The sequence below is a fragment of the Haloarcula sp. K1 genome, assembly GCF_001647155.1.
Lineage (GTDB): Archaea > Halobacteriota > Halobacteria > Halobacteriales > Haloarculaceae > Haloarcula > Haloarcula hispanica.
In genome coordinates this window covers 115344-173014 of record NZ_LRHL01000003.1, presented here as the reverse complement: position 1 = coordinate 173014, position 57671 = coordinate 115344, and the positions used below count along the sequence as shown (strand labels likewise).

The window sequence follows — 57671 nt, the reverse complement described above, 5'->3', positions numbered from 1 at the left end:
GACGATGGTTCTTACTAGATGCGGGCTTCTCGTTGACAGAGCGGAGACGCTCGCTCGACTGTACGCCCACCATCGGGACTGGACGGTTGTCGAAGAGAAGTGGATCGAAGAGCGATTCGACGAGCGCAGCACGCGTGGGAGTTCGAAGGGCATCTACCGCGCACTCAGTTCGCGGTTCAAGACCGCTGGCAGCGAACTTCCCTCTATTGTCCAGCTCCCCTCTGTACTCGACCGGTGTGAGACGGTGGGTGACAAAGCGCAGGTGTTGTATTTCTATTTGCTGGAAGACGATCCCCTCGTGAGGTACACGGTACATCGATACGTCGACCGCCTGCAGGAGTCCGGTGTCGGCGGGCTGGGATTCGAGCAGGAGACGATAGAGCGCCTCCTGAGCGAGTTCCATTACGAGGACGGGAGCGAGTTTGACTATGCTGAATCGACGACGCGACGGTGGGGAGAGGGGCTCCGGTCGGTGCTGCGCGATATCGGTGTTCTCGACACACAACAGACCTTGCAGGGACAGATACCAAACCTCGGGTCGACGCCGTTACTCGTCGCATCAGGCTACTCGTGGGAGATCCACGGCGACGACTGGCTCTCCCAGCCGACCGGCTGGCTCTACCTCTTCCAGCCGGACCAGTACTGGGACGCCCTGGCCGAACGCGTGAGCGACGATCCGAACTGGGAAGCGAGCGGGATTCACGGTGAGTTGCGACTCCAGCCGGTCGATGACACGTACGGCTGGGCTGAACCGTGGGAGGGCGAAGTGTGACGGACGAGGGCTGGTTCGCTGCCGACGTCGGGAGCGATTTCGAGGAGTCCGTGCGCATCGACCGCGAAGACGACGGGCAGGATCATCGGCTGGAATCGATCGACACCTACCACGTAACGGAGGAGTCCGCGGAGTTCATATCCGACTTCTTCTCACGGCTACTCGGTCGGTCCGAGGATATGCGGTCAGGCGCGAACTACTGGCTCTACGGGTACTACGGGAGCGGAAAGAGCCACCTCCTCAGCGTGCTCCGCGGACTTCTTGACAGCGAATGGCTGCGACAGCGGGACGATGTCTGGGAACGGCTACCCGACGGTCGGTCGCTAGAGACGCTCGAGTCAACGTGGTCATCGATTCACGAGGAATACGAGGTCATTCCGGTCTCGGTGAACCTCCTGAAGCATCAGGGCCAGAAGAAACTGAGCTTCAGCGAGATCGTCCTCCGAAGCGCCCACACGTCGGAACGGCTCACTGGTGCAGAGGGAGGGCTCTCCTCGCAACTCGACGTTGCCTTCTTCGAGGACTGGTACCGGACGACCGACGCGTGGGCCGACCGGACCGCCAACACCCACACGGCACTCCGGGGTACGGTTGACAGCCCCGAGAAGTACAACTGGGAGGACGTGCAGCAGTACAACGCTCTAGCCGACGCCGTTCTCCCGACACTCTTCGAGCAGGAGACCGGCACGGCGGATGGTCTAGATGACCTGATGCCGTCGGATCTCGACCCGCAGGCGATGGTCGAGCGCCTCGAACAGTTGCGGAGCGATCGCGAAGCGGAACTCGGCCGCCCGGTCAAACTCGTGCTGTTGCTCGACGAGGTCAGTCTCTTCATCGGGACGGATTTCGACCGCCTCACCGAGTTGCAGACGCTCGCGGAGAGCGTCGACGAGACCGGCGACGGTGACATCCAACTGGTGGCGACGGCACAGGCCAAAATCGAGGACGTCCAGCCGCAGTTCGCGGCTCGCGGGGCCGACTTCAGCATCGTCAAGGACCGGTTCCCGCATCGGTTTGGCCTGCCGAGCCGACACGTCGGCGAAATATCGACGCAACGGCTACTCAAAAAGTCGGAAGCCGGGAGGGAGGACACGGAGCGCGTCCTCGACCGTACCAGCAACGAGCCCGAGACACTGCTCGTGTACTCCGGTATCGAACAGAACACCGAACCACCGCTCGACAACATCGATCGCGAGCGTCTCATCGAGTTCTATCCGTTCCTCCCGTATCAGCCACCGCTGTTTCTCGAAATTCTCTCGAACCTCCGGCAGGAGGCCCACGATCCGGCAAAGTCGATTTTCTCGGGAACCGCACGGGCGATTCTGGCCCTCGTTCACGGCCTCCTGCAAGAGTGGCTAGAGGCCGGCGACGAGACTCACGTCATTTCGCTTGTCGACTTCTACGACCTCATCGAGCCGGAACTCGATGACATTACGCCACAGGACGTGGGAGTCATCGAGGAGATCGAGGAACAACACGAGGCAGGCGAACTGGAGGAGATCGACGTGGCTGTCGCGAAGGCCGTGTTGCTCCTCCAGCACATCCCGGACACGATTCCGATGTCCGAGCGGAATCTCGCAGTCGCCGTGTTGAGCGACCTCGACGGCCCGACCCAGTTCCAGATGGAGAACCGCGTCGAGGACTCGCTCCAGCGGCTTCGGAAATTCATCCGTCCGACGCACGACGAAACCGGGCCGAAGTACGCGTTCACGCATCCGGAAGAGCGCGAGATCATCGAAGCCGCAGAGCGGAACCTCGACAACCCGGACTGGCAGTCCATCATCGAAGCCGTGGACGGGTATCTCTGGGACGACATCGTGCGTGACCTCTCGCTCCCGACGTCGGCCGAGTACGGAGAGACTGGCGAGCAGTACCCCGTTCGCTACGGGTTCAGTATCGACGGGATAGAACTCGACACGACCGTCGACGCTGCGGACGCACTCGATGTCGAGGTCGCCGTCAGAGGTATTTCACCTGCGGCGACAGACGTCGACCACGACGGCGACCCGCTCGAATGGACGATCGGTCAAGACGGGCTCGACGACCTCCGAGATAGCCTCATCGAGTGGTGGTCACTCAGAGATGCCGTCGGAGACCACACGCTCCCACAGTCTGTCGAACGAGATCTCTCCGATCGCGCGGCTCGCGTTCAGAGCAAGCTCGTCGGGGCTCTCGATAGCGGGGCATTCGACGTCAAGGATCGCGGCGACCAGATCGGGGGCATGGGCTCGGGAGTCGAGGAGTATCTCGACGTCACCTATCCCGACGACTTCCATCCCGTAATGTTGCAGGTCGGGGATGAACACTTACAGGAGCTCCAGGGACTCTCCGCCCAGGACCCGCTCCCTGCGTGGGCCCGGCAGATCGATGTCGCGACAGAAGACCCCGAAACGCACGGCGGGTCGATCCAGAACAACGTACGCGCCTTCACCGGCCGACAGTTGAAGCAACGCGGCGGGAACCTCGCGATGGCGACGATCCTCGACGGCATCGTGAAGAAGAAGCCGATCTACGAGGACGCTCGCCCGGCGCTGTGTGCGATTATCTGGGGGCTCTGCCGGAAGGGGGACTTCCTGCCCGTCGACGAAACGGGCGACTCCCTCGAACTCGACGCCGTCATCGACCTCAACAAACTGACGACGACGCGTCTCAAGATCGCGGGGAGTGGCGGTGTCCGAGGGATTCTCCGCGAGGGCGGCTTCATCGACTCGACGGAGACCATACCGGACGGAATCGTCAGGCTCCAGTCCGCGAACGACACGCTCGCGGGTCGACTCGGGAGTCTCGTAGAAGACGTCAAACTGGTCGCCGAGAGTGACATCCAAACGCGAGCCGTTCGCACCCTCCTCGAGTCGTTCGCGGGGGCGCTCGAAGCCGAGCAGCAGAGCGCTATCGACCGAAGAGAGGCCGTCAAGTCACGCAATACCGACTGGGCGGCAGTCGTCGAAGCAACCAACGACGCACAGGGATGGTACGACGACGCCGAGGAGGTGTGGAATTTGCGCCTGCCCGCGCTCACACGAATCGACGCGCAGCTAACGCTTGCCCAGCAGTCGTACGACTGGCTGACCGAGGAGTGTGACACGGCCAGCCAGACGCTCCGTGGGAGTATCGACGGTTACGAGGGCGAGTGGTGGACACACGATGGGTGGGATCGGTTCAACGACGCCCAAACCACTACACCGGCGCTCGACGACACGATCGAGACCGCGTGGGACTCGTTCCGAGAAGAAACCGGGGTCGATGCGTTCGTCGACGAGTTACAGGCGCATCCGTGGATCCAGCCCCTGAGCGAGTTTGAATCGAACGTTCGGCCGGCTTTCGAGAGTGAATACATCACACCGCTCCGCCGCGCCGCATCGTGGTACGCTGACGTCTCGAACGCAGTGTCGACGGTGACTGGCGGAACGACCAACGCCGAAGCTGACGACTTCATTCGGGCAACGAACGCACTCCTCGACAGCGACCCTCTCGCCGTGGTGGCCGGTAGCGACATCGGCGATTTACGAGCGACGTTCGAAGAGCTACAGACACTCGTTGGGGAGCAGTCTCCCGCGGACGTCACGGCGATCGGGGTGCTCCCGTCGGATCGCGAATCGCTTGACTCAGAACTGGAACGGCTCGTCGAACACCACGACCTCAGTGTCGAACGGACTGAAACGGGGGTTATTATCCGATGACGACAAAACGTCCCTTCCGGGACTTCACGGATCGGATCGCACAGTTCGCCGACGGGCGACGCGGCATCCGAAACCCGTTCGTCATCGTTCCCGTCCAGCCGAAGTACGAGCGACGCGTCGCCGAACGGCTCACCGAGTGGGCGACGAACCCGCACCGAACCGAGGAGTTCCCGGACGACGGAACCGTCCAGATCCTCCGGTTAGACGAGGTGTTCGTCGAAACAGAAGTCTTCGAACTCGCAGTTGACCTCGGGAAGCACAGCCAACCAGCGACGATCACCGAAACGATGCAAGACCGGCTAGCGGAAGAACTGGTCGGAATTATGCTCGATAGGATCGTGGCACCGGGCGAGCAGCGACACGTCGTCCTCCTCACACATCTCGGCAGCCTCTACCCGTTCACGCGTGCGTCGGAGCTCCTCGACGAACTCGACCGTCGCAACGTCCAGTCGACTATCGGCATTCCGTTCCCCGGAGATATCGTCGGTGGGAAGCTGAGTTTCTTCGGCGAGGAATCGCGTAACTACTACCCGGCCCACCAGATCGAAGGCCGGGTTGAGGGGGTGCATCTCCAATGAGCGACACACACATTCACGACATCTTCCAGCAATCACCGACCCGCGAACTCGAAGAGGTCCAGAAGGTAAACGCCAGAGCGCAGGCCGAAAACGACGTTCGCGAGTTCTACGAGACCGACAGCGCTCGCGACGTGCTCACCACGCTGGGGGACCTCGTCGACAAGTATCCACACGAGCAACCGCGTTTCCTCTACATCTCCGCGACGTTCGGGTCGGGGAAGACACACCTCCTGAAACTCATCGGCTTCGCCGCCGATACCGAATCGGAGTTCACCGATCTCGGCGAAGAGTTGGCGAACAGGTGGCCGGGGTTCCAGTCGTTCCGACAGAGCGTCGCTGACTCGCACGTCGACCGGCTGAAACCCGTGTTCCTGAACCTCCTCAACCGGGACGCAGCACAGGAGCCGCCGCTCCCGTATCTCATCTACGAGGCGATCGGCCGCGAACTCGGCTATCCGACTGATCCGAACTGGCTGCTCGAGTGGGCGTGGCAGCTCGACATGAACCACGGTGACTGCTGGGAGCGGCTACAGCAAGTCGAGCACGACGGCCAGACGTTCGAGGATGTGTACGACGAGCGGGCGTCGCTACGGAGCTGGCTCTACGACGCCGTTCCGACGCTCGATGACTCGCCGTTCGCGTCTCGGGCGGAGGTCAAGCAGTCGATCGACGACGCCATCGAGGAGGTCGATCCCGGTGAGTTCGACTCCGCCGATCTCGTCGAGCGCATCGAAGCGGCGCAAGCGTCGCTGAGCACGCCGGAGACCGAGACGGAGTTGCTGATCGGGCTCGACGAGGTGGCTCTGTTCATCGGCGATGGCCGCCATCGCTACAGGGAGTTCCAGGAGACGATGGAAGCGCTGACCGAGCTCGGCGTCGGGCCTAACCCGCCGGTCATCGGGACTGGACAGTATCCGATCGAGCGTATTCACGGTGAGTTCGACGATACGGAAGTCACGGAGCAACCGTGGTACGGTGCCCAGGAACCGTTGGAGGGTGCCGACACCGAGATCATCGTCCGGAAACGGTGGCTGCAGAAGGATGTCGAGGGCGGACAGGCCGTCGAGACCGCACTCCGGGAGATGCCCGACCTGACACTCGACGCATACACAGATATCGCCGGGGCCGATCCGGACGCAGTCGAGTCGTACCCGTTCCGGGAGTACGACCTCGGGTTGCTCCGGACGGTGATTCAGCAACTGATGCCGCGGGGACGCGTGACCGAAGAGGAGTACGTGCAGGGTCGGGCGTTGCTCATCCTCGTCCGCTCGCTGTTCACGCGGTTCGAGTGGGGCGACAAGCGGGTCGGTGCTCTCGTCACATGGGACGAACTGTACGACCTGCTGGTCGAGGAGACGACGTACGTCCCGCTCTGGGTACAGGAGATGGTCGAGAACAAGCTCGTCCCCTCGGCGGGCGGCGACGAGAACGCGTTCTCAGTTCGGGTGGCAAAGGCGCTGTACCTGCTGAATCAGGTTCGATCCGCGGTGCCGTCGACGCCGGCGAACCTCGCCCGACTGATGGTCACGTCGACCGACGAGTCGTTCGAGTCCGTCCGAAGCGATGTCGAATCGGCGCTGTCTGCCCTCCTCAAGGATCGGAAGGTGCTGACGGAGACGAACGACCGCGGCGACGAGGAGTACCTGCTTGTCTCCGAGGAACAGGAGGACATCCTGACGCGGGCGAAGACTCGCGCACAGCAGATTCCGTCGCATCGGCTGTCGGCCAAGTTGGAGAACTCCATCCGGGAGGGCAGCGATCGATTGCTCTCTGCTGGCAGTCGACACGAGGTGGATTTCGAGGGAGAGCGCAAAGTCCCGCTCCGGTTCGGCTACTCCGTCCTAGACCCGATCGAGCAAGCACCGACGCCGGAGTTCGACGCCGTTCGTGTGCGCTTGGTCGCGAACCGCGACGCCGAGATCAGCGACCAGGTTACTGCGTGGCAGGCAACAAACGAGGGCCGTGACGGTGGTGAGCATATCCTCGTCGCCGTCAGTCTACAGCAATCGACAATCGACCGCCTGCGGGACGTGATGGGGATGCAGGAAGTGCTCTCCGAAGAGACGGATACCTATCCGGACCTTGAGTCCGATCACCGCGACGAACAGCGGGCACTCGAATCGACGATTCGCGAGCAGCTCAAAGAAGCGGACGTCTACGTCCGGACGGGTGGGACGAGAGGGCGGTACGAGGACGCGTTCGAGCAGGTCGTTCAAACGGAAGTCCAGTCCGTGTTCAGCGGAACGCGGTTCGTCCTGACGAACGGTATCACGGAAGTCGACGACGCCAGGCGGATGGCACAGTTCTTCCGCGGTGTCGCCGACTGGCCGCTCACGAGCGAGGACGCTGTCACGCTCGGGGTGGATACAGACCGCGCCGAACTCGCCGACGGCCGGTGTCAGGAATTCCTCGACGAGTACGCGGACACCCAGTCGCTTCGTGCCGAAGACGTGCTCACCCAGACTGTCCAGCGCGGCGGCGCGTATCGCGGGACGCCCCAGGAGTCGATCTCGGCACTGCTGATCACGCTCGCTACGGCCAACGAGATCGCACTCCGGCGGGACGACGAGTACATTACCGAACCGGAGGAGATCGGACGGGCGGTCAGAAACAAGACGAACCTGACCGAGATACAGATCCGCTTCGAGTCGATAGGCAAGATCGATCCAGAGCAGATCCGGGACACCGTCGAGACGCTGATCGGCGATGAGCCGGACGGGACCGACCCCGACGCGTGGCTCTCCGCGTTAGCCGAGTGGGTTGACGAGAACAGCGTGCTGGTGAAACGCGTCCTGCGAGGTGTCAGCAGGGAGTTCGGCGACGGCGCTTCGCTGGACGAACTCGAAACGGCGCTCCAGCCCGCACTCGGGGGCGAATCACTCGAAACGGATGCGTTCGCGTCCGAGACGGTCGAACGGCAGTCCGAGCGGTTCGCTCGGGCCAGCGGGCTCTTCCAGCCGAGCGAAGACGGCCAGTCCCTCTGGGAGCAGTTCAGCCAGCGGACAGTGGAGATGAAGCGGCGCTACCCCGGTCCGGACATTACGGGGGAGATGCAAGCAGTCATCGGCGGGGACGAAGTGCCAGATGCCGACCGGCTTCGAGCACTACTCGAAGAAGCTGACACACACAGGCGTACCGTCGTCCGTGCGCAGTACGAACGCATCACGGGCGGACCGCCGACGGACGAGGAGCCCGAGAGCGTGGTGTCCAGTCTCGCGACGTGGCTCTACGCACACGACGGGAGCAGCAAGGAAACCGCGGACCGCGTCGCCGTCGAATTCGACGGCGTAACCATCGACGACCTCTACGATCTCTTCGAGACGGCGTGGCGGGGTGACTCGTTCTCCGAGGAAGCCCTCGTCGACCCGGCGGTCGTCCAGCAGGCCAAGCGGTACGAGCGGGCACGGCGACTCCTCGAAGCATCCGGTGGCGAGGCCTCGCTCTGGTCGCAACTCCGGGACGCGTCGAAACGACTCGCGGAAGACCATCCGAATCACCCAGTCACGGCCGACGTGAGCGAGATGCTCAGCCGGTCGCAGCCGCCGAGTGTCGACGATGTAGAGCAACTCCTCGATGCGGCAGAGAACCCGTTCACGGTCGACGAGCGGCTTGCGGAACTCGCCGCGGAACTGCAGTCCGAGCACCCCGATCACGACATCACCGACGAGATTGTCGATGCAGCAGCGGGTACCCGCTCGCCGAGTGAGGAACGAGTGGGTGAATTGATCGAAGAAGCTGAACAGGTGCTTGCGGGCGTAGACGAGCAGTTGCGGCGGATTCAGGAGACGATGGATGACCTACCGGATGGCGCTGTCGTGTTGATCGAGCCGCTCGACTGACACACCGGCGTTGCAAAACGCCGAACTCATTTATGTTCGATTCGTAATTACGCAACATAACGACGTTATCGCGGTTGAAACGACGTGCTTGTCCGAAATCGCACTCATCGTTTACTGGTGGCTCCAAAGGATTATCATGCGTCTGTGATACTATCTCGACATCATGCTTAGAATCCGCTATTCTCGGCCATTTCCAGAGCTTTCATCAGCACAATAAGGATGAGCGCGATGATCGAGAAGAACCCTGCAAGCTCAAAGAGCGCCATCGGGTTCTCTACGAACCATCAGAAGATTGGTTCGAGAAACTCGATCCCGTAGAAGTCCGCAAGTATCTTCGAGATCACGGCACCGAAGACGGCTATCAACAGTAGATACAGGAAGTACCGAAGCTTCCGAGGGCCGGCGAAGGCATCTACTATACCTCAGCTTCCACATTTTGGCATAAATGCTTCGTGGAGGGTTACCCCCGTCGGCCTATCTCCGAGTGCTAATCCAACCGCCGTCCGAGAGATCGAGGGACAATCTTCAAGACATCGCAATGGCTCTGCTTGAAACATCACGGATTCTCGTATGGACGGACAATCTACCCACCCCCGCAAGGCCCAGCTCGACAAGGAAGAACGCGAGCATCTCGAAGCCGTCGTCACCGAGATGCGCGACCGCGTCGAGGCGAACGTTCGCTACCAGCTCGAAGACGAGTACGGCCTCGACGAGAAGCCGGACACCGTCGGAGCAAGCTCCGGCGAGCCCGCCCCCGCTGACGCTCGCGAGGACGGCGACGCGTCCCTGAGCGAGACGCAGGAAAACCTGGTCGAGGCTATCGAACTCGAAGCCGCCGACGGCCACGATTGGGAGGCCGCTCACGAGCAGTATATCACGGGCGTCGGCTACACTATCGTGAACCGTCTGGCGGCCCTCCGATGTATGGAGGTTCGGGACTTCATCGACGACGAAGTCACGTCGTTCCGCGACGACGGCCTCACGCCGGCCGCGGACCGGTTGGTTACCGAGGAGTTCATGCTGGAGGAGGAGGCCGTCCTCGAAGCCTATCGGAACGAATGCGACGCCCTCGCTGATGAAATAGAGATCCTCTTCGACCGCTCGACCGCCTACAGCCAGATCGACCCCGACGACGACACCTACGAAGACCTCTGCGGAATGCTGGACGAGGTCCCCGACGAGGTCTGGCGGGCCGACGACGTGCTGGGGTGGGTGTACGAGTACTACAACGTCAAACTCCTCGATGACCTGCGTCGGAAGGGCGACCGCGAAGGATTGGAGCCCGAAGACGTGCCGGCGGCGAACCAGTTCTACACGCCCCATTGGGTCGTCCGGATGCTCACCGACAACTCGCTCGGCAAACTCTATCTCGAAGACAACGGAACGCTGCAGGAGACCGTCGAAGCACAGGACGCGCTGACGCCGGACGAGCGCAAGAACCGGCCACTCTCCCCCGACGAATCCCCGGACTTGGCGGATTTCTGTACCTATCTCGTTCCCTCGGAGGAGGAAGGCGAGCCACCGGCGTTCGACGGCCCAGAAGACATTCGCGTCATCGACCCGGCCTGTGGAAGCGGCCACTTCCTCCTGTACGCGTTCGACGTCCTGGAGCGCATCTGGCGAGCAGAGACCGACCTTGACCACGCGGAGATTCCGCGGGAGATTCTGCGGCACAACCTCCATGGTGTCGACCTCGATATGCGGGCCTGCCAACTGGCCGCGTTCAATCTCTATCTGAAAGGGCGGACGCGTGCCGAGGCCGAAGGGGCAACTGGCTTCGATATGCCAGAAGTCGGCATCGTCTGTGCTGACGCGAAGGTGGCCGACATCGAGGGCGTCGAGGAAGTGTTCGACGAGGTCGCTGATGGGAAGGATGATGTTGAAAACGCACTGCGGCGGATTCTCGATGCATTCGAGGAAGTCCACGGCCTCGGAAGCCTGCTGGATGTTCGTGGGACGCTTGGCGAACTGTTTGAAGACGGAATTGATCAAGAGAGCGTCCAGATTACTCTGGAAGATGACCCGACTGAGCATCACACGCTCGGGCAGATTCTCCACAGCCTTCGAGAGGCTGTTGACGAGCACCGGGAGGAAGACTCGTTCTTAGCGCAGGACTTGCGGAGCTTCGTACGCCTGTTGGATGTGTTGGCACAGGACTACGATGTTGCGTTGATGAATCCACCTTATGGTTCAGTTAACCGAATGCCAGATTCAGTCACGAAGTATGTCAATGACAGATACGACTATTTTGCCGAGTTCTATATAAATTTCTTCGAAGTTTGTGATAAAATATCGAAAGAAAATGGCCGAATTGGTATGCTTGTTCCGAGAACATTCATGTTTAAAAACAGGTTCGAGACGTTCAGACACGATTTTGTTGGGAGTCGTGGGAGCTTTGATTTTTTAGCTGAATACGGGATTGGAGTCCTTGACAATGCCACCGTAAGAACGGCAGGCACAGTAGTTCGGTCAGGTGCTGAACAAGAGCAGTCCGGCACGTTCATACGACTCCATGACGTGAGCTCAGAAGCAAAAGAAACGGTCTTCACGAACTCTCTTTCGAACGTTGAAACGGATATTCGACGGTTATATCAGGTTGATCTGAATGAGTTTGATAACATTCCGGGAAAATCCCTTTCGTATTATATTCCAAAAGAAGTGCGGGAGCTACACGAAACAGATTTCAAAATAGATGCCGAGCAAGCAGAGATTGGCAACCAATCAATAGGAAAAGCACGACAGGGACTGACCACAGCAAATGACCAGAGATTCGTCCGAAAACACTGGGAAGTGGCTAATTTTGACAGTTTTAAACCTTTAGCAATGGGTGGAGAAACAACTTGGATTGTCCCACAAGTTTCAGACGTAGTTGAGTGGGGCAACAATGGCGTTCCTGTTAAACGCTCACCCGGCTCATTTCGTACAAGGAATGAAGATTTATATGGCAAGAAGGGGTTGACATGGGCATTTATAAAAGAAAAAGGAAGACGATTCGGAATCTTTCCATCTGGGGGAGTTTATAATAACTCTGGATGTATGTTGATTCCGGAAGAGGGGATGTCAAATCTGAAAATATTAGCTATTGTCAATTCAACACTATACCATAACCTGATATTATCAATAACACCCGAGAGGAACTGGCAAGCTGGTGAAATCGGAGGTCTACCTTGGATTGAAGATTTAGAAGAGATTGAAGAATTAGAGGAGTTATCAAAAAAGCAGTATCAAGTAGCGATCCAACAGAGGCTACACAATCCAATCAGCCCCTACTACACTGGCCCTCAGCTTCTACCGTCTGCGGAATACGAGCCATTTTACTCTCACCCTCATACCGAGAAGATAGAGAGTAATGACGATATCTCGGAAAAGACTCAGTCATCTGACTGCAAGATAGTTAAGAGCGCTAATAGAAACAAAAGGAGGGAACTTGAGTTACGTCACGAATTGGAAAGTCTTTCAGATTCGATAGATAGGCAGATATTCGACTACCTAGATTTCAATCATCGCCTTCGGCATGAATTAAAAGACGAAATCTTCCTCCGAACCTCCGAAGACCCCGAAGACCGCGAAGTCCCCGACCCTGAGTCCGTCCCTGAAGTCCCCGACAACCTCGACGAGCAGGTCAAAGACCTCGTCCACCACTTCGCGATGGAAGCCGTCCGCGAGGAATCTGATGGCATCATCCCACTCGAAGGCGCGGACGAACAGGCGGATATGCTTGACCGTATCGTCGAGCGATTCGAGGACGCATACGGTGAGTACGCCGAAGACCGACTCGTCGAAGTTGACGACATCCTCGGGGCCGAGTCCGCCGCCGACGAGGCCTACCCCAACCTCCGGGCGTTCGTCGAGGACGACCTCTTCGCCTACCACGTCGACACGATGGAGAACACGCCGATCCTCTGGAAGCTCAGTACGGCGCGGCTCCTCGCCGACGCCGAGAGCGAGGGCTTTGCGTGCTTCGTCGACTATCACCAACTCGACGCCAGCCTCTTCGACCGCCTCGGCAACACCTATCTCGAACCACGGAAATCCGCCCTCCGCGACCGGCAAGCGGCGGCGAACCAGCGTCGGAACGACGAGTCGCTCTCTACGAGCGAACGCGCCGACGCGACCGAGGAGTTCGAGTTCTGTTCGAGCGCCCTCGAACAGATCGCAGAATTCGAAGCGGTACTTCAGGAACTCGGATCGACGAGCGAGCGGGACTTCGACGACGACGACCGCGAACGCGTGGACGGACTGGCCCCCAAGGTCGCCGCGTTCCGCGAGGAGACTGCGGCACGCATCGAGACGCTCGAACGACTTCGCGAGGTGAACGGCGAGGAGTGGTTCCAAGACACCTTCTCCGATGGCTTCTGGGACAAGGTCGACGAGTGGCGCGACGAGTGGCTGGACGCCCTCGGAGAACTCGAACACGCCTGCGAGGAGTACGCCAAGCCCAGCGACGAACCCGTCGAAGCCCACCTTGCCGACCTCTTCGACTACTTCAACTGGCGGCTCAAGGGTTCGGACCACTACTCCAGCACGGGCATCCTCTTCATGACGTACTACTTCGAACGCGAAGGGAGCGACCTTCTCGATGAGGACGGTGAGCCATTCGGCACCCTCACCGAAGATGAGGAACTGCTCGCGTCACTCGCGACGGGCATCGACGACGCGTCCGTCCTCGACGAGGAGTACCTCCAACAGATTGCAGCCGAGGAAGATGTCGACGACGTGGACGAACTCCCACCGTTAGCGGAGTTCAAGGCGCTCGCCGCGGAGATCGACGACCGCTGCCAGACTGTGGACAAACAGATTCCCGCGGACTGGTCAGACCGAGCGCTGTCGGAAATCACGACCGCTGGCTATCAGCCCATCCACAAGCACGGCGTCGCGATCAACATCACGCCGCTGGCCGAGCAAGACATCGTCCCCGAAATCGTCGAGGACAAAGTGCTGTAAGTCGGACCCATGAGCAACGAAGTCGAATTCCCGGTCGGGAAAGCGATTCTTGCGATGCTCTGCGGAGCATCGCTGTTCCCGATTAGCTACCCTGTATCGTACTTTTTCGGGTACCTCGGCGTACTGAGTTGGGACTCCGTCGCGATGTGGGGCTTTCTTGGCCCGATGTTCGTCATCGGTGTCCCAGTCGTGCTGTATGATCTCCCTGAGCGGTTTGCGGAGAAGCTGACCGGGTACTGGCTACTCGTGGCTAGCGTCGGGTGGGTGACACTCATCAGTACAATGCAGTTTTTCAATTCAGACGTCCCAGAGTCACGTATGAATGTCTACGCGATGGGCACGACGTTGCTCATTGTTGTTTCGACTCTCTCGATAGCAGCCTACCTTGACTACACCAACGCACCGGTAGACGAGTATCTCGACGGTCTCCGTCCCAACTGATTATGCAAGCAACGCAAACGCTCCCCGAAGCCGCGAAAGACACCATCCGAAACGAATTCGACCGGGCCGAATCAGCGGACCCGATTGTCCTCTGGTGGGACGACGGGAACTACCTCGAAGACGTCATCGAGCAGGCCTGCGACGAACTCGGCGTTCACCTGAAAGTCGCCGAGGAGACGCCGCTGGAACTCCGTGCCAACCCGGTCGACGGCGAACAGGTCTGGTACGTCCCACACGTCAAAGAGCCCGAAGACGCCGAGGGCGACTTCGACTGGTTCCGCGACGTCGAGCACACCGGCGGCGAGGTGGAGATGAGCATCGAAGACCTCACCGTCCACGCCTTCGAGCGCGGGCAACTCGACGCGTGGGAGCTGAAAACCACGACGCGGTCGGACGACCCCGCAAAGCGCCGCGAGATCGCGCGGATTCTCCACGACCAGCTCACCGGCGGCCAGCTCCCGACGCTCGAACAGCTCCGCACGCGGATCGTCACCGGCGGCTACACCGACCCGGTCGCGTTCGTGCTGGAGAACGGCTGGGGCGACATCGACGACAGCCCCGGAACCATCGAGCAGATGCAGGACTTGCTGACCAGCGAGGGCGTCGACGCGGTCGCCAGCGAGGACGAACCCGCGGGGATCGTCGCGGCGACGCGTCGATGGGCCGTCGCCGAGTGGCTGATCCACGCCGGTGTCGACGCCGAACGGTTCCCGACGGAGTGCCGCGCCGAGACGGCCGGCGATCACGACCTCCCCGAACTCAAGTCGCTGTTGAACAACACCACCTCGGCCGGTCTCCTCGCCGACCGCTATCTCGGCGAAGCGACCTGGCCCGACGTCGTCGCGGACGTCGACGACCCGTGGGACCTCGCGGACTGTCTCGTCGACGCCGCGCTCGAACGTCGTCTCTGGGAGGAGTGGCACGCGTCCTTCGACGCCGGCGACTACGAGACGTGTCTCGGGCGCGCCGAGGAGCGGTACGACGCTCTCCTCGGGAGTGAGGACTTCCGGGGCACTTACCGCGGTGCCTACGGCCCGGACAGTCCGTGGACGCAGACGTGGGAGCAGGCCGCGGAGGTCGCCCGCCTCGCACACCAACTCGAGACGTGGGACGAGAGGGCCACCGACGACGTCGTCTCGCTGTACGCTGATCCGGACGACGGAACGTGGCAGATCGACAACGCGATGCTCAGCCTCGTCGTCGCCGGCGCGCCCGAGTCCGACCTCCCTGCCGACCATCCTGCCGTCGATACCCTTGACGACCTCCGCACCCAGCTCCAGTCGGAATACGTCGAGTACCTCGAAGCCCTCGGCGACCGCGTCACCGAAACTGTCGAGGCCGGCGCTCCGTTCGTCGACGAGGACCACTCCTATCAGTTCTTCACGAAGGAGTCCGCCGGCCTCGAAAGCGGCCAGACGGTCGCACTGTTTGTCATCGACGCCCTCCGACTCGACCTCGCGCGCCGGCTCGCGGACGAGTTGCGCGACTACGTGGCGACGCTCCCGGCCGACGCCCCCGAGTTCGCCGTCGACGAAGACGTCTGGCTCGGGACGCTGCCCTCGGAGACCGAGTTCGGGAAGGCCGCACTCACGCCGGGCGAGATCCAGATGTTCGACGTCTCGCTGGTCGACGGCGAGTTACAGCCCCTTCGAAACAACCGAAAGGTGAACACGAACCGGCGGAACTCGCTGTTGGGCGGCGACGGCTGGACGGTCACTCGCGACACCGAGGACGGCTGGCAGTCGACGCGCGTCGCCTACTTCAAAAACGACCTCGACGACATCGGCGAGAAGGAACTCAGCGACCTCGAGGCGATGCTGGCCCGACGCGTCGACTCGCTCGCGGAGTTCATCGGGACGAAGCTCGAACAGGGAGAGTGGGACCAGGCCTACGTGCTGACCGACCACGGGTTCGTCCTGCTCCCGGACAGCGCGTCGCCGGAGAAGATTTCTCGGCCGACGGAGGCGTCAGACTCCGGTCGGCGATGGATTGCTGGCGAGGACGTAGACGCGGATTCACCCGGCGTGTTACTCGACTCCAGCACCCGGCTGGGGTATCTCGACGCCAACGTCAGCGTCCTTGCGAGCCCGCTCAAGCGGTTCAAAAAGCAGGGCCTCGGGGACGCACGGTTCTACCACGGTGGCCTGCTCCCACAGGAGTTCGTGCTCGATTTCATCAGCATCACGCAGGGGTAGCTGTCCTGGTCGAGCCATCGCGATGGGGCAATATTCAAGAGACCACAGTTGTACTGGGAGAATATCACTGACTCTCATATGGATGGGAACGCTCTGGCCCCCCGAAAGGCGCAACTCGACAAGGAAGAGCGCGAACACCTCGAAGCGGTCGTCACCGAGATGCGAGACCGTATCGAGGCGAACGTTCGCTACCAGCTCGAAGCGTCTGATCTGGCAGACCGTCCTGATGACGCGTCCCTGAGCGAGACGCAGGAAACCCTCGTGGAAGCTATCGAACTCGAAGCCGCCGATGGCCACGATTGGGAGGAGGCCCACGAACAGTACATTACGGGCGTCGGCTACACGGTCGTCAATCGGCTGGCCGCGCTTCGCTGCATGGAGGTCCGGGACTTCATCGACGACGAAGTGACGGCCTTCCGCGACGACGGCCTCACGCCGGCCGCTGACCGGTTGGTTACCGAGGAGTTCATGCTGGAAGAGGAGGCCGTCCTCGAAGCCTATCGGAACGCGTGCGACAAACTGGCCGCGGAGATCGAGATCCTCTTCGACCGCTCGACCGCCTACAGTCTGATCGACCCCGACGACGACACCTACGAAGACCTCTGTGGAATGCTGGACGAGGTACCCGACGAGGTCTGGCGAGCCGACGACGTACTGGGGTGGGTCTACGAGTACTACAACCGTCCTGTTGTCGAGGCGCTCGACGCGAAGAACACGCTCGAACCGGAGGACGTGGGGCCGGCGAACCAGTTCTATACACCGCACTGGGTCGTCCGAATGCTCACCGACAACTCCCTCGGCAAACTCTATCTCGAAGCGACTGAGCAGGAAGACGCCGTTCCGAATCCGGACGCTCTCAGCCCCGAAGAGCGCAAGGAACGCTTGGTCACGCCGGAGGACAGCCCGTCGGTTCCCGAACTCTGTACGTACCTTATCCCTGACGAGGAGGCCGGCGATGCACCGGAGTTCGATCATCCGTCGGAACTGCGGGTCATCGACCCGGCCTGTGGGAGCGGCCATTTCCTCCTCTATGCGTTCGACGTACTGGAGCGCATCTGGTGGGCCGAAACCGATCTCGACCGCGCCGAGATTCCGGCGAAGGTGCTGGAGCACAACCTCTACGGCGTCGACATCGACCTGCGCTCGTGTCAGCTCTCGGCGTTCAATCTGTATCTGAAGGCCAGAACACGTACCGAAGCGGAAGACGGCCAGTTCGAGATGCCCAGCGTCGACATCGTCTGTGCGGACGCCCGCGTGGCGGACGTCGAGGAAGGCGCAGAAGTGCTGGACGACATTACCGGCGAGGGAACGGACCTGCGTGCTGCGCTGGGAGAGATCATCGACACGTTCCAGCACACGGAAGCCCTCGGGAGCCTGCTGGACGTGAGCGGGACGCTCGAAGACGTGTTCGAGAGCGGTCAGACGGACCTCTCGGACTGGGGCGACGGAACACACCAGTCGCTGAACTCCTTCTTGAAGGCACTTCGAGAAGCCGTTGGTGAGCGCTCGTCAGATTCGTTCGGCGAACAGAACCTCAAGAGTTTCCTGAATCTGCTGGTAGTGTTAAGCCAATCGTACGACGTGGCGCTTATGAACCCGCCGTATGGTTCGGGGGGACGAATGCCGGACACCGTGCAGGAATACGTCGAAGAGAACGAGAATTACAAATATACGACGGAGTACTACATCAATTTCTTCGAGGCGTGTGATCGGCTGGCCAAAGCCGACGGACGCACGGGGATGCTCGTTCCGTGGTCGTTCATGTTCAACAAGTCCTTCCAGACCTTCCGGGAGGATTTCGTCGGTGGGAGAGGTGCGTTCGACTTCTTCTCAGAGTTCGGGTACGACATCCTCGACAACGCGACCGTCGGCACTGTCGGGACAGTTGTTCGCTCCGAGGCAGACAGCGGGCAGACAGGGACGTTCATCCGCCTCCCGGATGTTGCAAAGGGTGAGAAGGAAGGGGAATTCATCCGCGCGTCTTTCGAGGGGTCTGAAACCGGTGTCAAGCGACTCTATCACCGAGACCTGTCCGAGTTTGCGATGGTTCCCGGCACGCCGCTTTCTTATTGGGTGCCACGAGGCCTGCGAAGCATCTATCAGTCCGATACCGTTCTCGACGCGGATAATGCGGGCTTAGAGGACCGGGAGACGCTTGGAGACATCAAACAGGGTACCGCAACCGCAGACGATTCCCGGTTCGTGCATAAGTTCTGGGAAGACAGGGGCGCTGAATGGGTGCCGTTTGCGAAGGGGGGCGCTGATGCGTGGCTTTTGCCTCGAATAAAGAACACCCTCCTCTGGGGAGAAGACGGGACGGAAGTCGATAGATACCCGAAATCCTACCCCCGCAATACAGACGCCTACTTCAACGAATCATTAACGTACACCGTCGCAAAGCGAAGCGGTCGGAGGTTCGGGTATCTCCACGATTCGTCCGTCTTCGGTCACAAGGGCTCGGTTCTGATTCCGGATCGGGCTATCTGGAACGCTCTCTCGTACACGAATAGCCATCTATTCACGTATCTGATGCTTGCACAGACCTCCGAGCGAATGTGGGAAGTCGGGTTCGTCTCGAAAGTCCCGTGGCGGACAGAACTCGAAGAGATCGACGAACTGGCGACCCTCGCCCGGGAAGCCGTCGGGCACCTCATCTCGAAGCGGCAGTACGACTTCGTGTCGCCGCATTACGATGGGCCTGTCCTGCTCGATGCACTCGGTGTCGATGACCCGCTACCGCAGTACGATCATCCACACCGCGAGCTTCGGGACGAACTTTCGCTCGATAGCCCGACACAAACTGTGTCCACGGCAGACTCGCTCAATCAGGTCGGAACTGCCGCCGCGAAACACTTGGCGCGAGTCGAGCAAACCCTCCAGTCCTGTGCGAACGACATCGACGATGCCGTCTTCGATTGCTTCGACATCACCGACGGGCAGCGCGAGACGATCCTTCAGGAGATCGCGCTCCGAACTATCGAAGATCCACGCGAACAGGAAGTGTATGCTCCAGCGGCCATCTCAGAGCCGTCTAGCGACTTCCCGGAACAGGTCAAAGACCTCCTTCTCCACTTCACGCTCCGAGCGATCAACGACACCGATGACGGCATTATCCCGCTTTCCGAAATCGACGGCACGGACGACCTTCTGACCCACATCGAGGCGGAGTTCGAACGTGTCTGGGGCGAGCACGCGACCGACCGCCTCGCGGAAGCCGACGCGGTACTCGGGAACCGCAACGCGAGCGACGAAGCGTACCCGAACCTTCGGGCGTGGCTCGAAAACGACCTGTTCGAGTACCACGTCGCGGAGTTCGACCGAACGCCGATCCTCTGGCGGCTTTCGACCGAGCGACTCGTTTCCGACGCCACGGGCGAGGGCTTCGGCTGTCTCGTCGATTACCATCAGTTGGACGCGAGCATCTTCGACCGACTGCAGAACCAGTATCTCGAACCGCGGCGGACGCACCTCCGCGAACGCCGGGCGGCGGCAAACAGCCGTCGGAACGACGAATCGCTCTCGACCACTGAGCGAGCCGACGCCGCCGAAGAGTACGACCAGTGTGAGAGCGCCCTCGAACAGCTCAGCGCGTTCGAAGAACGGCTTGGCGACCTTTCGCAGGCCACCCCGCGTGACTGGCCCAGCGTGAATCAGGAACGCGCGGCCGAGGCAGCCGAACGCGTGGCGGAGTTCCGGGAGCGGACAGCATCACGGCTAGACACTCTCGAAACCCTCGCCGACCTGAAGGACGTAGATATGGCAGACCTGTTCAGTCCCTCGTTCTACGAGACGGTACAGGAGAACAAAGACGAGTGGGTCGATGCGCTCGACGACCTACAGACTGCCTTCGAAGCGTACGCCGAAGACGGCTCCGAACCCGTCGAAGCACATCTCTACGACCTCTTCGAGTACTACGACGATCTCGTCGGCTCCTCCCACTACGCGAGCAACGGGATCCTGTTCATGACGTACTACTTCGAACAGTTCGAGGATGCCGAGCAGTCACAGATCGGAGACACCGGCGTCGCCGAGCGGCAGCGACTGCTCGCAGAACTCGCGGCCGACGTTGACGAGTATCGGCAACTGGCCGACGAAATCGCTGCAAACTGCGACGAGGTTGCGACCGATATCTCCGGCGATTGGGAGGAACGGGCGCTCTCAGAAGTCGTGACCGCGGGCTACCAGCCCACCCACAAACACGGCGTCGCGATCAACATCACGCCGCTCGCCGAGCAAGACATCGTCCCGGAAGTGGTGGCGGACAACGTACTCTGAGGCGGTGGGGAACCGATCTCCGTCAGAGGAGGTGGCTGACAAGGTTCAAGAGTCTATGCCGTTTTGGAACACGTAGCACTCGATGACGGATTCTTCATTCTCGTCCGGGCAACGAGTCCTTCTCAACGGAACACCGGCTGAAATCATCAAAACACAGACAGTCGGCGAGATCGAATATTTGAGAGCGTATATCGACGGGGAAGGCGTCAAGACTGTCTGTCTCGACGATGTAGAGATTCAGCCACAGCAGTCCGGAATCGAGGAACTGGCCAACCAGCGAATCGACGACCTTCATCCGGATCACCATGCGGTCGCGGCGCAGTGGTTCGACCTCCGGACGCAGGCGACGAAGCTCAAACTCGCTCACGAACAGGGACAGCTCCTGAGCATCTCGAACTCGCTCGTTCGGCTCGAACCGTATCAGCTTGACGCCGTAAACTGGGTGATGCAGAAGCTCCGGCAGCGGGCACTTATCGGTGACGACGTCGGGCTCGGGAAAACGATAGAGGCGGGCCTCGTCCTCAAGGAACTCGCTGCACGGAATCGCGCTGACCGCGTCCTGTTCGTCGTTCCCGCCCACCTCCAGAAGAAATGGATCCGGGATATGGACCGCTTCTTCGACATCGACCTGACCGTGGCAGACCGCGCGTGGGTGGAAGGTGAGCGCCGACGGCTCGGCGAGGAGGCTAACATCTGGGCCCAAGACCAGCAACGGCTCGTCACCAGCATGGCGTTCCTGCGGCAGGACGAGTTCCGGCCTGCACTCCGGGACGCGTTCTGGGACGTCGTCGTGGTCGACGAGGCCCACAAGGCTGCAAAGCGGGGGGACTCACCGAGCAAGACGGCACGGATGATTGACGCCGTCACGGGGAACTCCGACTCGTTGCTGCTTCTCAGCGCGACGCCACATGACGGGAAGGGCGAGGCGTTCCGCTCGCTCGTGGAGTACATCGATCCGTTCCTCGTCGCCGAAAATCAGGAACTCTCACAGGAAACAGTCGACCGCGTCATGATCCGTCGCGGGAAGACCGACATCTACGACGAGGACGGTGAACGCGTCTTCCCGGACCGCGAGGTCAACTCGGTATCGGTCTCGATGACCCACGACGAACGACAGTTCTACCGGGCTGTCACCGACTACGTGAAAAACGTCTACAACCGCTCGGAGAAGCTGAACGAACCCGCAGTCGGGTTCGCGATGGCGCTCATGCAGAAACGACTGGTGAGCAGCGTCGGCGCGATTCACGCGACGCTCCGACGACGACTCGACGACCTTCTCGACGAAGAGGCAGAAACGGACGGGCTTTCCGAGGAAGCACGAGCCTATCTCGACGGCGAGGATCTAGACGAGGACGACAAGCAACACGCGGAAGACGAGATCGCCGGTCTGACCGTCACCAGTACCGACGAACAACTCCAAGAGGAGATCGATACGCTCCGCGACCTCGTGTCGCTGGCGGAGGATCTACCGGTCGACTCCAAGGCCCAGAAAGTCAGACGGTTCATCTCCCAACTCCTCGAGGAACAGCCGGACGAGAAACTCCTGTTGTTCACGGAGTACCGCGATACGCTGGACTACCTTCTCGAATTCGTGCAGGACGAGCCGTGGGCCGACGAGATTCTGGTGATTCACGGCGACGTTGACAAGGACGAACGGACCCGGATCGAAGACGAGTTCAATCACGGGCAGTCACGACTCCTGTTCGCGACCGATGCAGCGAGTGAGGGGATCGATCTCCAGCACAGCTGTCACATCATGGCTAACTACGAGCTTCCGTGGAACCCGAACCGCCTCGAACAGCGGATCGGACGCATCCATCGCTACGGACAGGAAGAGGAGGTCAAGGTCTGGAACTTCCTCTTCGACGACACCCGCGAGAGCGAAATCTTCGAAATGCTCCAGACCAAGGTCGAGGAGATCCGCTCCCAGCTCGGAAACACAGCGGACGTGCTTGGCATCCTCGACGACATCGACGTGGATTCGCTCATCATGGAGTCCATCGAGAACGACGAACCGCCGAGTGCGACCAAAGCGGAACTCGAGCAGCTGATCGAGGAGCGCCAGCGGACGCTCGAGGAGTGGTACGAGCGGAGTCTCGTCGATACGAGCACGTTCGACGCGGAGAGTCGCCGGCAGATTCAGGAGGTCGTCGACGAGTCAGCGGACGTCTACGGAAGCGAGGGAGACATTCGCGAGTTCTTCGAGCGAGCAGTCGAAGCCTTCGGAGGCGAATTCGAGAAACGCGGTACCAACCTCTATCAAGCCGAGTTGCCTGATGGGATCAATTCGCCCGGCCAAGATGCGACGTTCGGCCCGTTCACGTTCGACCGCGACTTCGCGATGGATCACGAGGACATCACCTACCTCGCTCCGGACACGGACGTCCTGCAACGGCTCATGGCACGCGTGTTGGAGGACGAGCGCGGTGCGGTCGGACTCAAACTGCTGCCGTTCGTCGACACGCCGGGGATCACCTACAACTATCGCGTGGCGTTCGAGGACGGCACTGGCGATGTGATTCGTGAGGAGACCATCCCCGTCTTCGTGGATGCGACGCAAGGGGACGCTCAGCAGGCGCTTGGTGAACGTGTCGTCGAAGGCGACTCGGTAGCAGCAAAGCCCGACGTCGACGACTTGCGAACGGTTCTCGACGCTCAATCCGACTTACGGGCGGCCGCTGACCGGTACGTGAGCGTGCGTGTCAACGAGATCAAGAACCATCTTCAGGAGAAACGTCACAAGGAGACTGCCCAGGAGTTGGAAAATCTCGAGGAGTATGCACAGGCGGAACGAGAACGGATCGAGGCCTTCATCGAGGAGTACGAGCGCAAATCCGACGCCGGCTCGGATATGGACATCGCGATCCGTGGCCAACAGGAGCGACTTGCACAGCTCGAAGAGCGAATCGAGACACGTCGCCGTGAATTAGAGCGCCGAGAACAGATCATCTCACTGGCGCCCGAGGTTGAGAACTACTGTTTGACTCTCCCATTGTGAATCGGTTTCTGAATGAGACTACCTCAGTGTCGTAATTGCGACGGGCTCGCTGACAGTCGGCTGAATAATTTGCCTTCCGAGAGAGCGTTCGTGGCCGCGCAACAATCACAGAACCGATAGACTGCAAGCCGATATCACAACTGTTTTTGTTACCAACTGTGTACCGGTAGGTGGGTTCTGGTCCTCGCTCCATTTCCCCCTTGAATCCGATTCAGATCATCGATTGGCCCGAGTCCAGAACCTGTCGTCGTGGATGACGACTTCGAATGGTGCGTTGCACGCCACTCCCCCCGGCTGCCCACCATTCCGTTGCTGACCTGAGTGAGGGGATAGCAGTCCTCGTGATACGTATCCGGGAGTTCGTCTGCCGTCACTACCACGTCTCTCCAGCAGCGGGGCGGCCACAGACTGGTTCGGGTATATCAGCGTGGCTCTGGTGTAAGACATCGTAAGCTCACGTATACCCATTGGTGCGAGCATCACGGTTAGGCAGGAGATCCACTCCGGTATCCGGGCCGCACCGACGGCCCCGATATCCTACCTTCTTGCGGAATGACTTGTCTCGCGACGCTGTATCCGTCGATCCAGGCACTCGTAAAACGGAGAGTGGGGAAACCAGGTTGGCAGACACTGGCGTTGGCCCCACTATCAATATACAGCCCAAACATATAAGTTTTTTGATAGATAATCTACAATATTATGTGTTTAGTTAGACGGATAATAATAGGCGATACGAGCGGACTGCTCGCCTACATTACTTTCTTGCGCAGATAGGCCGAGATGGCTTCACTGATGAGCACAAGGCCCAGAATCGAGATGAGGATCGTCAGGACTGCTTCCCAGTTGAAGTAATTGATCTCAGTCTGGAGCGGGACGCCGATCCCGCCTGCGCCGACGAACCCGATGATCGTCGACGCTCTGACGTTGATATCCCATCGAAGCGTCGCGACACTGATGAACGCCGGCTTGATCTGTGGAACGATACTGTAGATGAGCACATCAATCGGCGATGCTCCGGCTGCAGTGATCGCTTCGACAGACCCGCGGTCGATCTCCTCGATGGCTTCCGCGATTAGCTTTGCAGTGAACCCGATCGATCTGATCGAGATCGCCAGCACGCCAGCGAGGGCCCCAGGGCCGAAGATAACCACGAAGATCAGTGCCCAGATGATGACGTTGACCGAACGGGTAAACGAGATGATGAACTTCCCCAGCAGGTACGCCGGCTTGTTGGGCGACGTGTTGCTGGCTCCGAGGAACGCAACCGGGATCGCCATCACGATGGCCAGTGCCGTTCCCAGAATCGAGATATTGATCGTCTCGAGCAGCGGCCCGACAATATTCCGGGAGTACCCCACATTGGGGGGATACATCCGGCCGAAGAGGTCGGCCAGCTCACGCGGGGCAGTCACGGCGTAGCCGTAATTCACTTCCATGGCGCGCCAGGCTGCGACGAGGATGACGAGTCCAGCTAGCAGCCCGAAGAACCGGAGTAAGCGCTCACGGCGATCGAACCGGCTCCATGAGTCAGTGCTGTTTGACATTATTGGATCCGCCTCCGAGCGAGAGCGCTGACACCTTCACCAACCATGACGATGGCGACGATGACAGCGATAATTGCCATGCTAAACTGGTAATCGTACTTATCGAAGGAGTTCAGCAGCGTGATACCGATACCGCCCGCTCCGACGATTCCGACGACAGTGCTGTGTCGGAGGTTGATGTCCAGGCGGTAAATCGACAGGCCGACGATCCGGGGCATTACCTGCGGGAGAACGCCGTAGAGATACGTCTGAACGGGTGTCCCGCCGGCAGCAGTGATCGCCTCCATCTGCCCACGATCGATGTCTTCGATCTCCTCTGCGAGAAGTTTCGCGAAGAATCCGATCGTTTTGAACGCGAGGGCAAGGACACCAGCGAGCGGACCGAATCCGACCGCTTTGACCATAATGATCGCAACGATGAGCTCGTGGAGTGAGCGCGTGACTGCAACGATGCTGCGACCGACGTAGTAGACTGGCTTCGGCGAGAGGTTATTGGAAGCCATGACAGCGATCGGCACGCTGACGATAATACCCATTGTCGTGGCGACAATCGTCATCACGATACTCTCGACGATCCCCTGTATGAGGAGTTCCCGCTGCGACGGAGTGTACGCTGGTGGGAGCATACTGGTGACGAGTTCGACACCAGCTCCGATCCCTCGCACGAACCGGCTGGGAGAAATCCGAAGGTTCCAGAAGCTATACGCGAAGAACAACAAGATAAGCCCGTAGATGAGATACTTGACTTTCTTGTTGTAGAAGACTGTGGGCCGCTCCCAAGATCCTTCAACGGCCGATCCAGATTCAGCAGCCATATTGATTAGTCACCTCGTTCAGCAATGACGTCGTCAGATCCGGTGCTGCTACCAGCACTCGGCTCTTCGCGGTCCGCAATGGATTCACCACCGCGGTAGATTTCGTCTCTGGCTGCCTGATCCAGATCGTCAGGTGGGCCGTTAAAGACGATCTCACCGTCACTGAGTCCGATGATCCGGTCCGCGTAGTCGACCGCCAGATCGACTTCGTGGATGTTGATGATGATCGGGATATCGTCTTCGTGAGCGATGTCCGTCAAGAGGCTCATAACCTCCCGGGAGGTATCGGGGTCCAGCGCACTCGTCGGTTCGTCAGCGAGCAGAATTTTCGGCCGCTGAATGACGGCACGGGCGATACCGACGCGCTGTCGCTGGCCACCGGAGAGTTCATCTGCACGGTTGTTCTCGACGCCCTCTAGGTTCACCCGACTGAGGATTTCCCGTGCGCGCTTGATATCCTCTGGTGGGAAGTTCCGACGGAACGCGTTCCACGTACTGAGATAGCCAAGGCGGCCGGAGAGTATGTTCTCCATCACCGTGAGGCGCTCGACGAGATTGAACTCCTGAAATATCATGCCCATATCGCGACGGACATCGCGAAGGGCTGATTTGTCCAGGCCGGTCACCTCTGTATCATCGAGCGAGACACGCCCGCCAGTTGGCTCGGTCAGCCTGTTGATACTACGAACGAGCGTGCTTTTTCCGGCCCCGCTTGGCCCGATGATCGCAACGATCTCGTTACCACTGACTTCGAATGAGACACCTTTGAGTGCTTTATCACCGGAGTCGTACGTTTTTTCCAGATTATCTACAGTGAGCATTATTCGGTTCTCTTCTTAGCCTTCGATGTTCTCGGTGTTGTACTTGATGTCGTTGTTCTCCTGAATCTGGAGGATGATATCGTAGACAGTGGCGTAATCGATCTCCGTCCATTTTCCGCGACCACCGAAGACCTCCGCGATCTTGGTGTCCGAGTAGTCGTAATCGAGGAATGCCGCCCTGATACCTTCCTGAATTTCTGGTTTCAGGTTGTAGCGGTAACAGAAGCTCGTTGTGGGGAACGGGTTGCTGGCCCACACGACTTTGAGATTCGTCGGATCAATGTTGTCCGCCTCCGCAACACGCGTGACACAGGTGCTACAAACGGGGGCAGCGTCGTAGTCATCGTTTGCCACTCCGAGGATGCTCTGTTCGTGCCCGCCGGAGTAGCTCACTTCGTAGTCGTCTCCCGGAGTAACGCCCTGGTTCGAGAACAGCGCACGCGGAGCGAGGTTCCCGGAGTTAGACGACGGTTCGGCGTGTGCGACACGCTTGCCTTTGATATCCTCAAGCGACGAGATGTCGTCGTTATCCGCCTGTGTGGCGAGCCACAGCCGATAACCGAAGTCACCCTCCTTCGAGATCTGGAGCGAGAACGGGACAGCGCCGGCCAGATTCACAGCGAACGGCGTTGGCCCAGTGGAGAACCCGGCGACGTGGAGGCGCTCGGATCGCATCGCCTCAATCTGGGACGCGTACGAGTTGAGGGGGAAGTACTTGACCGATTTCCCCGTCTCTTCGGCGATGTTGTCCATCAGCGGTTGCATCGTATCCCGGTAGACTGCCGGGTCCTCCGTCGGCGTCATCGCAAACGCGATGCGGTCCGGGTCAATCAGGTCGTCTTGATTATCGGGAGTACTCTGGACGGGGTTACCGTAGCGGGGCTTCTCGCGCTCCTTCATGTTCTTCAGGTCCTGCAGGGACCCCGTCTCGAACCCTGCCTCGATGAGCGTCTGCATCAGCTGCGGGAACTCCGGGTTCGCCGGATCGAACTCGGGATAGTTGGTACTCTGTCCGGAACTACCGTCGCCACTACTGGAACCGTCACTGCTATCAGTGCTGTCACCACCAGACGCTTCGGTGTTCTGGCTACTCTCCTGAGAACAGCCTGCAACGCCCGCTGCAAGCGCAGTAGCGCCAATTTTCAACACAGATCGTCGGTCAACTGGGTTCTGTTTCATTGTCGACGCAGACATGTGCGAAACCTGGGTTAAAAAGTATTTATGTTTATATCTGACAAAACAACAAACCCTTTGTACCGAGTTTTAGATGCTCTTCACATAGAATCTAGAATAAGTATTAGAAGTAGATATATAGAAGATACTAGACACTAAGCAGTAATCGAGGGCGATCTTCGAGTTCCGCAGGAGCCACGGCAATATTCAAGCGAGCCTCAAGGCCAACACCTATTACCCATCAGTATATTTGTCTCCATATAGAATATAGTAGTATATAGACTATATAAAAATGACGGAACCACCGTTTGTAAGATAAGATGACTGTAATGAGTGCAATCGCGAATACGGCTGTTTTCGGAGGTATAGAGGGGATAACTGTCGATACTGAGATACTCCACCTATTTATTGCAGGTGCACTGGGTATGCTGCTCGGGCTCGAACGAGAGTGGGCCAACAAGTCTGCGGGAATCCGAACGTTTACGCTGACGAGTCTGGTCGGCGCTGCCGCAATGTCACTCGACGAGAGGATACTACTTGCCTTGGGAGGGGCATTGGTACTCGTGCAAGGGGGGTTGCTCGGGATCCGGGGAATAGTCGCACAGTGGACCAGCGACGATAGTGAGTTGGAGTTCGGCCTGTCTCTGACAACCTCGACCTCGTTACTTGTCGCGTACGCGGTCGGGATACTGGTCGGAGCCAATCACGTTCTGATCGGCGTCATTATTGGCATAACGTCGTCGTTCCTGCTAGTCCTTCGGCGGGAGCTACACGAGTTTGCGAACCAGCTATCGCGAGAAGAAGTACGCAGCGCAGGTGAGTTTGCGATCATCTCGTTTGTCGTGTATCCGCTCCTGCCCGGCGGGACGTACGGGCCATGGGATGCGATCGATCCGAAACTGGTCTGGATGCTCGTGATCGCAGTCAGTGGGATCGGGTTTGTCAACTATATCGTGATGCAGCGATACGGCAGCAAGGGGATCGCTGTAACTGGCTTCTTCGGCGGGCTGGTGAACTCCACTGCCGTGATCGGCGAAATCGCGGGCAGGGCAAAGAACAATGCGGGGATCACAGAGCTCGCAGTCGGAACGATACTGATCGCTGATGCGGCGATGGCGGTCCGTAATTTAGCGATCATCGTTGCATTCGTCCCCGAGTCGGCTGTCAGTGTTGGACTACCGCTCGGCCTGATCGCGATTAGTGGCGTCGGACTCGCATATTACGATAGCGACTGGGAGGGAGATCTGGAACTGGATTTCGACTCGCCGTTTAGCAGTGCAAATGCGCTGAAATTCGGCTTGCTCTTCCTCGCTGTCTTGATTCTGACCGCCGGAGCACAGCGCATCTTCGGAACAGCCGGGTTCCTGATTACGAGCTTCCTCAGCGGCATCGTATCGAGCGGCACGACGACAACGACCGCAGTGACGCTGACGTCGACCGGTCAGATATCGCCGGCAGTAGCGGCGCAAGGCGTGCTGGCCGGGACACTCTCCAGTATACTCGTGAAAATCGGGTTTGCAACAAGTATCAACCGCTCACTGCTAGCGCCGGTGGTGCGAAAGTCACTCTACCTGTCGCTCATCGGGATCGGTGGCGTGGTTATCAGTATCCAATTGATATGAACAGTCAGAGCTATCAGCGTGTTTCGAGGGTCGCCGCGGCCCCTGCGGCAGAGGAAGCGCCTGTGATCACGTCGGCAGCGGCTTCTGCCGAAGCGTCACCGTTCGAGATGGAGGAACTCTAGATGACGTACACCAGTGCCATCATCGACCTCGACGGGACGATATATCGCGGGGATTCGTTAGTCGAAAACGCTGCAGAAGGGGTACGGACAGTACGTAAGGCGGGGCTTTCGACGCTGTTCGTCACGAACAAGCCGATCGACCGGCGGGAGAAGTATTGCGAGAAACTGAACGCGCTGGGCATCGATTGCAGCAGTGAGGACATAATCACGTCCGCCACTGCATCAGCGGACTATCTATCCGCGCAGCACCCGGAGCGCGAAATCTACGTCATCGGCGAAGACGCTCTGGTCGCAGAGTTGCGTGCCGCCGGATTGAAAACGACGTCCGACCCCGAACGAGCGGGCACTGTGATCGCATCACTTGATTTTGGTTTCGATTACCAGGCGATACAAGATGCGCTAATCGCACTTACCGAGAACGACGCGCTTTTCGTTGCGACCAACCCGGATCGAACGTGTCCGGTAGATGGTGGTGAGATACCCGATGCAGCAGGGATGATCGGGGCAATAGAAGGAGTTACCGGGCAGGAATTGGATCAGTTGATCGGCAAGCCGTCCAACGTAATCCTTCAGATGGCGCTGGAACGGCTCGGTGGCGAGCCGGAGCGCTGTCTCATGATCGGTGATCGCCTCGGGACAGACATCAGAATGGGGAACCAGGCCGGGATGGAGACGGTACTGCCGCTAACTGGCGTTACCAGTACGGCGGACTTAGAGGAGAGTGACGTGAGCGCGGACCACGTCGTGACCGACCTTTCAGAACTGGCAGCTATCGTAGAAAACGGACAGTAGGTCCGGAAACAGGGGAGTAACTGTTTCCAGGGGTCTCGATACCCAGAGCTCAGTCGAGCACTCCGGGGTAGTCAGCGATGATTCCGTCGACACCGGCCTCGACCAGTTTCTCCGCCTGATGCCAGGTCGTTATCGTGTACGGGATTACCTTCCGACCTTCCTCGTGTGCGGTCTCGACCAGATCGATCTCGGCGAAATCCGGGTCTTCGAGGTAGTAGTCCTCGTTGAAGAAGGGCGTGTTCATGATCATATTGTACGGCGGCTGGATGTACTCCGCGTCCAGGTCACGGACGATAGAAAGACCGTCCTCGATTGAATCCCAGAACAGGTACGCGATCGGAATACTGGCGTCCGCGTTTCGGACGGACTCCAGCGCAGCCTTCTGGAACGACTGGATGATAACGTCGTTTTCGTGATGCGAGAGGACTTCGAGTGCCTGTTCCGTGAACGGATCCCAGGTCTCGACATCGGATTCCGACGCGTCGTCGTCGGGAGAGACACCAGCGGCCTTCCACTCGATGTCGAGTGGGATACTGTCCGGAGTCGCTTCGACGAACTCGTCTAGTCGAGGGATTGTCTGTCCGCTGTCACGGATTTCAGCGTTCAGAACCGTCTGCACGTCGTTCTCCCAGACGTACCCTGATTCGTCTGTCAGGTCGTCTAGCTTATCGTCGTGGAAAACGACGATTTCGAAGTCCTCACCCTTCCAGGGCTTCCCGCCTGCAGGCACGAGATCACATTCCATCATATCGGTATTGTACTCGTGACTGCTGGGACCGCCGTACGCCGCCTGCTGAACTGCGGCGATGGTGTTTTGCGGATACAGACCGCGGTAGCCACGGTGTGCAGCGAGGATCGGTGGAGAAGCGATGGGCGGTTCGGTACTGCTGTGATCGTTTTCCCTGCCAGCCGCAGTGCCTACAATGGAGCCCAGTGCGGCAGCAGACGTACTCTTTAGCACGGTTCGACGGCATATGTCTGGTATTCGAACCATTCCGTGGCCTATTACCTACACAATCTATATATAACTATTGATTGCACATATCAGTATATACCATTGCGTTTTCTTGAGTTTATTTGGGTTATACGGCAGTAGAAACGGCTGCAGAGTGGATGTATATATCAATATATAGCATAAATGCCGGTTGAATCCCCAGCATTGTTGTATTGAGACTACATGTAGCAAGCGAATCGGACGGAACTGGGCTTGCACAGCGCTCTCGCTAGCAGCGGCTCTGAGACAGCGCTCTGCCACTATTCCTGTGGTCGCGCCGGTCGTCGCGTTCGAGAAGACCACAGCACCGGATCGAACCGAAAATGTCGGTGCCCGTCCCTTCTATCGGAGGATCGAGAATCGGTCGGAAAACCTAAAGAGTGCTATCGATGGGGCTAGTTTCTTCGGGTGGTTGCGCCGCCGCTGCGTGATAGATGGCCTCGCCCGTCTGTGGGTCGAACAGGTGGAGCCGCTCGGTCTCAACTGTCAACGCAACTCGGTCGCCCGGCTCGACGGCCGTTCGGGGTTCGGCGTGTAGTTTGAACTCCTGATCGCCGGTCCGACACTCCAGCAGGAGGCTATCGCCGAGCGGTTCGGTGACGGTTACTTCAGCGGCGAACGAGCTTCGGTCGGTCGAATCAGCTACCGAAAGGCTCTCCGGCCGAACGCCTAGCAACGCCTGTCCTCCGGCGGCTGTTTCCAAGCCGTCGCCGTCGGGTAACGGGATGCGAAACGTCGGTCCGACGGCCTCGTATTCAGTCCCATCACGGGAGATATCCACGGCGAGCATGTTCATCGCAGGGTCGCCGATGAACTCCGCGACGAACCGAGTCTCGGGGAAGTCGTACAGGCGCTGTGGGCTGTCGACTTGCTGGATGCGGCCGTCGTTCATCACTACCACCCGGTCACCGAGCGTCAGCGCTTCTGTCTGGTCGTGGGTCACGTAGATTGTCGTGGTCTCGAATTCGCTGTGGAGTTTCGCCAGCTCAGCCCGCATCTTGATCCGGAGTTTGGCATCGAGGTTCGACAGCGGTTCGTCCATGAGGAACACCTCCGGGTCCCGAACTAATGCGCGGCCGAGTGCGACCCGTTGGCGTTCACCGCCGGATAACTCACCGGGCGTCCGGTCGAGGAGGTCCTCGATGTCAAGCACCGCTGCGGCCTCCGCTACTTGGCGGTCGATTTCCTCGTCACTGAAGTCACCGGCCGATTTCATGCCGAACGTGATGTTCCGGCGCGCGGTCATATGGGGGTACAGCGCGTAGTTCTGGAACACCATCGCGACATCCCTGTCTTTCGGTTCGACACCAGTGACGTCCTGGTCCCCCATCTGTATCTTGCCGTCAGTAGCCTGCTCCAGCCCGGCGATTAGCCGAAGCGTGGTGCTTTTGCCACACCCACTCGGCCCGACGACAGTCACGAACGCCCCGTCCGGTATCTGGAGGTCGATGTTTTTCACGGCGACGACACCGTCGAATTCCTTCCGTACGTTCTGTAGGGTTACGTCAGTCATTGGTTTCCTCTCATTTTCGTTGGATTGTAAACGTCTCCAGCAGTTGTCGTCGGAACAGCACTAACAGCGCCAGCGGTGGCAACAGGGTCAGTATCGACCCAGTCATCACCATGGACCAGGCCACTTCGCCGGTGCTGGCCTGTCCGCGAAGCAGGCTCAGCCCGACCTGTGCGACCTGCAGGCTCTCGGCGTTGATGATCACCAGCGGCCAGAGATACTGGTTCCATGTGTAGACGAACATGATCACCGAGACGCCCACGAGGACGGCACGGGACATCGGAACCAGTACCGACCACAGAAACCGCAGCGGACCGACACCGTCGACCTTTGCCGTCTCGACGAGCGAGGCCGGAATCGACAGGAAATGCTGGCGCAGTATAAAGACGGTCGTCGCGCTGGCCAAGTATGGGACCGTGATAGCGAAGATCGTGTTACCCATGCCAAGCTCCGTCGTCAAGCGATACAGTGGCACAAACCTGACCGGGACCGGGAGCAAGAGCGTAAAGAGAATAAACAGGAACACGGCGTTCTTGTACGGGAACCTGTAGTAGACGATCACCAGCGCGGCCAGCAGCGACACGATCAGCTTTCCGACGACGACGGCGACAGACATCACAAATGAGTTCAGCATGTACCGCCAGAATTCGAGGCCAATGAGGGCACGACGGTAGTTCGACAGCGCGTGGCCGCCAGGTGCCAGATCGGCGATCGAGGTGACGATCCCGACCCGCTTCGTTGAGACGAGCGCCGCGATCAACACTGGCAGTACGATCAGGAACACGACGGTCGCTGTGAGTACGTGCAGCGTGAGCTGCTCCGTCTCAAATCGCCGGATGCGGTCGCTGGTGGTTCGTCCCGCAGCTCGGGAGCGCTCAGCGGCAGCAGTCAACGCGGTGAGGAGTGACCCGAGCATGTTAACCTCCGTAGTAGGCGTACCTGTCGCTCAGCCGGAACTGGCCGTACATCAACAGCCCGACAGCGACGAACAGTACAACGGACTTCGCCGAGGCGAATCCGAACTCGTAGAACTGGAAGGCGGTCCGATAGAGGTCGTAGATGAGAATGTTCGTCGCACCGGCGGGACCGCCCTTGGTCATGAGATCGACCATGGCGAACGTGCCGAAGAAGCCGTAAATCGTGTTCATGATGACCAGGAACACGAGTGTCGGCGAGATGATCGGGACGTACACGCGAAGCAGTCGCTGCGTTCGGGAGACGCCGTCGAGTTCAGCGGTCTCAGTCAGCGACTCGGGGACGTTGCCGAGCGCGGCTGTCATGAAGATAACGTTGTATCCGATCTGCTTCCACACCGCTGCGACCAACACGACGACGAACGCCTGTGGACCGTTGCTGAACCAGTTGACATCGATGCCGAGAGCCTCGATGTAGCTCGTGAAGATACCGATGTTCGGGTGTGCGATGAACAGGAACACCAACCCGGCGACTGCCGGCGGCAGCGCGTACGGCCAGATAACCGCCACCAGATACAGCCCCTTCCCGACTTCGATCTCGTGGATGAGAAAGGAGACACACAGGGCAACGGCCATCACGCCGACGACGACGCACGTAGCGAACAGGACCGATAGCAGGACGCTCCGGAGGTACTCTGTGGAGCCGGCTAACCGCCTGTAGTTCTCCAGTCCGACGAACACGTCACCCCGGGCGAGTGAGGCCTGGTAAAAGCTCAGCCCTATCGCACGGACCGTCGGGTAATAGAGGAACAACAGCGACACGACCATCGTCGGTAACAGCAACACACCGGCCTGCAGGCGGTCTGTGAATACTTCGTGGGTGGACATTAGCTGTAGTATCGGTCTAGTTCGTCTTCGACGGCCGATTTCAGCTCGGAGAGCCCCTCGTCGACGCCGACCTCGCCGCTGAACAGCTCGACCGACATATCCTGAATTGTTGTCTGGACCTGCCGAGCCGGGCCGATGAGCATCCGTTTTGTCGCCGGCGTGTTCTCGGCCTGTGTCAACTGGTCAAACGCGGTTCGGTACATCGGGTTCTCCGCAAACCAGCCGTCGTTTTCGAGTTGCTCGACAGCGGTCTGTCGGATCGGGTAGTAACCAGTCCCCTTGTGCCAGGTGATCTGTGACTCCGGTCGACCCATGAATTCGAGGAAGCTGCCGATGTCGTCCTGGCGGTCCTGTGGCAGTCCGGAGGGGACGAACCACGAAGCCCCGCCGATAACTGGCCCGGTCCGGTCGCCGTCAATCGTCGGATAGAACGCGTTGTCGACCTCGAACCCGTTCTCCTCCGCGCCGGAGCGGATACCAGTGACCGATGCCGTCGAGGTCATCAACATGGCGGCTTGTCCGGTGAGGAACGTGGACGTTGCTTCCCCCCAAGCCTCTATCCCGGGGTTGCTGAACAGGCCGTTGTCTGCCATCTCGTGCCACCATTCGTACAGTGACCGGGCCGTGGCGTTGTCCGTTTGCATCGTCGTCGGCTGACCGGCGTGGCCGTTCTCGGCGTCGAGTAGCGTCTGGCCGTCGACGGAATAAAAGTGCTCGACGAACCAGACATGGTTCGGCCATGTGAGGCCGGCGTCGGTGACGCCTTCGTCGACGAGCGTCTGCGAGTAACTTCGGACTTCCTCAAGCGTGGTCGGCGGACTGTCCGGGTCGAGTCCGGCTTCCTCGAACGCCGACCGGTTGTAATAGAGGATGGCGTTGGAGTTGTTGAACGGCATCGACGTAAGCGTCCCATCGATGGTGAAAAACGAGGTCACGTTCGACAGGAAGTCATCGACCGGGTAGTCGTCGGAGAGCAAGTTCTCGACGGGCTCGACCGCGTCCGTGTCGAGGACCTGCTGTGCGAACAGACTGTCGATCTGGAAGACATCGGGGACCTCGCCGGAGTCAAGTGCGCTCAGTGTGTTCGTCAGTACCCCCTCGTAGGAGTCCTGAAAGACCAGGTTCGCGTCGATGTCCGTCTCGGACTGGAACTGGTCGACCAGCCCCTGCAGCGTCTCACCGTTGGTACCACCCATGGCATGCCAGATGGTGAGGCTGTCTTCGTCGACCGGCCGGACACTGGCACCGCTGCTACTGCTACATCCGGCTAGCCCCACGGTCCCCACCGTGAGTGCAGCCCCCGATGTTTTCAGAACCGACCGCCGCGATACATGGTCGTACCCGCCACCACTTTGAACCATACCCTTTGCCAGCAAGGCATGAAAAATGAATGATTATAATTGCTCTCTATAGCAGACAGTACGCGTATATGGGCGTCATAACCGAACGATAGACGTAGCAAGTGAGCGGCTGGCTCCCGAGTCTCCGTGCGTTTGGAGGCTCCCCAGTCACGCCGGAGTGAACACGTTCGAAGCGTGCTTCGAAATGGCAAATGTATTATCTTTTTACTCACAGGCGACTGATTCGGCGTATGCTGAACCAGCCGTTAATTGTCTTATCCGCTTACCGGGTGGTGTGACACTGTTCGACGGAACTACACTCAACGAGTTGTCGTTAGACAACCGAGTTGGCCTCGCGCCGATGACACGGGTGAGCGCCACCGACGACGGCCGTGCGACGGCGGAGATGGCACAGTACTATCAGCGGTTCGCCGACGGTGGGTTCTCTTTTCTTATTACAGAGGGGACCTATCCAGACAACGCATACAGCCAGGGGTATCTGAACCAGCCAGGTCTGGCGACCGACGCACAGGCAGCGGCCTGGCAACAGGTTACCGAGGCGGTCCACGACGCTGGTGTCCCGATTTTCGCCCAGTTGATGCACGCCGGCGCACAGAGCCAGGGGAATCCACATATCGACGGGGAACAGACCATCGCCCCATCGGCGGTGCAACCGGACGGACAAAAGGCCGAAGCCTACGGCGGGAGCGGTGACTTCCCTACGCCGAAAGCAGCCACGGTCGACGAGCTAGCCGACATCCGTGACGGGTTCGTTACCTCGGCGCAGAACGCCATCGAAGCGGGGTTCGACGGTGTCGAGATACACGGTGCGAACGGGTATCTGCTTCACGAGTTCCTCTCGGGAGAGTTCAATCAGCGTGATGACGAGTACGGTGGTGTGCCTGCGAACCGGGTGCGCTATCCGCGTGAGGTTGTCGCTGCGGTCGACGAGGCGACACCCGCCAATTTCGTCGTTGGCATTCGTGTCTCACAGTCGACCGCCCTTGACGAGGACCACCTGTGGCCCGAAGGCGAGGACGCCGCAGCGGTGTTCTTCGAGGAACTGTCGACGGCCGGTGCCGACTACATCCACGTCACCGAACCCGATGCGACCACGCCGGCGTTTGGCGACGACGGACCGACGCTGGCCGAGGCCGCGGCTACCTACGCAGCAGATGAGACAGTCATCATCGACAACGGCGGGCTCGGAGCGCCTGACGCGGCACGCGAGAAGGTCGATGCCGGTGCCGACCTGGTAACGTTGGCGACGAGCGCACTCGCCAATCCGGACTGGCCTGAGAAGGTCTCAAAGGGTGAAGAACTGACTGCATTCGACCCTGCTGAGTTCCTCGCTCCATCCGCAGAACTCTCGGAGCATGAACTGCAGACAAGCGGTGCCTCGGCCGACGACTGAAGCAGTTTGGACACCAGATACCGCGACGCGAAAGACGGTCCGAACGCCGATTCGAGGGGTGAGTTAGATCGGGGACGAGCGACCCCGACGGCACCTGCGATGCTATGTGCGTAGTTCGACGGGGCCAATATTTCAACTATCTAGAAAATGGGAATGACTAACTAGGCTCGCAGACATGTGGGAGGTACAGATGCCAGAGCCAGTCATCGCGTCGGTCGGTGCCTCGCCGCTCGGCCGCACAGACCTCCCGGGCCGTGACCTGTTCTCGGTCGCGCTTGCGGAGGCCTTCGACGACCTGCCCGACCCTGCCGACATCGTCGAGGCGGTGTACGTCGGCAACCAGTCGGAGACCTACGAACACCAGATTATGCAGGGGACGCTGCTGGCCGAGTGGGCCGGCCTCCGACACGTCCCCGCCGAGCGAGTCGAAGGGTGTGCCGCCGCGGGCGCGCTCGCGTTACGACACGCAGTCAAGGACGTCCGTAACGGCGAACACGAGGCCGTGCTCGCGTGCGGCGTCGAGAAGATGACGTCCGCGGGCACCAGCGGCGCGACGGACGCGCTTTCGGCGGCGTTCGACCGCGCCATCGAGCAGCGCTCCGGCATCACCGCGCCTAGCCAGTACGCACTGCTCGGCCAGCGGTACCTCTACGAGACCGACGCCACGGAGCGAGACCTTGCCGAGATCGCAGTGAAGAACCACGCCAACGCCGCTCGCAATCCCCGGGCACAGTTCCCGAAAGAAATCGACGTGGCGACCGTGCTAGAATCGGACCCCGTCGCCCCGCCGCTGAAGCTCTACGACTGCGCGCCCGTCGGGGACGGTGCCGCCGCCGTCCTCGTGACGACCGCCGAAATGGCGGCCGACCTCGACCAGCCGCAGGTGCGCGTCGCGGGCAGCGGGGCCTCCGCGAACAACATCGCGGTCGCGGAGCGGGACATGACCGACATCGCGGGCGCTCGCATTGCCGCCGAGACGGCCTACGAGGAAGCGGGTATCGACGCCAAATCCGTCGACATCGCGGAGGTTCACGACGCATTCACCGTCTGCGAGGCGCTGCTCGCGGAGGCCGCCGGCTTCGCTCCCGCGGGAACGGGCTATCAGAGCTACCAGCCGCCAGCGGAGCGGGCTGACGGCTGGACCGACGTGCAGTTGAGCCCGAGCGGCGGCCTGAAGGCCCGCGGTCACCCCATCGGTGCGACCGGGCTCTTGCAGGCGCTCGAAGCCTACGAACAGCTCACGGGGGCCGCGGGCGACCGGGCAGTCGAGGATGCCGAGACAGCCCTGTTGCTCAACGAGGGGGGCGTCGCGGACGCGGTTACCGTTGGCCATGTGCTTACGACGGCGGAGGCACCATGACTGACGGCGATCTCGATGCCAGCGGAGACAGCATGACTGACGGCGGCCTTGATGCAACCGACCCGCGGACGCTGCCGGGCTTCTTCGACGCGCTCGCCGATGGCGAACTCCTGGGCGGGGTCTGTACGGACTGTGGACAGGTCCTGTTGCCGCCGCGACCGGCCTGCTACGCCTGTGGCAGTCGCGACGTCGACGTCGAACCGCAGTCACCCGAGGGCCAGATCTTCTCGTACACGGCAGTCCACACGCCGCCGCCGGCGTTCGAAGCGGACGCGCCCTACACGGTCGCCGTGGTGGAACTCGCGGACGGTGGCCGCTTGCTTGGCCGCGTTGCCGCCGACTACGCCGACGTCACCATCGGTGACCCGGTCGAACTCACGGTGCGGGAGCCGACGGCCACAGAGCGTGAGGTCGCGCTCGACTACGAGAGCGACTGGCCGGTCCACGTCTTCGAACCGCGGTGAGGGGCAGGCCGGCTCCACAGCGATTATCGGTGAGTGATCGGGAGCCCAGTCTGGTGCGAGCGAAACTGGAGAGGGGCCGTGAGGTGAAGAGACGCGGGTAATACGCTGAAAATGGATATTGGGCGCTGCCGGGTGTGTCTATTCGTGCCGGCGGTTCTCAGTCGCAACTGTGGCGAAATCACAGGAAAAGCTCAACAGCGAGCGCAATCGCCGCCAGAAATAGCCAGAACCCGAGAACAAGTATGGCAAACCACTTTCGACCATTCCCCGACAAACTCGGCGTTTCTGAGGGATAATACGGAGCTAATGGATTATTTGGCTGTGGTTTTTTGTCGGACATAATGGACAATACAGCTTCAAGTCGTATTACAGTTCTGGATTCAGTCAATCCGTACGCTTACCGAGCGGTTGTCTTACTCTCGCTCATGAATAAAGTCTACTCCGGGTATCGTCTGTCGGCGTAAGTTTGGGCCGTATGGTTCACCGCTGTGTCGAGTCGATAGACGCCTCAGCCGACTCTCCGCCTCGACTGGAAGTTGTGGATGGCCTGCCCCAGCAACTGTAACAAGAATGGGTCCACACCCCCACCCCACTGGTTCCGCTGTTAGGGAATAAATAGACGGCACCACCCCCATGGGAGGGGGTGCTTTGCTATTTTGTGATAACGTCCTACGGTTATGGTTTATTACTGAGATACTTGAAGTTATTCACTAGCTCTAGAGATATTCAGGCCGCGATCTGGATAGGTCACCACCAACTTTCGGTCCTAACAGCGGAACCAGTGGGGTGGGAGTAGGGGTCGAAGAAGAGGTGTCCCAAGATACTCGACCTGTTCAGGGTGGAGAGACAGCGTGGTCCCACAGCGTATACCCCTTTCTACCGAGCTAACAGCGGAAGTAGTGGGGTGGGTGTGTCGCTCCACAGCTATGATCCCGCGAAATCCCGCTGTCTAACCACTCGCAGTTACTCGATCCCATTCCTCGACCAGGGAACTTCTCGGCTACCGCCCTAACAGCGGAAGCGGTGGGGTGGGGGAGTAGGAGGGTCGCTATCCCATTTCTCATCTAACAGCGGAAGTAGTGGGGTGGGGGAGTAGGAGGATTGCTATCCCATTTCCCATCTAACAGCGGAAGCGGTGGGGTGGGGGAGTGGTCAGTCAGGTGTTCCCCTCTCATCTAACAGCGGAAGTGGCGGGGTCAATCATTTATATACCCAACCGAACAGCGGAAGCAGCGGAACCAAAGGTTAAGACACTCCGTGTTGCAACTACACACAAATGAGCGATATTACGTTTTCGCCCACCTCCACAATATTCGAACAACGCGAGGCACTACTCGAAGAGTGGACTCCTGAGGAGCTCGTCGGACGTGACGAGGAGCTCCAGAAGTATCACGCTGCTCTCCAGCCAGTCATCAACAACGAAACTCCGTCGAACATCTTCCTGTACGGGAAAAGCGGTGTCGGGAAGACTGCTGCCACCCGATACCTCCTCTCCGCCCTGGAACGCGATGCAGCAGATGTCGACGGACTGGACCTCAGTACGGTCGAAGTCAACTGCGATGGACTCAATTCGAGCTATCAGGCCGCGGTCGCAATCGTCAACACACTTCGTGATCCGGCGAATCAAATCTCCAACACCGGATATCCACAGGCTTCAGTGTATCAATTCCTCTTCGACGCACTCGATGACCTGGGCGGAACGGTACTCATCGTTCTCGACGAAGTCGATCACATCGAAGACGATTCGCTGCTGTACAAACTTCCTCGCGCCAGATCGAACGGTGACATCTCCGAAGCGAAACTGGGCGTCATCGGTATCTCGAACGATCTCGATTTCCGCAACCAACTGTCCTCGAAAGTCCGGTCGAGTCTCTGTGAAAAGGAAGTGTCTTTCTCGGCGTACAACGCCAACGAGCTTCAGCTCGTTCTGAAACAGCGTGAGGCTGTCGCGTTTCAGGACGATGTCCTCGATGACGGCGTCATCGAAATGTGTGCTGCGTACGGCGCGAAAGACTCCGGGGACGCCCGCCAGGCTCTGGACCTCCTCCTTGAGGCCGGAGACCTCGCTCGGGAGTACGACGATGAACTCGTAACGGAACATCACGTACGCGAAGCCCGGCAGCGGCTACAGACCGACCAGGTCGTTGAAGGTATCCGTAACTACTCCGATCACGGCCAACTCGTTCTCTATGCGCTCACCGGGCTCGCCGAAGACGATGACACGCCAGCCCGGACACGAGACATCCTGGGTGCGTATCAGGAGTTAGCCCGTGATGAGGGTCTGGACCCGGTTTCAGAGCGCTCGGTCCGTGACTATCTCGGTGAGCTCACACAACTCGGAATTGTGTCCTCAGCGGAGTACAACCGGGGGAAAGGCGGTGGAAAGTACAAGGAATTCGAGCTAGAGCAATCCATCAGCTCGATCAAAACAGGGCTGTCAGAACTCCTGAAAAAAAGCCCGTAACCCCACCGCTTCCGCTGTTAGCCACCCCACTGGTTCCGCTGTTAGACGGAGAGCAGACATAGACAATCTCTCCGACGGAATTCCGGACCGCGAGCGACAAGCCATTGCGATCCAATGAATGCGGGGCCTGTTCGATACCGATGACGTGCTCTGACTGTCGTCAACGATGAGCGGAGCGTCCCGAAGTCAAGGCTGAACGGCATCGTCCCGACGTGTTTTATCGAACCGCTGCTTACGATGCGTATGCGCGAACTCGTTTTCGCTCTCGACTACGAGCCGGGCTGCAACAGGGTTGCAGACGCTCTCGCCGAACACCCCAACGCCCGTGTCCGCTCGCTCTCGCTGCACGCCACTGCTGACCGTCTCTGGCGCGTCGACCACGCTACCGGAACTCCCGAGGCGCTCGACGCCATCGAAGACGCCTTTCTCACCAGCGACTACTACGCCGACTGTCTCGCCACCGAGGACTGCGGAGCCACCCAGACCACTCGCGTCCTCGACCGCGCCGACGACACGCTTGTCCTCTACTCCGACTGGGAACGCACCCCCGCCTGTGCTTCGGTTCCCCACATCGCCCGCGATCACCTCGGAGAGGGCGTACTGTTCGAGACGCGCCACGAGGGGCATCACTATACGTGGCGACTCATTCACTCCGGCGAGGGTAACGTGGCCGCGTTCTTCGACGACCTCGCGGCGGCCGTCGGGGAAAGTGCCCAGATGGAGATACTCCGCACTGCGGACACGACGGCGTCGATGCGAGAATCCGACGGGACACAGGGTGCCCTATCGCCGGAGCAAGAGGCCGCACTCCGGGCCGCTGTCGAGCACGGTTACTACGAGTCACCCCGAGAGGTCGACGTCGGCGAGTTAGCCGAGCACCTCGACGTCCCCCGGTCGACGCTCACCTACCGACTGCGTCGGGCTGAGGAACAGCTGGCGAAGCAGTACGTCGCGGGCAGCCGAGTGGGCGAGGAGTCCTCGGTATCACGTTGACCCATCGGGTTGGAATATTCCAATAAAGCCTTATCGAACTCACGCGCCTATCATGAAGTGATGACAGAGAATCCGGATTCGACGGGGCAGGCAAGTGGGGGCGGTCAGCAACAGGAGTTGACTGTCCGCCTCACAGTCCCCGAAATGGATTGCCCCTCCTGTGCCCAGAAAGTCGACAAAAGTCTCCAGCGTGTCGACGGCGTTGTCGACACCACGCTCCAGCCGACCACCGGTACAGCCAGTGTCACGTACGATTCCGAACGCACGGGCGAGGCAGACGTGGTCAAGGCGATCGAGGCTGCTGGCTACGAGGTCGTCGGCGGCCCGGCCTCCGACGGCGATGAGCAAGCGGAGATGGGTGGCGGCGCCGATATCGCGCCGCCCTCGGAGGTCTGGACGAGTCCCCGCGCCATGAAGACGTGGATCGGCGCGGCGCTGGTCACGTTCGGTCTCCTCTTCGAGTTTCTCCTGACAGCACAGAATATCGCGGTGGCAAGTGTTCTCGGCTATCCACTGGCCGTTGCCGACGTGCTGTTCCTGGGGGCCGTCGCCGCCAGCGGCGCCCCTGTCGTCCGCAGCGGCTACTACTCGGCGAAGAATCTGAGCCTCGACATCGACCTGCTGATGGGGACGGCTATCATCGCCGCGACCGGTATCGGCTACTTCGTCGAGGCCGCGACGCTGGCTGTCCTGTTCAGCATCGCCGAGCTGCTCGAAGACTACGCGATGGACAGGGCACGGGACTCCCTGCGCGAGCTGATGGAGCTATCACCGGACGAGGCTACCGTCATGCGTGACGGCGAGGAAGTGACGGTGCCCGCCGACGAGGTGGAAGTCGGTGAGACCGTGGTCGTCCGCCCTGGCGACAAAATCCCGCTCGACGGGACGGTCGTCGAGGGCGAGAGCGCGGTCGACCAGTCACCGATTACCGGCGAAAGTGTCCCCGTCGACAAGGCCGCTGGCGACGAAGTGTACGCCGGTGCCATCAACGAGGGTGGCTATCTCGAAGTGGAAGTCACGTCGACGGCGGGCGATTCGACGCTCTCGCGCATCATCGAGATGGTGCAGGGCGCACAGGCGAAAAAGACCGACACCGAGCAGTTCGTCGACCGGTTCTCGGGCTACTACACGCCGGTTGTCGTCGTGCTGGCGATTCTGACCGCCGCCATTCCGCCACTGGTCATCGCTGACCCAGTGTCAGTGAACGTGGCCGGGTACGGCGTCACGTTCGCCGGTGACTGGCAGACGTGGTTCATCCGCGGGCTCACGCTGCTGGTGATTGCGTGCCCCTGTGCCTTCGTCATCTCGACGCCCGTCTCGGTGGTCTCGGGCATCACCAGCGCCGCGAAGAACGGCGTCCTCATCAAGGGCGGTAACTACCTCGAAGCGATGGGCGGGGTCGACGCCGTCGCCGTCGACAAGACGGGCACGCTCACGAAGGGCGAACTCGCCGTCACCGACGTCGTCCCTGCCGGCGACACGGATGCGGCGACGCTCCTCAGTCACGCCGCCGGACTGGAGCGGCGCAGCGAGCATCCGATCGCCACGGCGATCCTCGCCCGTGCAAACGAGGAGGGTGTGGACGACCGCCCCGACCTGACGGGCTTCGAGAGCCTCACCGGGAAGGGTATCCGCGGGGAGATCGACGGCGAGACGTACTACGCGGGCAAGCCCGCGCTCTTCGAGGAACTGGGCTTCGATCTCTCGCGGGCCCGCCGCGACCCAGACGGTGTCCCCGGGAGCGGAGCGACCGGAGCCTCGTCAGCGCATCGGTCTGACGGTGGCATCGTGCCGGAAGAAACGGCTGCGTCCGACGACGGGGCGTTCGCCGAGGATGCACTCGCCGCACTGGAGCGGGAGGGCAAGACGGTCGTTATCGTCGGAACGGAGTCGAAGCTGCTGGGTGCCATCGCCATCGCCGACGAGGTACGCCCCGCCTCGAAGCAGGCTGTCCAGCGCTTACAGGAGCTGGGTGTCGAGCACGTCGTGATGCTGACCGGCGACAACGAGGGTACCGCCCGTGCTATCGCCGACGCGGTCGGCGTCGACGAGTACCGCGCCGAACTCCTGCCGGACGAGAAGGTCGATGCAGTCGAGGGGTTGCAGGCGGAGTACGGCGAGGTGGCGATGGTCGGCGACGGGATCAACGACGCGCCCGCGCTCGCCACCGCGGAAGTCGGTATCGCGATGGGCGCTGCCGGCACCGACACCGCGCTGGAAACGGCGGACATCGCACTGATGGGCGACGATATCGGGAAGCTCCCCTACCTGTACGAGCTGTCACACACCGCCAACGGCGTGATCCGGCAGAACATCTGGGTGAGCCTCGGCGCGAAGTTCCTGCTCGCACTGGGTGTCCCACTAGGGCTGGTTAGTGTCGCGCTCGCGGTCGTGGTCGGCGACATGGGGATGAGCCTCGGCGTCACCGGAAACGCGATGCGGCTGTCGCGAATCGAGCCGGACCGGTAATCTGACCGTCTGCCAGCCCATCACTGCGTTACAGGCTATTCTGCGGGCTTCTCGGAGCTTCCCGATATCTCGTACGTTCGCAGGTAGTTTCTTCACGGCTTCCGGACGCGATTTTTCGGGACTGACGTGGCTTCGGTGGCCCAACGGATTAGAGGACGACGACAGCGATGCCGGCGACGGCGACGATTCCAAGAGCGACCGTCACTCGCCGGCCCAGTTCGACCGTCCCCAGTAGCCACGCGAGTCCGGCTTTCGTGAGCGTATTCGCGATAGCGCCGATGACGATGCCGGTAGTCGCTACTTCGGGCGAGATCTCACCGTCCGCTTCGAGCGCGCTCAGCGTAAGCGTGATGGCGTCGACGTCAGCGAGCCCCGAGAGGAACGCAGTCGCATAGATACCCGAGTCGCCGAACCAGGTATTCGCGGACTGGGACACGAGGAGCACGATTGCGAAAACAGCGCCGAAAAACAGTGCCGGTCGGAGACGAAACGGGTTCTTGAGATCGGTCTCGACCGCGGACTCTGTCGTCGATTGCCAGTAGACGATGCCGGCGATACCCACGCCGACACCAGTCATTACTCCGAGCGGAACGACGACGCGAGGGAGTAAGGCCGGGTTGACGACGGCGACCTCGACGAGTGCGCGCGGGAACATGACGATCGATGCGACGACAATCGAGAACGAGCCGATCTTGTAGAGCTCTGGAGTTTCACTGATCCGCTCGGCCATCGAGACCGTCGTCGCGGTCGAAGAGACGAACCCGCCGAGGATTCCCGTGAGGGCGATCCCCCGCTTGGCTCCGAGAAACCGGCTCAAGATGTAGGCAGCGAAGCTCAGGCCGGTGACAAAGCCGACCATCAGCCAGATGAACCGCGGATTGAGGCCGTATAGGACATCGAGTTCACGATCAGGCAGGATCGGCAGCACGACCACCACGACGAGGATGAATTTGAGCGAGGCACGGCGTTCCCGCTCGTCGATCTGGTCGACGAAACTGTGGATCATGGGTTTCGCCGACATGAGGACAGTGACACTCCCGCCGAGAATGATCGCGAACAGCATCCCGCGTTCGGAGGACACTGCCAACGCACCCAGAAGGACAGTGAGCAAGGCAGCGGTCACCGTCGTGAGTCCGATATCCCCTTCAGTCAGCACTTTCCCGGCATACGCGACGGTCAGGGGGACTGCAATAGCGAGGACAGTGACGGGCAAGAGGGCCGGAAAGAACGCCTGGGCGGTTGCACCGACGAGGGCAAACAGCGGAAACGTCCGGCTGCCAGCGAACGCGCCCCCAGATTTCGCCTGTTCCCGTTCCAGTCCGATGAGAGCACCAATACCGAATGCAACGAGGAGACGAAGGAGGAGCGAATCGATGATCGCGACCATTCTCTAGGGGTTCATGCCTCCAAGTTGTCAAACTTCGGGTGTGAGTGCCGGTATCGGTCGTCTGCTGTGGCGACTTCGGAGCCGTGCTCGGTTTTTCCCTGATGACCGGAGAACTGCGCGAGCCATTCCGGATGAGCCGACTACACCTGTGCCGTCACCTGCATTCCGACTCTCGGTCGGATTGCTGTTTGTTCTTCTGGAGACCCGGTGAGGCAGGAGCTACGACTCGATGTCGACGAGGTAGACGAGGAGAAAGCCGGCGGCGACGGCAAGTACTGGGATCTCGTACGGACGCTGGTGAAAGGTCAGAATCGCTGCTGCCACGATGAGCGCTCCGGCGATCACCGCGTAACCGAGATTCCGCTCCCCTATTCCATGTCCATCAGCCGGTTCCGTACGGACGACCAGTTCACCACGTTCGAGCCGATACAACGTTCGGTCGACTCGTGACGGGACCCGTGCCAGCGCGGGAAGCGACCGGCGCACGTCCGCCCACGTTTCCTCGATGATTGCGTCCAATTCACTCTCGATGAGGTTCTGTTCGACGAGAAACGAGCGAACAGCGGCGAGGAAGTCGAACTCCGGATCGAGCTGTCGACAGACGCCCTCACCGACGGTCCCGACCCGGATGAGTAGCATCACGTCCGGCGGAATCCGAAACGGGAACGCACGGAGGGTCGTCGTCAACTCCGTAATGATCTGCCGCCAGGTGATCTCCGACTGGCCTTCGAGGTTCTCGATGACAAGTTCGAGCACCCGGCCGACCTCGGCGCGGTTGACGTGTGGTTCGAGGACATCGAGCGCGATGAGCGCGTCCACCAGGTCGTCCACGTCACGACGGACGAGTGCCCGATAGAGGGCGATGATATCGTCCTGAACCGTCGGTGGCAGGCGTTCGCTCATGCCGAAATCGAAGAGTAACAGATGGCCGTCGTCTGTGACGCCGAGGTTGCCCGGATGGGGGTCAGCGTGGAACACGCCGTCGACGAGACCCATCTCCAGGTACACATTGATGATCCGTGTCGCCATCTCGTGTGGCGTCACGTCGACATCGTCGAAAGCGTCGTCGTCGGTTATTTTCCGACCGGTCAGATACTCCATAGCTAACACGCGCTCAGAGCACAGGTCTTCGTAGATGGCAGGGATGACGACTCGCTCATCGTCGTCGAAGTTTTCCCTGATATCGGCCATGATCGTCGCTTCACGCTTGAAATCCAACTCGTTCAGGATGATGTCCTCAAAATCGTCAGCCGCGTTTTGGATCGAATACTGCTGGCGTTCGGTAGCGAAGGGGCGAATCAGCGGAAGCAGCCCCCGGACCACCCGGAGATCACGCGTAATCACGGGTTTCAATTCGGGACGTCGAACTTTCAGTGCGATTCGCTCACCCCGATAGTCTGCCGTATAGACGTACGCGAGCGACCCGCCGGCGACCGGTTCGAGCGTCGACTGATCGAGTTCGTCGCCCAGTTCTTCCGCGACGACGTGTTTTGGATCGCCCCCTGCACCCTCTGGCACTTCGTCCTGAAGGGTTCCGAAAACGTCGGCATACACCGGTGGAACGATATCTGGGCGCGTCGAGAGTACCTGCCCGACTTTGATGAAGGCCGGTCCGAGTTCGAGCATCGTATCCCGGATCTGCTCGGCCCGTTGTCGATGCTTCTCGTCTGGAACCTGTCTTCGTGAGCCAAAAAGGACGAACCGCCGACGGTCACGGAGAAATGACAGCGCGAAGGGTAAAAACCGGACGATAACGACCAGGTACCGGCGAAACAATCCGTTCATCTATCGAAGCGAAAACGGCTGAGTCGCGTCAATTGGCAGTGCATACTCTGGCTTCGATCAAGCGGCATATATAACTGAAGGAAACATTATACTGGCTCGTGTAAATATACACTTTCTGACAACCTCTCAATACTAGTGATCCGCGCATTTCAGCTCACAGAGCCCGATTCGAGCAACAAACCGTGCCTGGGATGCACGGGTCAGTGAAACGGTGGACTGACGACGGTACATATATGCAATAGGGACAAGAGGTTGCTAAGAACATCAGCAAAACAACTGAGGGCAGGTAATGTCGAACCACTACATCACGTCAGCAGACCATCTCCCCGAAGAAGCACAGACAGAGACCACACTACAGATCACGGATGCCCAAACGAAACGCATTTTCGAGGCACGCGTTCGGATTGCCAAAGACCCCGATGCGCTCACTGACCCGGAACCGCTAACAATCGTCGCCGGGCCACACGAGAGCGTCAGCGAGACCAGATACGTCGAACTGCTCGACGAGACTGAGGCGACTGGTATCGATCAGGAGCTGGTGACGCATCTGGCGGCCGAACAGGAGACGGCGTCGAACATCCTCAATACACGATCCGACGATCTGAAGGTCCTCTTACAGTATCTCGTCGAGACAGGCGAGTACGAGTCAACGGCCGATGCGCTTCGCGAGATCGCGTTCGACCAGCTCGCCACAGAACGACCGGCCCTGCTTGACGCCTACGCTGAGGTCCGCCGTGAACTCGACGACGACCCACTGAGGCGCGTGCTGGAACAACAGGAGTGATCTATGTCGGTTAGTTCGCTCCGCGAGTACCTCGATTTGCTCGACACGACCGGTTGGCTCCGGTCCTTTGACCAACCGGTGTCGTGGGACCTCGAAGCGAGCGCGGCGACGATGCTCGCCAATATCCGCGACGGCCCGATTCCGGTGTTCGAGTCCATCGCAGGGCTAGAGACGGAGTCGAAACTGGTTGGCGATCCGTACCGCGGCCCCCAGACGCGTCCCTGGGATCACTTCGCCCGCGCGCTGGGACTCTCAGGCGGCCTTTCGGGCCGTACGTACTACGACCGAGTGATTGATCGCCTCAACGCGCCACAAGCGCCCCGAACTGTCGCGAGCCAGGAGGCCCCCTGCAAAGAAACAGTGCGGACGGGGAACGAGGTCGATCTCCTGTCGTTCCCGTGGCCATATATCCACGAGGGCGACGGGGGACGGTACTCGAATCTCCACACCATCGTCGCACCGGACCCCGACACGGAGTGGGGGACCTGGTCGAGCCATCGCATGATGATCCACGACTCCTCCCAGGCCAGTCTGCTGTTACTGGCCGGCGAGCAGGTACCCAACCGCTACTACTACGACTACGAACCCCGGGGCGAACCGATGCCCGTCGCGGTCGTCATCGGTGCCGAACCCACCGTCGAGTGTACTGCGGATATGTGGATTCCGACAGGCCGGAGCGAAGCGGCATTCGCGGGCGGCCTGAAAAGCGAGCCTGTGGACCTCGTCCAGTGCGAAACCAATGACCTGTACGTCCCGGCGACGGCCGAGTTAGTTCTCGAAGGCCACGTTCGACCCGACGACCGCCTCGACGAGGGACCGTTCGGCGACTACTTCGGCTACATGAACGGCCCGCGACGCTCTATGCCGGTGTTCGAGGTCGATGCGATCACCCACCGCCACGAACCGCGAATACCGTTTTGTGTCGAGGGGAGCGGTGTCGGATACGGGCAAAACTCGACCAGTACGCTCCGGCTCGTCGCGGCCGGCCCCGACGCGACTGTCGGTCTTCGGGCCGCCGGATTCGACGTTGCGATGGCGGTCCCGTGGCGATTCACCTCCCGCACCGTCTGGGTCATCGCGACGGATCGACCGTATCCGGGCTATCTCCACGAACTGGCGAACTTCATTTTCACGACGTGGGGGATGCTCCACATCGATTTCTTCGTGTTTGTCGACGCTGCTGTCGACCCGCTCGACCCACGGGCAGTCTTGACAGCTATCGCGCTTGAGGCCGATCCGGACGCCGACTTCCATCAGTTCGGCGTCGAGCGAATGCCGAAAGTTCCGCTCAACATCTACCAGACGCCCGACGAGAAGGGCAACGCGGACGTGGGGACGTCGAAGGCGAAGACGGCCAAAGCCTACATTGACGCAACGACCGACGGTGACGCGGCGGAGATGGCAGCGACCACAGAAACCCGGAAGCGAGCCCAGGAGCGGCTGGTCGAAGCGGGCCTAAACGCTGCGCGGTTCGACCGGCTCGACGAGCGGGAGGGGCAGTCACAGTGATACCGTTCACGCAGTACGTCCGCGGACTGGCCGGCGACGACGACCTCGTCCGACTCGACGGCCCGTTCGAAGTCCCGGTGGACGTGCTTGCGGCGGAGGCGCTCCGGGCGAGTGGGCCGGCGCTTCGATTCCAGCGCGCCGCCGGCAGTGATCTAGTTAGCGGTGTGTTCAGCGGCCCGGACCAGACACACCAGCGCGAGGCCCGGCCGTGGTCGCGGCTGTCGCTCGGCCTCGGACTCGACCCGGAAGCTCCGCTCGTTGATCTACTGGAGACGATCAGCACTCTCGGCCCGGCCGGCGGGAATACGGACCCGACATACACGAGTCAGGCGGCCTCGGGAACAGATATCGACGCACAGGACTTGCGGTTCCCGAAGGGCGAAACCGATACGTGGCCCGCAGTGACGCTTGGCGTCGCATCGGTCTCGACCGCTGACGGCACACACTGGGCACCGGTTCACGGCTCGGTCGTGGGCGGCGACACGCTCAGAGTGCGTGTCCCAGACACGCTGTCGTCGCTTGTCGGCGAAGGGACGACGATGACGATAGCGCTCGGCGTGCCGCCGGCGGCGATCACGACGGCGTACCTGCTCGCTGTCACCGAGCAAACTGCCACGCCGATCCAGTCCTGTGGGGTGACCGGAACCGTCCCGCTCGTCCCGACCAACGGCGGCCTCGTCCCGAGCGCGACGGAGGTCGTCATGGAGACGACGGTCGTGGACCGCCAACCGGACTTCCGTTCCGACCGCCGAGAGGGCTGGGAGTACGTCGTCGAGAGCGGCCCGCTCTCGCTGTCGGTCGAGCGCGTCCGCACTACTGAAAACCCGGTCATCCCCGTCTCCCCCGTCGGTCGCCCACTCGCGGATGACACCCGTCTCACGGGGCTCGTGACCGCCGCAGCGCTCTATCACCGACTCAACAACTACTGGGGCATCTCGCCAGTCGAATGGATTATGCTGCCGGCAGAGGCTGAACTCGGTATCTGTTTCGTCGCTAGTGACGTGCTCTACGGCGGCTTCGAGTGGCAACTCGCGAACATCCTCTTTTCGTTCTCGTCGCTTTTCGACACGGTCGTTATCGTCGATGAAGACGTTCCGCCACAGGACTTCGGCCGCGTTCTGGCCGATATCTGGCTGAAATCCCACCCCGCCCGCGACTGGACGTTCAGCGAACCGGATGCACCGGCAGCGACACGCCCTCACTATCGACGAGACAACGAAACCGGCTCGCGCCTGTACGTGAACGCGGCGTGGGACCCGCGCTGGAAGGAAACCTACATCGCGCCGCGAGTCACGTTCGAGAACTCCTTCCCGAACGACGTCCGCGACGTGGCTCGTGTCCTGTGGGACGAACCCGACACCGCTCCCGGAGAGACGACTGAAAACGAATCGCCCCACTGAATATGTCTCTCGCGTGTATATATCTTCGAATATGTTGTAATCAGTTTTGTTTACGCCATACTCCAATCGAATAATACCTAGGTAGGAATGAAAAATAAAATATATTCAATACGTTTTTCGCAAAAAGTAACCGGTACAGTTATACCAGAATCCGGTATTCCGAGCGGTGTATGGTCACCAGCCACAACCTCCCGGACTACGACACAGCGCGAAACGAGTTCTCCTGGGACGATATATACGCGGCAGCGGACTGGGACGCACCAAACGAGCTGAACATCGGGCACGAAGTCGCCGACCGTCACGCGACCGACCGGGGCCAGGTCGCACTCTACCAGGTCGGGACCGACGGAGAGCTGTCGAAAATGACGTTCTGGGAGCTTGCTGACCGTTCGAGCCAGTTCGCCAACGTTCTCGACGACCTCGGGGTCGCCCAGGGTGACCGGGTCTTTTCATACATGCCCCGGATTCCGGAGCACTACGTGGCGCTGGTCGGCACGCTCAAACACGGTGCCGTCTGGGGAAGTGTCAACGAGCGGTTCGGCCCCGACGGCATCTCGTACCGTCTGGACGACTGCGACGCGAAGGTCGTCGTCACCACGACCGACAATCGCGACACGGTCGAAGACGCGCTGGACGAGGCCCCGTCGGTCGAACACGTACTCACCGTTGACCGCGGGGGCGGCGCACCCGCTGACGACGTGGTGTTCAATACCGCGCTTGATGGCGCGAGCACGGCGTACGAGGTCGCTGAGACCAGCGGGGAAGACGACGCGCTGCTGTACTACACTTCGGGAACGACCGGGCTGGCCAAGGGTGTCCTCCACAAACAGCGCTGGATCGCCGGCGTCGCGGCAACACAGAAGTACGCCGTGGACCTTCAAGACGGCGACCTGTACTGGTCGACCGGTGACCTCGGCTGGCTGACGGGTGCAATCAACACCCTCGGTGCCTGGTTCTGGGGTGCGTCGCTGTTCACGTACGAAGGCGAGTTCGACACCGACGAGTGGGCCGCCCTGCTCGACGAATACCCGATTAGCGTCCTGTTCTCGGTTCCGACGGCGTACCGGATGCTCCGGGAGAACGAGGAGGTCCTTGCGGATGTCGACCTCGATTTGCGGCATGCGCTTTCCATCGGCGAACCGCTCAGCGCCGGCGTCGTCGAGTGGGGAGAAGACGAACTCGGCGTCACGATTCTGGATACGTACGGCCAGACTGAGACCGGGAACATGATCATCAACAACTATCCAACGATGGACCTCCGGCCCGGGTCGATGGGGAAACCACTCCCCGGAATCGAGGCCGACATCGTCGACCCACAGAGCGGCGAGGTTCTGGAACCCGGTGAGACGGGCGAAATCGCACAGCGCGGCGACTACCCGTGTTTCTTCGCCGAGTTCTGGAACAAGCCCGAGAAGACCCAGCGAGCGTTCGTCGACGGACCGGACGGGACATGGTACCTCTCGGGTGATCTGGCACACAAAGACGAGGACGGCTACTTCTGGTTCGAGGGGCGTGCGGACGACGTGATCCTCTCTGCTGGCTACCGCATCGGGCCGTTCGAGGTCGAGAGTTCGCTGGGTGAACACGACGCGGTCGCCGAGGCGGCAGTCGTCCCCAAACCACACGAAGCGCGAGGGAACATCGTCAAGGCCTATGTCGTGCCGAGCGAGGACGCTGAGCCATCCGCCTCGCTCAAAGAAGACATCCAGAGCTACGTGAAAGAAGAGCTCTCAGCACACGAGTACCCGCGCGAAATCGAGTTCCGGGAGGGCCTACCCAAAACAGTGACCGGGAAAATTCGCCGAACCGAACTCCACGACGACGCCGAAGCAGAAGCCGAAGTCGAATCCTGACACAGGGTATCAAGCAGTACGAGTGCCAACGCAGACACAACCACAATGAATTTCGAAGAAACAGAGGAACGCTCGATGATTCGGTCGACCGCGGCGGACGTGGCGGCCGAGTACGGACCGGAGTACTGGCGCGAGAAAGAGGAAGCAGGCGAGTTCGGAGAGGAATTCTGGGACGAACTGGCCGCGGCCGGCTTCCACGGCCTGCTGGTCCCGCCGGAGTACGAAGGGGCCGGGATGGGCATACAGGAGATGGGGCTGGTCATGGAGACGCTCTGTGCCAAGGGCTGTGGCATGGCAGGCACCTGGTATCTGGTGCTCACCGCCGGCATGGCCGCTGCCGGTATCAGCGAGAGCGGAACAGAAGCGCAGAAACGGACCTATCTGCCGGACATCGCCAACGGCAAGCGAAACTTCTCTATCGGCATCACGGAGCCCGAGGCCGGGACAAACACGCTGAACGTCGCCACCCGCGCGGAGAAAGACGGCGACGAGTACGTTCTGAACGGGAACAAGGCCTGGATTACCTTCGCCGACCGGGCTGACAACATGATTCTCGTCACGCGCACGACCCCACGCGACGAGGTCGAGCGCGGGACCGACGGTATAAGCCTGTTTATCGTCGATATGGACGACCCCGGCATCGACGTGTCCCCGATTCCCAAACACGGCATCAACTACTCGAAGTCCTGTGAAGTCTTCATCGAGGACGTTCGGGTCCCCGAGGAGAACCTCCTGGGGGAGGAAGACGACGGCTGGTGGACTCTGGTCGATATGCTGAACCCGGAACGCATCGGCTTTGCGGCCGCCGGGACCGGTATCGGCAAACTGGCCGCCGACACTGCTATCGAGTACGCTAGCGACCGGGAGGTGTTTGGCGCGCCTGTCGGGAGCCATCAGGCGGTGTCGTTCCCGATCACCAAGGCGTACGCCCGCATGGAAACGGCGGCGCTCATGCGTGAGAAGGCCTCTTGGCTCTACGACCAGGGCGAGGAGTGCGGGTACGAGACGAACGTCGCGAAGGCGACGGCCGTCAGTGCTGGCATCGAAGCGGTCAAGCAATCCATGCAGGCGTTCGGCGGCTGGGGCTACGCGAAGGAGTACGACGTCGAACGCTGGTGGCGCGAAATCAACCTGACACGGCTGGCCCCGGTTTCCCAGCAGATGGCGTACAACCACATCGGGCAGCACCTCGGCTTCCCCAGATCCTACTAATGTTCGAGAAAGTCCTTGTCGCAAACCGCGGCGAAATCGCGGTCCGTGTGATGGCTGCGTGTGAAGAGCTGGGTATCGAAACGGTCGCCGTCTACAGCGATGCCGACCGCAACGCCGGCCACGTTGAGTACGCCGACGACGCATACAACGTCGGCCCGGCACCCGCAAGCGAGTCGTACCTCGACCAGACCGCGATACTCGATGTTGCCGAGCGGGCCGGGGCCGACGCGATCCATCCCGGGTACGGCTTCCTCGCCGAAAACGCTGAGTTCGCTGGCCGCGTCGAGGCTACCGACGGCATCACCTGGGTCGGGCCGCCAAGCGACGCAATGGAGACGCTGGGCGAAAAGACGAAAGCCCGGACGGTGATGCAGGATGCCGGCGTCCCGGTCGTCCCCGGCACGACGGACCTTGTCAGCGAGCCGGACGAAGTGCGCGAACTGGGTGCCGAGTACGGCTACCCCATCGCGATAAAAGCCGAAGGTGGCGGCGGCGGTCGTGGCATGAAGATCGTCCGGAGCGAGGCCGAGGTCGCGGAGGCGCTCAAGAGCGCGAAGCGCGAGGGGGAAGCCTACTTCGGCAACGATTCCGTGTACGTCGAAAAGTACCTCGAAGCACCGAAACACGTCGAAGTGCAGGTGCTTGCAGACGAACACGGCAACGTCCGTCATCTGGGCGAGCGCGACTGCTCGCTCCAGCGTCGCCACCAGAAGGTCATCGAGGAAGCCCCGAGTCCCGCTCTCGATGCCGAACTGCGGACGCAGATCGGCGAGGCCGCCAGACGCGGTGTCAGCGAAGCCGGGTACACGAACGCCGGCACGGTGGAGTTCCTCGTCGAGGACGGGGAGTTCTACTTCATGGAGGTGAACACCCGCATTCAGGTCGAACACACCGTCACCGAAGCGGTGACTGGTATCGACATCGTTCGCTGGCAGCTCCGGGTCGCTGCGGGCGAGCAACTGGACTTTACACAGGAGGACGTGTCGATAGACGGCCACGCCGTTGAGTACCGAATCAACGCGGAGAACCCGGCCGAGGACTTCGCTCCGACGCCGGGGCCGCTGACGACGTACGCGCCGCCAAGCAGTATCGGTGTGCGGCTCGACCACGCAGTCTCGCAGGGCGACGAGATCGGGGGCGACTACGACTCGATGATCGCGAAGCTCATCGTCGCTGGCGAGGACCGGGACCACTGTCTGGACCGGTCGAGGCGTGCCCTCGACCATTTCACCGTGGAGGGTGTCCACACGACCATCCCGTTCCATCGATTGATGCTGGACGACGACACGTTCCGCGCCGGGACGCACACGACGAAATACCTCGATCAGGAACTCGCCGACGATGCCCTTGACGCGGCCGTCGCGCGGTGGGGGACAGACGAGGTCGGCGGCAACACCTCATCGGCGTCGACGGACGAAATCGCCGTCGAAGTCGATGGGAAGCGCTTCGATGTCGTCGTTACGGACGGACTGCCCCGCGTCTCCGGTGATGGTAACGCCAGTGGCGGCTCCGGCAGTGGCGCTTCGGGCGGCAATTCATCCGGTGGCGGCCCGGTGGCCACGTCGGGTGCGATTACGGCTGAGATGCAGGGCACTATCCTCTCGACCGAAGTCGCGCCCGGTGACGATATCGCAGCGGGCGATGTCGTCTGCGTGCTGGAGGCGATGAAAATGGAAAACGACGTGGTGGCATCCACGGGCGGCACTGTCGCGTCCGTCCCGGTCGCGGAGGGCGACTCCGTAGACATGGGTGATACCTTGGTTGTACTGGAGGAGTAAGTATGCAAGTCAGAATTTCAGACGACGCGACCGAATCGGAAGCACAGGCCATTGCCGGGGCGCTGGCGACACACTTTGAGGACGACATTACCCTCGTCATTGACAGCGGCGAAACGGTCGCCAGTGCCACGTACGACAGCACTCGACGGGACGAATCCACGGAACCGGTCGACGACGACCTCGGTCCGACCGAACGCGAAGAGGCCCTGCGCGAGGAGATTGCAGAGATCCTCGAAGGCGGGCCGGAAAAGTACAAGGAGCAGTTACCTGAGGAGGGCAAGCTGTTCGTCCGGGACCGTATCGACCTGTGGTTCGGTGACGATTTCCTGTTCGAGGACGGGAAATTTGCGGAGTTCGACGCCGACGACCAGCTCCCGGCTGACGGGCTCATCACGGGGGCCGCGGAGTTCGAGGGCCGTGACCTGCATTTCATGGCCAACGATTACACGGTCAAACGTGGCAGCATGGCGGCAAAGGGTGTCGAGAAGTTCCTCCGGATGCAACAGCGGGCACTGAAAACCGGGCGACCGGTGCTGTATCTG

At 60.5% G+C, this 57671-nt stretch carries 35 protein-coding genes (2 of these 35 cut by a window edge); 24 read left to right on the top strand and 11 right to left on the bottom strand.

Going from position 1 to position 57671, the window contains the following annotated elements:
- From AV929_RS01585 to AV929_RS01540, 9 genes are all read left to right on the top strand, one after another.
- On the top strand, positions 1 to 772 hold the 3' portion of the coding sequence (locus AV929_RS01585; protein WP_064287186.1) for a hypothetical protein. It extends 71 nt beyond the left edge of the window; the window shows 772 of its 843 coding nt (coding positions 72-843); its start codon lies beyond the left edge, outside the window; the stop codon is at positions 770 to 772.
- Positions 769 to 4452: a hypothetical protein gene (locus AV929_RS01580; RefSeq protein ID WP_064287185.1), complete on the top strand. Its 3684-nt coding sequence runs from the start codon at positions 769 to 771 to the stop codon at positions 4450 to 4452. The genes AV929_RS01585 and AV929_RS01580 overlap by 4 nt, the downstream gene beginning before the upstream one ends.
- Positions 4449 to 5030, top strand: a complete 582-nt coding sequence (locus tag AV929_RS01575) for a BREX protein BrxB domain-containing protein (protein WP_064287184.1) — start codon at positions 4449 to 4451, stop codon at positions 5028 to 5030. The genes AV929_RS01580 and AV929_RS01575 overlap by 4 nt, the downstream gene beginning before the upstream one ends.
- A complete protein-coding gene (locus AV929_RS01570) occupies positions 5027 to 8869 on the top strand; it encodes a hypothetical protein (protein ID WP_064287183.1) in 3843 nt (1280 codons plus the stop codon). The genes AV929_RS01575 and AV929_RS01570 overlap by 4 nt, the downstream gene beginning before the upstream one ends.
- 570 nt (positions 8870 to 9439) lie before the next feature.
- Positions 9440 to 13813, top strand: coding sequence for a BREX-5 system adenine-specific DNA-methyltransferase PglX (gene pglX, locus AV929_RS01560; protein WP_064287182.1), 4374 nt, complete (start codon positions 9440 to 9442; stop codon positions 13811 to 13813).
- 9 nt (positions 13814 to 13822) lie between these two features.
- Positions 13823 to 14254, top strand: a complete 432-nt coding sequence (locus AV929_RS01555) for a hypothetical protein (protein WP_050036529.1) — start codon at positions 13823 to 13825, stop codon at positions 14252 to 14254.
- Positions 14255 to 14256: 2 nt separating this feature from the next.
- Positions 14257 to 16449 (top strand): BREX-5 system phosphatase PglZ, encoded by a 2193-nt coding sequence (pglZ, locus tag AV929_RS01550; RefSeq protein ID WP_064287181.1) that lies wholly within the window; start codon positions 14257 to 14259, stop codon positions 16447 to 16449.
- 78 nt (positions 16450 to 16527) lie between these two features.
- Positions 16528 to 20724 carry a BREX-5 system adenine-specific DNA-methyltransferase PglX gene (gene pglX, locus AV929_RS01545; RefSeq protein WP_064287180.1) on the top strand — a complete coding sequence of 1399 codons (4197 nt, stop codon included), beginning with the start codon at positions 16528 to 16530 and terminating at the stop codon, positions 20722 to 20724.
- 82 nt (positions 20725 to 20806) lie between these two features.
- The gene (locus AV929_RS01540) at positions 20807 to 23722 is read left to right on the top strand and encodes a helicase-related protein (RefSeq protein WP_064287179.1); all 2916 of its coding nucleotides are present in this window, start codon (positions 20807 to 20809) and stop codon (positions 23720 to 23722) included.
- Positions 23723 to 24471: 749 nt separating this feature from the next.
- Here AV929_RS01540 and phnE (AV929_RS01535) read toward each other — a convergent pair.
- The 4 genes from phnE (AV929_RS01535) to phnD are packed head-to-tail and all read right to left on the bottom strand — an operon-like array spanning position 24472 to position 28096.
- Complete coding sequence (gene phnE, locus AV929_RS01535) at positions 24472 to 25266, bottom strand: phosphonate ABC transporter, permease protein PhnE (RefSeq protein ID WP_014030932.1); 795 nt, start codon at positions 25264 to 25266, stop codon at positions 24472 to 24474.
- Positions 25266 to 26081: a phosphonate ABC transporter, permease protein PhnE gene (phnE, locus tag AV929_RS01530; protein WP_014030931.1), complete on the bottom strand. Its 816-nt coding sequence runs from the start codon at positions 26079 to 26081 to the stop codon at positions 25266 to 25268. The genes phnE (AV929_RS01535) and phnE (AV929_RS01530) overlap by 1 nt, the downstream gene beginning before the upstream one ends.
- A 5-nt stretch (positions 26082 to 26086) precedes the next feature.
- Complete coding sequence (gene phnC, locus AV929_RS01525; RefSeq protein ID WP_008308314.1) at positions 26087 to 26902, bottom strand: phosphonate ABC transporter ATP-binding protein; 816 nt, start codon at positions 26900 to 26902, stop codon at positions 26087 to 26089.
- 15 nt (positions 26903 to 26917) lie between these two features.
- Entirely contained in the window at positions 26918 to 28096 is a 1179-nt protein-coding gene (phnD, locus tag AV929_RS01520; protein WP_014030930.1) for a phosphate/phosphite/phosphonate ABC transporter substrate-binding protein, read from the bottom strand.
- A gap of 299 nt (positions 28097 to 28395) precedes the next feature.
- Here phnD and AV929_RS01515 point away from each other — a divergent pair, with 299 nt between their 5' ends.
- Positions 28396 to 29697 carry an MgtC/SapB family protein gene (locus AV929_RS01515; protein ID WP_014030929.1) on the top strand — a complete coding sequence of 434 codons (1302 nt, stop codon included), beginning with the start codon at positions 28396 to 28398 and terminating at the stop codon, positions 29695 to 29697.
- Positions 29698 to 29819: 122 nt separating this feature from the next.
- Entirely contained in the window at positions 29820 to 30611 is a 792-nt protein-coding gene (locus tag AV929_RS01510) for an HAD-IIA family hydrolase (RefSeq protein WP_014030928.1), read from the top strand.
- Between the two features lie 49 nt (positions 30612 to 30660).
- On the opposite strand, the gene AV929_RS01505 is transcribed toward AV929_RS01510, so the two are convergent.
- The 5 genes from AV929_RS01505 to AV929_RS01485 form a co-directional block, all read right to left on the bottom strand.
- Positions 30661 to 31605, bottom strand: coding sequence for a glycerophosphodiester phosphodiesterase (locus tag AV929_RS01505; RefSeq protein ID WP_023842940.1), 945 nt, complete (start codon positions 31603 to 31605; stop codon positions 30661 to 30663).
- Positions 31606 to 31978: 373 nt separating this feature from the next.
- Positions 31979 to 33118, bottom strand: coding sequence for an ABC transporter ATP-binding protein (locus AV929_RS01500; protein ID WP_064287178.1), 1140 nt, complete (start codon positions 33116 to 33118; stop codon positions 31979 to 31981).
- A 10-nt stretch (positions 33119 to 33128) separates the two neighbouring features.
- Complete coding sequence (locus AV929_RS01495; protein ID WP_064287177.1) at positions 33129 to 34031, bottom strand: carbohydrate ABC transporter permease; 903 nt, start codon at positions 34029 to 34031, stop codon at positions 33129 to 33131.
- Position 34032: 1 nt separating this feature from the next.
- On the bottom strand, positions 34033 to 34917 hold the full coding sequence (locus AV929_RS01490; RefSeq protein ID WP_014030924.1) for a carbohydrate ABC transporter permease: 885 nt from the start codon (positions 34915 to 34917) through the stop codon (positions 34033 to 34035).
- On the bottom strand, positions 34917 to 36113 hold the full coding sequence (locus AV929_RS01485) for an ABC transporter substrate-binding protein (RefSeq protein ID WP_008308325.1): 1197 nt from the start codon (positions 36111 to 36113) through the stop codon (positions 34917 to 34919). The genes AV929_RS01490 and AV929_RS01485 overlap by 1 nt, the downstream gene beginning before the upstream one ends.
- Before the next feature lie 439 nt (positions 36114 to 36552).
- Between AV929_RS01485 and AV929_RS01480 the strand changes: the two genes are divergently transcribed.
- The 6 genes from AV929_RS01480 to AV929_RS01455 all read left to right on the top strand — a co-directional run bounded on the left by AV929_RS01480 (position 36553) and on the right by AV929_RS01455 (position 45421).
- On the top strand, positions 36553 to 37671 hold the full coding sequence (locus AV929_RS01480; RefSeq protein WP_064287176.1) for an NADH:flavin oxidoreductase: 1119 nt from the start codon (positions 36553 to 36555) through the stop codon (positions 37669 to 37671).
- Between the two features lie 190 nt (positions 37672 to 37861).
- Positions 37862 to 39031: a beta-ketoacyl synthase N-terminal-like domain-containing protein gene (locus AV929_RS01475; protein ID WP_064287230.1), complete on the top strand. Its 1170-nt coding sequence runs from the start codon at positions 37862 to 37864 to the stop codon at positions 39029 to 39031.
- 32 nt (positions 39032 to 39063) lie between these two features.
- The gene (locus tag AV929_RS01470; protein WP_050007977.1) at positions 39064 to 39495 is read left to right on the top strand and encodes a Zn-ribbon domain-containing OB-fold protein; all 432 of its coding nucleotides are present in this window, start codon (positions 39064 to 39066) and stop codon (positions 39493 to 39495) included.
- A gap of 1276 nt (positions 39496 to 40771) precedes the next feature.
- Positions 40772 to 41959, top strand: a complete 1188-nt coding sequence (locus tag AV929_RS01465) for an orc1/cdc6 family replication initiation protein (protein WP_050036536.1) — start codon at positions 40772 to 40774, stop codon at positions 41957 to 41959.
- 243 nt (positions 41960 to 42202) lie between these two features.
- Complete coding sequence (locus tag AV929_RS01460; protein ID WP_014030918.1) at positions 42203 to 42952, top strand: helix-turn-helix domain-containing protein; 750 nt, start codon at positions 42203 to 42205, stop codon at positions 42950 to 42952.
- A gap of 60 nt (positions 42953 to 43012) precedes the next feature.
- The gene (locus AV929_RS01455; RefSeq protein ID WP_044952599.1) at positions 43013 to 45421 is read left to right on the top strand and encodes a cation-translocating P-type ATPase; all 2409 of its coding nucleotides are present in this window, start codon (positions 43013 to 43015) and stop codon (positions 45419 to 45421) included.
- 148 nt (positions 45422 to 45569) lie between these two features.
- On the opposite strand, the gene AV929_RS01450 is transcribed toward AV929_RS01455, so the two are convergent.
- Entirely contained in the window at positions 45570 to 46808 is a 1239-nt protein-coding gene (locus tag AV929_RS01450) for an MgtC/SapB family protein (protein WP_064287175.1), read from the bottom strand.
- Positions 46809 to 47027: 219 nt separating this feature from the next.
- Positions 47028 to 48593 (bottom strand): AarF/ABC1/UbiB kinase family protein, encoded by a 1566-nt coding sequence (locus AV929_RS01445; RefSeq protein ID WP_050036539.1) that lies wholly within the window; start codon positions 48591 to 48593, stop codon positions 47028 to 47030.
- 289 nt (positions 48594 to 48882) lie between these two features.
- Between AV929_RS01445 and AV929_RS01440 the strand changes: the two genes are divergently transcribed.
- From AV929_RS01440 to AV929_RS01410, 7 genes are all read left to right on the top strand, one after another.
- Complete coding sequence (locus AV929_RS01440; protein WP_014030914.1) at positions 48883 to 49377, top strand: hypothetical protein; 495 nt, start codon at positions 48883 to 48885, stop codon at positions 49375 to 49377.
- A 3-nt stretch (positions 49378 to 49380) separates the two neighbouring features.
- Positions 49381 to 50886: a UbiD family decarboxylase gene (locus tag AV929_RS01435; protein ID WP_014030913.1), complete on the top strand. Its 1506-nt coding sequence runs from the start codon at positions 49381 to 49383 to the stop codon at positions 50884 to 50886.
- A complete protein-coding gene (locus AV929_RS01430) occupies positions 50883 to 52286 on the top strand; it encodes a UbiD family decarboxylase domain-containing protein (RefSeq protein ID WP_064287174.1) in 1404 nt (467 codons plus the stop codon). Before AV929_RS01435 ends, AV929_RS01430 begins: the two co-directional genes overlap by 4 nt.
- A gap of 170 nt (positions 52287 to 52456) precedes the next feature.
- The gene (locus tag AV929_RS01425; RefSeq protein ID WP_064287173.1) at positions 52457 to 54139 is read left to right on the top strand and encodes an acyl-CoA synthetase; all 1683 of its coding nucleotides are present in this window, start codon (positions 52457 to 52459) and stop codon (positions 54137 to 54139) included.
- Between the two features lie 45 nt (positions 54140 to 54184).
- Positions 54185 to 55351 carry an acyl-CoA dehydrogenase family protein gene (locus AV929_RS01420; protein ID WP_050036542.1) on the top strand — a complete coding sequence of 389 codons (1167 nt, stop codon included), beginning with the start codon at positions 54185 to 54187 and terminating at the stop codon, positions 55349 to 55351.
- The gene (locus AV929_RS01415) at positions 55351 to 57129 is read left to right on the top strand and encodes an acetyl-CoA carboxylase biotin carboxylase subunit (protein WP_064287172.1); all 1779 of its coding nucleotides are present in this window, start codon (positions 55351 to 55353) and stop codon (positions 57127 to 57129) included. The genes AV929_RS01420 and AV929_RS01415 overlap by 1 nt, the downstream gene beginning before the upstream one ends.
- Before the next feature lie 2 nt (positions 57130 to 57131).
- Positions 57132 to 57671, top strand: the start of a protein-coding gene (locus AV929_RS01410; protein WP_064287171.1) for an acyl-CoA carboxylase subunit beta. 1179 nt of this gene lie beyond the right edge of the window; the window shows 540 of its 1719 coding nt (coding positions 1-540); it begins with the start codon at positions 57132 to 57134; the stop codon falls past the right edge of the window.

Excerpts from the sequence above, each read along its gene's own strand:
- AV929_RS01575 (WP_064287184.1), top strand. The coding sequence starts at position 4,449 with ATGACGACAAAACGTCCCTTCCGGGACTTCACGGATCGGATCGCACAG.
- AV929_RS01570 (WP_064287183.1), top strand. The coding sequence starts at position 5,027 with ATGAGCGACACACACATTCACGACATCTTCCAGCAATCACCGACCCGC.
- pglX (WP_064287182.1), top strand. The coding sequence starts at position 9,440 with ATGGACGGACAATCTACCCACCCCCGCAAGGCCCAGCTCGACAAGGAA.
- AV929_RS01555 (WP_050036529.1), top strand. The coding sequence starts at position 13,823 with ATGAGCAACGAAGTCGAATTCCCGGTCGGGAAAGCGATTCTTGCGATG.
- pglZ (WP_064287181.1), top strand. The coding sequence starts at position 14,257 with ATGCAAGCAACGCAAACGCTCCCCGAAGCCGCGAAAGACACCATCCGA.
- pglX (WP_064287180.1), top strand. The coding sequence starts at position 16,528 with ATGGATGGGAACGCTCTGGCCCCCCGAAAGGCGCAACTCGACAAGGAA.
- AV929_RS01540 (WP_064287179.1), top strand. The coding sequence starts at position 20,807 with ATGACGGATTCTTCATTCTCGTCCGGGCAACGAGTCCTTCTCAACGGA.
- phnE (WP_014030932.1), bottom strand. The coding sequence starts at position 25,266 with ATGTCAAACAGCACTGACTCATGGAGCCGGTTCGATCGCCGTGAGCGC.
- phnE (WP_014030931.1), bottom strand. The coding sequence starts at position 26,081 with ATGGCTGCTGAATCTGGATCGGCCGTTGAAGGATCTTGGGAGCGGCCC.
- phnC (WP_008308314.1), bottom strand. The coding sequence starts at position 26,902 with ATGCTCACTGTAGATAATCTGGAAAAAACGTACGACTCCGGTGATAAA.
- phnD (WP_014030930.1), bottom strand. The coding sequence starts at position 28,096 with ATGTCTGCGTCGACAATGAAACAGAACCCAGTTGACCGACGATCTGTG.
- AV929_RS01515 (WP_014030929.1), top strand. The coding sequence starts at position 28,396 with ATGACTGTAATGAGTGCAATCGCGAATACGGCTGTTTTCGGAGGTATA.
- AV929_RS01510 (WP_014030928.1), top strand. The coding sequence starts at position 29,820 with ATGACGTACACCAGTGCCATCATCGACCTCGACGGGACGATATATCGC.
- AV929_RS01505 (WP_023842940.1), bottom strand. The coding sequence starts at position 31,605 with ATGGTTCGAATACCAGACATATGCCGTCGAACCGTGCTAAAGAGTACG.
- AV929_RS01500 (WP_064287178.1), bottom strand. The coding sequence starts at position 33,118 with ATGACTGACGTAACCCTACAGAACGTACGGAAGGAATTCGACGGTGTC.
- AV929_RS01495 (WP_064287177.1), bottom strand. The coding sequence starts at position 34,031 with ATGCTCGGGTCACTCCTCACCGCGTTGACTGCTGCCGCTGAGCGCTCC.
- AV929_RS01490 (WP_014030924.1), bottom strand. The coding sequence starts at position 34,917 with ATGTCCACCCACGAAGTATTCACAGACCGCCTGCAGGCCGGTGTGTTG.
- AV929_RS01485 (WP_008308325.1), bottom strand. The coding sequence starts at position 36,113 with ATGGGTGGTACCAACGGTGAGACGCTGCAGGGGCTGGTCGACCAGTTC.
- AV929_RS01475 (WP_064287230.1), top strand. The coding sequence starts at position 37,862 with ATGCCAGAGCCAGTCATCGCGTCGGTCGGTGCCTCGCCGCTCGGCCGC.
- AV929_RS01470 (WP_050007977.1), top strand. The coding sequence starts at position 39,064 with ATGACTGACGGCGGCCTTGATGCAACCGACCCGCGGACGCTGCCGGGC.
- AV929_RS01465 (WP_050036536.1), top strand. The coding sequence starts at position 40,772 with ATGAGCGATATTACGTTTTCGCCCACCTCCACAATATTCGAACAACGC.
- AV929_RS01460 (WP_014030918.1), top strand. The coding sequence starts at position 42,203 with ATGCGCGAACTCGTTTTCGCTCTCGACTACGAGCCGGGCTGCAACAGG.
- AV929_RS01455 (WP_044952599.1), top strand. The coding sequence starts at position 43,013 with ATGACAGAGAATCCGGATTCGACGGGGCAGGCAAGTGGGGGCGGTCAG.
- AV929_RS01450 (WP_064287175.1), bottom strand. The coding sequence starts at position 46,808 with ATGGTCGCGATCATCGATTCGCTCCTCCTTCGTCTCCTCGTTGCATTC.
- AV929_RS01445 (WP_050036539.1), bottom strand. The coding sequence starts at position 48,593 with ATGAACGGATTGTTTCGCCGGTACCTGGTCGTTATCGTCCGGTTTTTA.
- AV929_RS01440 (WP_014030914.1), top strand. The coding sequence starts at position 48,883 with ATGTCGAACCACTACATCACGTCAGCAGACCATCTCCCCGAAGAAGCA.
- AV929_RS01435 (WP_014030913.1), top strand. The coding sequence starts at position 49,381 with ATGTCGGTTAGTTCGCTCCGCGAGTACCTCGATTTGCTCGACACGACC.
- AV929_RS01425 (WP_064287173.1), top strand. The coding sequence starts at position 52,457 with ATGGTCACCAGCCACAACCTCCCGGACTACGACACAGCGCGAAACGAG.
- AV929_RS01420 (WP_050036542.1), top strand. The coding sequence starts at position 54,185 with ATGAATTTCGAAGAAACAGAGGAACGCTCGATGATTCGGTCGACCGCG.
- AV929_RS01415 (WP_064287172.1), top strand. The coding sequence starts at position 55,351 with ATGTTCGAGAAAGTCCTTGTCGCAAACCGCGGCGAAATCGCGGTCCGT.